A 49,458-nucleotide genomic window follows, 5' to 3' on the forward strand; every position below is an offset into this window, starting at 1 on the left:
TGAGAATATTACAGCTGAGCAATAAAGTTCCGTATCCGACCAAAGACGGTGGAGCCATAGCCTCTATGAACCTGATCAAAGGCTTTTCTCACTTAAGGCACGAGGTTACGGTGCTATCTATGAGTACCGTGAAACATCGAATTACGGTTGATGAATTGCCCGAGTCGGTTTCCGATCTGGCAGATTTTCGCTTTGTTGATGTACCCGCTCGTATTAGCGCCATCAAGGCTTTGTCCAATCTGCTTTTCTCGAGCTTGCCATACAATGCTGCACGTTTTATCAATATCGATTTTTCAAAAGCTCTGAGCAAATTGCTCGAGGAGAAAGAGTTCGATGTGATTCAGCTTGAAGGATTATACGTTTGTCCTTACATTCCGTTGATCAGGCGAAAATCGAAGGCAATGATTGTTTATCGCGCTCACAACGTTGAGTTTGAGATTTGGGAGCGTACAGCAAAAATGTCGAAAGGATTGCTGAAGTTTTACCTGAAAAATCTGGCAAGGCGGATTAAAAAATTTGAGCTTTCGGTGTTGAATACCTACGATTTGCTGGTTCCCATTACTGAACGCGACAATAGCATATTAAACAAACTGGGGAATAAACAACCATCGCAGGTTTCGCAAACAGGTATCGACAGTTCGGTGCTTGTGCCTAACGCACGAAACCTTGAATATCCATCCGTTTTTCACATTGGGTCGATGGAGTGGTCTCCAAACCAGGAAGGGCTTTTATGGTTTGTCCAAAATTGTTGGCCGGCACTCAACAAAAAATATCCCGATCTGAAATTCTATGTGGCCGGTCGGGGTACACCTGAATGGCTCGAAAAGAAATTGAAACAATCGAATGTTGAATTTTTAGGCGAAGTGGAAGATGCCTATAATTTTATGAATTCAAAAGCTATTATGGTGGTCCCCTTGTTTTCAGGAAGTGGAATGCGAATAAAGATCATTGAAGGTATGGCGCTGGGGAAAAGCATTGTTTCATCGCCAATCGGGGCCGAAGGTATTGAAATTGAGCCGGGAAAACACCTGCTGATCGCCGAAACTCCATCCGAATTTGTTGATGCCATTTCAAACCTGGTGGAGGATAAAGATATGTTCACGAAGCTCGGCGAAAATGCCATCGGCTTCATACACGAAAAATTTGATAACTTAGCAACAGCAGGCAAACTTATTGATTTCTATAAACAGCATCAGCAATGATCTTAACCGCGCTTTTCTGGCTCTTGTTATTTATTTTGTTTTATACCTACGCGGGTTATGGTATTGTGTTGTGGGTGCTGGTTGGGTTAAAAAATCTGTTTGTAAAAAAAGATAAAGGCAGCTTCGATGAGACTTTTGAGCCTGAGGTTTGCCTTTTTGTAACGGCATTTAATGAGAAAGACTACATCAAACAAAAAGTAGAGAATTCCTTTTCTCTCGATTATCCAAAAGAAAAGATTCAGTACGTATGGGTAACCGATGGTTCCGATGATGGAACTCCTGACATACTGCAGCAATATACGGAGCTGGAAGTTTATCACCAGCCTGAACGACGCGGTAAAATGCATGCCATGAACCGCGGAATGAAATTCGTGAAAGCTCCGATCGTTATTTTTTCCGACACAAATACAATTCTTGGCCGGGACTCGATAAAGGAAATAGTCCGGCAGTTTAGTAATAAAAGGGTAGGCTGTGTTGCGGGCGAAAAAAGAATAATTGAACACGATGCTGAAAGTGCTGCCGGGGCAGGAGAGGGCCTGTACTGGAAACTGGAGTCGTGGATAAAAAAGCACGACGCGGAATTGAATACAGCCGTTGGTGCAGTGGGTGAATTGTTTGCAGTGCGAACTGCTCTTTTCGAAGATGTGGAAACCGATACGATTCTCGATGACTTTATAATTTCGTTGCGAATTGCTCAACGAGGTTACAAAATTGCCTACTCGCCTGAAGCATATGCTCAGGAAACAGCTTCGTTGAATGTAAAAGAAGAGTTGAAACGAAAAGTGAGGATAGCAGCCGGAGGTGTACAAACTATTTTTCGGTTGAAATCGCTGCTGAATTGCTTTAAATACGGCTTATTAACCTGGCAGTATATTTCACATAAAGTTTTAAGATGGACAGTAACTCCAATTTCCTTATTTCTGCTTTATATTGTTAACTTTTTTATCGTGCTGGAGGATGCCAACTGGTCGCCGAATGATTTCTACACCATCTTTTTCTATATTCAGACAATGTGTTATTATGTTGCCTTAATGGGCTGGTACTTCGAGAATAAGAAAATCAGAATGAAGTTATTTTTTGCACCTTACTATTTTGTGATGATCAATTATGCAGCTATCCTTGGGATTATCCGGTATTTTAAAGGGCATCAGTCAGTTAATTGGGAGAAATCGAAGCGAGCAGCCTAGTTATTTTTCGTTTTACTCTTCATGAATCGCTGTTCAATCAATTCGCTTCTTTTAAGACTTCTTCTGATCCATTCCAGTTTTAAATCGTCTTTTTCTTCATCCGTTAATTTCCAGTTAATTGTTTCATCCTGCCGCATTCTCAATGTCAGGTGATGAAGTATAATTGCAGCCGAAACCGATATATTGAAACTTTCGGTAAAACCGTACATTGGAATTTTCAGGAATTCGTCGGCTTCCTCCGCAATCGTGTCGGTAACTCCTGGAAGTTCCGATCCAAAAACCAAAGCGGCTTTACCCTTTGTTAAATCAAAATCGTGCAGTGCCTGATCATTAATGTGTGGTGTGGTAGCTACAATCCGGTAACCTTGATCCTTTAAACTTCTGATAGCTTCAAGACTGTTTTGTTCTTCTTCATTGTATTTTTTAAGCGTTAACCATTTTGAAGACCCCATGGCTACTTCTCTATCCACTTTAAAATTATTACGGTTTTCAATAATGTGTACATTCTGAATCCCGAAGCAATCGCAGGTGCGCAAAACCGCACTGGCATTTTGTGGCTGGAAAATGTCTTCAAGTACAACTGTAAGGTAGTTTGTACGTTCTTCGATTACCTGGTTAAACAAATTCAGTCGTTGCGGAGTAAGGTATCCCGATAAATATTCAAGCAGTTCTTTGGTCATGGTTTTTATCTTAGGAGTACAAAAATAAAAAAGGGAAGCAAAATGCTTCCCTTTATAAATTTCTTTTTGCAAGGTATCGTTATGATACTGCGTCAGCTAATTCAGCACCAGCTTTAAATTTAACCACCTTTTTAGCAGGGATTTGAATTTCTTTACCAGTTTGTGGGTTTCTACCAGTTCTGGCACCACGTTCAGAAATTGCGAAGGAACCGAATCCGATAAGAGCTACTCTGTCACCACCTTTAAGAGCGTCAGTAGTTGCATCAACAAATGCGTCTAAAGCTTTTTTTGCATCGGCTTTGCTAAGGCCAGCTTTATCGGCCATTGCTTCAATTAATTGTGCTTTATTCATAAGGCAAAATTTAAAAAATTAATTAAGTGATTGAAATTAAAATACTTAGTATTTGTAATTTGTTATAACATAAGTTTCGTTTAGTCCTGAATATCTGTCTGTAATTCTTTCAAACAATCAGTAAAATCAAGCCTTTCAGATAACTTTGTTTAAGGCTTAGCTAAATTCAGAAATAAGTTTTAAAAAACCAAACCCTGAAACCCTTTTTTTTTCAGCATATTCAGAAATTTTTCTGAAAAACTGTTTTGAGGTTTAAAAAAATCGTATACTTTTGCACCGCATCTGGAGAGATGGCAGAGTGGTCGAATGCGGCGGTCTTGAAAACCGTTGTACCGCAAGGTACCGGGGGTTCGAATCCCTCTCTCTCCGCAGAAGGTTCACCGAAGTGACGGTGGACCTTTTTCTTTTATATCCTGTTGATAACTTTTTTGGCTAAGCAGCCCTGTAATGCTGCATTTTATAGGATTTCTGATTGAAAATATATTTCCTAAAATAAATTTTACTCAGCTTAGGTAATTTAGAATGAATTATTATATTTGCACTCGCTAAAGCGAAAGGGGTGTTAAGCTCCGGAATACGGGTGTAGCTCAGTTGGTAGAGCACTGGTCTCCAAAACCAGGTGTCGGGCGTTCGAGTCGCTCCTCCCGTGCAACGAAAATACTTTAAAAACAGGGATTTTACAGGAGTTGTAGAGTCCCTGTCTTTTTTTGTCTTACCCCAAAAACCTACCTTTATTTCCATTGTGTTTATAAATAGTTTAAAATTTTAAACATGTCAACTTTCAAAGCTACGTTGCTAAAAGGTGGGAATCAAGGTAAGAAAGACGGAACTTTCAATATCAAGATTAGGGTTACCCACAACAGGAAATCTATTTATGTTGCTACCGACCTTTATGTGTTATGGAATGATTTTGACCGGGACACTGGAACAGCTAAATCTGGGGCAAACAAAGACTTTATAAACCTGCGTTTAACGGAAAAGCTTTTGGAGTACCGAAAAAAGGATATTGAGCTTGGAGACAGAAGAGAGTTCATGTCTGTTGGCGATATTAAGGAGCACCTATTGGGAAAGAATATCACTTCTAAACAAATCGACTTCTTTGTTTTTATCGAAGAATTCATTGCCACTGTTTCCAATACTGGTACTAAGGAACAATATTTCGCATTGCTGGAAAGCTTAAAATCATATACAGGCCCTAAGCTTTCGGTTTCGAAGATTAACCTGAATTTTTTACTTGGTTATGAATTGTTCCTTAAAAATAGGGGAGTTAAAAACGGCGTAATTAATTACATGCGAACGTTCCGGGCTCTATTTAATAAATGTAGGGATAAATACAATGAAGAAGAAATCGGGCGAATACTAATACCGAATTATCCTTTTAGAAAATATAATTTTCCGAAACGTGTTGCCAAAAGCAAGGAACATGTTTTAACGTTGGAAGAATTGAAACTTCTCATTGGCTACGTTCCTGAAAATGATGGTGAAAAATTTGCTCGACACATGTTCTTGCTGATGTTTTATCTTGTTGGCATTGAATCTAAGGATTTGTTTTACGCAGGTAAACCCAACATGGGGCGTTTACTTTTTGATCGGTTCAAAACCGGTCGGAGTTTTTCAATTCGAGTCGAAAACGAAGCTTTAGCAATAATTAAGCAATACGAGGGACATAATTATTTATTGAATGTTTGTGAAAGGTTTAAATACAACAAAAGTTTCTATCGTTACATAAACAACTATTTGTCAGGAGAGGAGGCCCATAATATCCGCGGTATTTTCCCGAAACTGGGGATTCAAAAGAAGGTCACTACCAAGTGGGCCCGGCATACCTGGGCTACGATAGCCCGTAATGATTGCAGGATAAGTAAAGATGATGTTGCCTTTGCGCTCGGTCATGTTGATATGAGTAACCGTGTTACGGATATGTATATAAAATTTGATTACTCCATTGTTGATGATTGCAATCGAAAAGTGCTTGACCTTATAAAATTTCAGGAGCGATTCAGCAAGACTGCATAAGTCGTCCGATGCCGGGGCGACTTTTTTTACTTTAGACGATATTTCTTCCAAACCTACTCCTGCGACCAGTAATAACTGGCGTAGGTACATGCCCATATAAAGCCCCGTGACCTGCGGGCACACATTATGTCTACTTGTGATTTAAACTCGCTGAAAATAGCTGAAATCGAGGTCAAATACAGCACTAGCATCAAGCCCTCGGAACGTGTAAAGATTACTGGCTCTAAGGATGCTGCGGATGCATTTCGTACAGTTTGGAGACAGCCCCTGGAGTTAAAAGAATGCTTTTACGCCATGTTTTTGAACCGTGGCAACAAGGTACTCGGTACGTTATTAATTTCCGAAGGAGGAATTGCCGGAACTGTTGTCGATGTACGGTCAATCTTTTCCGCTGCCCTGAAAGCAAACACCTGTTCCATTATTTTGGCGCATAACCATCCCAGTGGTAACGGTTCTCCTTCCGATGCTGACCTCCGAATAACTACCAAGATAAAAAATGCCGGAGAATTGTTGGATATTCAGGTACTCGACCACATAATCCTTTTACCTGATGGTTACACCTCATTCGCCGATGATGGTCATTTATAATTTGGCAGTGCAATGGTTTAGTGATGATGTATTAAGGTAAATTTACTAAGTCGTTGCACTTTTATTCTCGGAGTGCTTGCTTTCCTTCTCTTTTTTCGGATTATTGTATTCAAATGTTCTTTTTGTAAATGAAAATAACACTTCTCCGTATTTGTTTTTTGTCACTTCCCTCTCTGATTTTCTTTTTTCTTTCCGCATTACAATTGCGAATACTAAAGTTAACATAGTGAAGGCAATTGTAATGTAGTCTATGTTTTGGATTGCACCTTTAAATGTTATGTTTTGAATCCAATAATTTATTGCAAGCATGATCCATATGGCAATTACAAATTGGCTTATCCTGATGTTCAATTTTGAAACTGAGTAAGCTGATTTATCTAGAACTGTTTTATATATTGGACCTGTCACTTCATCCTCCAGCATATCAATATGCTTTTCCCAGTTTTCCTGCCATTTTTTACTGCCAATATTCGCAAAGTACCATGCTATTGAAAAAATTAGACCAAGACAGGTTACTATATATTCTGCTTGCGGAAAATTATATTCTGACCCTACAATTATAAAGTACCCTGCAAAAGCGGCTGCAATAAATCCCCAGAAATATGTTGCTCTTTTCCAGTAAAGTTCAATTTCAAAATCTCTATTCTTCCATGCTCTTTCTAAAGCTTTGTAATGTTTGGATTCTTCGTCTTCTGAAACTCCTTTATATTGATTCAAATAATCAGTCTTGCTTAAATGCATGTTATCCTTATTTTTCGGAAGTTTTCTATATTGGTGGTAATCTTAATTCTTTTAAAAACTCATTGTGTTTTTCAGTATTTACTTTAATTCTTTCCTCTATTGTTTTTAGTTTTTCATTTACCGCTTTCAAATCAATCTTTTCTTCCTCTTCTGCGGTGCTTACATATCTTGAAATATTCAAATTAAATCCATTCTTTTCAATTTCTTCCATTGAAACCTTACGAGCATAGCGTTTTATTTTCTCAGGACGGTATTTATATGTCTCAACTATTTTTTTGATATGTTTTTCATCAAGGGTGTTTTGTCTTTTATCTTTAACAAATTCTTCACTTGCATTGATAAAAAGTACATCGTCTTCCTTTTTGCATTTCTTTAAAACAAGTATACAAACAGGAATACCTGTTGAATAGAATAAATTGGCTGGCAAACCGATTACCGTATCAATATTGTTATCTTTTAATAGTTTGGTACGAATTCTTTCTTCTGCACCTCCACGGAATAAAACACCATGTGGTAAAATAATAGCCATTGTCCCCTCACTGCTTAGAAAATGAAAACCATGTAACAAAAAAGCAAAATCGGCTGCCGATTTCGGAGCTAAACCGTAACTCTTAAAACGAAAATCCTCTGCTAATGTATCATTTGGCTCCCATCGTAAGCTAAAAGGTGGATTAGCTACAATAGCATCAAATTCTAATTTCTTGGACGGATTCATTTCATTGAGTATATCCCATTGATTAAGTAACGTGTCACCATGAAAAATCTCAAATTCGGTATCTTTCATGCCATGCAACAGCATGTTCATTCGGGCAAGGTTGTAAGTGGTAATATTCTTTTCCTGACCGTAAATTTTTCCAATGCTGCCGTTATTCTCTTTGATTCGTTTACGTACATTTAGTAATAGAGAACCCGAACCACAGGCAAAATCTAAAATTTTATTCAGTTTCTTTTTAGGCCCGGTTGGACTTGACGGGTTATGACTGTCTAAAGTTACTATTTCAGAAAGTATGGTGGAAACTTGTTGAGGGGTATAGAATTCACCTGCTTTTTTGCCTGAACCTGCTGCAAACTGACCAATCAAATATTCATAAGCATCTCCGAGAGAATCACTACTTGTAGGAAATTCGGATATACCTAAAGCAATGGTCTGAATAATGGAACAGAGTTTATCATTTCTATCTGATTCGCTTTTGCCTAATTTCTCCGAATTTAAGTTTATTTCTGAAAACAAACCCTGAAAAGAATCATCGAAGGAATAATCCTCAATGTAACGGAAACCCCTTTCTAAGGTTTTTAAAAGGACAGGATTTTGAGTTCGTGCCAATTCGGTTATATTGCTCCACAAGTGCTGTGGTTTAATAATGTAGTGAACCTTTTTGCGCATTTGCTTCTCAAATTCTTCTACATCGTCTTTGTTTTCATCGTACCATGTTTGTAGTGGTGGTGGCACAAATCCGTCAAGTTTTTTATGTTCCGGTTTGCTTTCAGGGTAATCCTTGCCAAGTTCCTTTTTTGCAGATTCCTCGTAATTGAAGGATAAATATCTTAGAAATAGGAATGAAAGCATATAATCACGAAAATCATCGGCATTCATAGCGCCACGAAGCTGGTCGGCAATTCTCCAAAGGGTTTTCCCCAATTGTTGATGGTCGTTTTTTGTCATCCTAAAATTTGAATTTGTATTTAGAAATAATTTCTCCTAAAATTTCTCGAAACAAAGTTTCCTCTGATTCTGACATTTTATTTGATTGGGTTTTATAGGTGTCTTTGTGAGATAATGAGTGAATCCTTTCGCCAACAGTATTTGGGTCTTCCTTAAGTTTTATTTGGCTTAATGCATAACCAATCCCACCTCTTCCTAAAAATGAAGAAATATTTTCGAGCAATTGTCTTAAAAGGACAAAATGATATGAAAAAAGTTCTGTTTTTGCAGCATCATCTAAAGTTTTCAGTAAGTGTAAATGAAACAAAAAAGCTCCATCTTGGCTATTAAGCCTTAACTCATCATTAACGTTTCTTTCAAGTAAGAAAACAGCCGTATCTTCTTTATATTTCGCACTTTTATGACCTTTTATTAATCTATCAGCAAGAATTGAAAATAAACCAATATGATGAGTTGTCACGATAATTTTCTTCTTGGGATAAGTTCCATCTATCAATTTCGTTATTGACTCTGCTGTTGTGAAAATATTATGCTCATCCATACTTGAAACAGGGTCATCAATAAAAAAATGAGCATTTTGTTCTTCCGTCCAAGTTTCAGAATCAAAAAGTGCTAGAAAGAAACACCATATAAATATTCGCTCTTCTCCTCTTGAAATCTTAATTGCTTCTTTAGTTTCTTCATTAACAAAGAATGTTATTGATTTTATTCCTTTCTCTCTATCTCCATCATCATAGAGATTGAGTATGAATTTATACCGTGGATGATAAAGTGATAATTTTTCTTCAAGTATATCTGTGTCTAACAATAAAGAATGGAATTTATTAAGTGAACTGAAAACTACTTCAAGTTTTGCATTTTCATTATAATGTGGCTCATCATTGTCCCAAACAAATAAATCTTCACTGTATGCATTATAGTATACACCTGAATGATTACCACCATTATTGGCTTTGGTAATTTCTTTATATTCTACGGATAGTTTTGTTTTGCCAGTTGAATTAAATGCGTATATCAAACTAATCGTTTGTGGCAATTGAAATAATTGATTGGCTATATCTTTAATGTTTTTCATTTTTTAATCATTTATTTTAGGTAACAACCCCTGCACTATCCCCTTTTTATGTTCTTTTAATTGTTGAATTTTATCTGATTGCGCTTTGATTAAAATATCTAAAGCTGAAAGACAAGAAGCGATTTTTTGTTGTTCCTTAATTGACGGTAATGGTAGTTTGATTTCAGAAAACTGCTGGTAGCTTACCATTTTCCCATCTCTAATGCCTTCTAAGTTCTTGTTTAGTTGGCGAATATATAAATCAGACTTAAAGTAATATTTGAAAAATATGTCCTCAAGCGTTATTTTTTTTCTGAGTATAATATATGCAGGACTACAAATACCTTTATAATTTGAGTATTCAATTCCTCCTTGAAAAGACCTTAAACTAATGATAAAATCTCCGATCTCTACAATCTTATAGGTTGCAATACTTTGTTCTGAGGCAATAACAGTATAGTTAATCAATTCTCTTGGAATTGCACCATACTCTTGGGTGATAGCAAGTATAGGGAGGTCTGAATTATGGTTTTTATTTGAAATCGGTTCAAATAATTTATCACCGTTTAAATATTCCCACTCCCCATCCTTATTAAACTCTGGGAAACGGTAATTTGGGACTCTCTGATTTTCTTTTGGAAAGATATTTTGAATTAAGCCTTTTTTATATTTATTAAGAGTAACTAGTTTATCATCATGAGAAACTATCAGTTTATCTAAAGAAGAAAGAAAAGATGCAATTTTTTCTTGTTCTCTCTTGTCAACGGGAAGGACTAAAGATTTTGAAAGAAAGGTATCATTATTAATGTTTATGGTGTTTTTTGCTCCTTTCTGAACAATAGACGACAAATAGTCTATTGTTCTTTCTGGGAATTCAAAATAGGCGTCCAAAATAAGCCCAAGTTCAGTTGTTTCTGGTTTAAAAACACCATATAGAGGTGAAACAATAACTGGCTCTGAAACTTTACTCTGCTTAATAATCCCAAACGGAAAATTTCCTGTCGGACTTTTTGTATATATTACATCGCCCGGTAATACTCTTTTGTAATTTTCAGTATTGTTGGCAGCAAATGTTCGACCTAAATATTCAACCTGATTAATAACTCCTTTATGAACTGAAACCGAACAAACTTCTTCTTTTCCAGTACTCTTTTCTTTGTGCTCAAATAAAACATCAGAAAGTTTTCTTTCAGCCCAAGTTTCTTTATTGATAAACTCAGGGAAACGCAATTCAGGTATTATTTTTTTCTCTTTATTCATATGCTGCTAATCCTGATATTTCACGCCCTTGGGCTATTTTTTTTAATTCTGGAATTAAGTCATGCATTAAAGCTGTTTCAGCTTTGCTTCGTTGTTTCCATCCCAGTTCTAATGGTTCCATAAGGTCGGTCAATTTTTCACCATCGAAAATCATTCGACTTATTATATCTTCTACAAAAGATTTTAGTTCGGCGGTTTGCAAACCATGGTCTTTAGAGATTCTAGCCAATTCTTTATCGTGCTTTTCTATTTTAAAGGTTTCGTAGCCTTGATGTAGGTTTTCTACATCGTGTCCTTTCGTCCAATCGAGACTATTAATATAATCCGATAAATCTTCCTGCTCATCCATTAAATTGGCATTAGAGCAAAGTAAACGAATGACTTGTTCTTTCGTCAACTTCTGTGTAGCGGGTTTCTGTTGCGTGCTTTCTGCAATCAGATTTATTATATAGTCGTAATCGATAACTGCTGAGGCAAAAAGCACAAATTCAAAATCAAGTTGCTGAATATCTGGTGAAGCATCTTCTCCTTCTTTTTGCTGAATTTCTCGCAATTGTTTTGCAGTTTCTATATATGAACTTTTAAATTCAAGCAAACTTTCCTTTGGCAATATTGCTTCAATTTTATCTTGCTGTTCTTCGTCTAAATCCGTGTATTGGTCAAGTTGGGTCTTTAGTCGTTGAACCTCTTTAAAACTTTTTACAAAAGCGATGCGAGCAGCATCACCTTTCAGGTTATATACTTCCTGAGGTTCGTTAACTAATTTGTTTTCCGTCATAAAAATACCAAGTTCTTCAACTGCTTTTTGGTATTTTTCAATTACAACTGGTGCAGGGTCAACCAACCAAACTTTAACTGCTCTGTCAGCCTCCTTGCCAGAAAATAGTGTGATAGCTTGGTTTACGGCTTCCTGTTGAGAACGAAAATCTAAGATATTTCCATATGGCTTAGTATCGTTTAACACACGGTTGGTTCGTGAAAAAGCTTGAATCAGTCCGTGAAACTTCAATTTTTTATCTACATACAGGGTGTTGAGATATTTAGAATCGAAACCTGTAAGCAACATATCTACTACAATTGTCAGGTCAATTTTATTTTTATGAGGATAGTCTTTGTTGCTATACTTTTGGTCTTTTATACGACTTTGTACATCTTGATAATACCCATCAAATTCGCTGATATTATGATTTGTGCGATATTGCTTATTATAATCGGCTAGAATTGCTTTAAGTGCTTCCTTTTTTTCTTCAGGATTTTGTTTGTTATCCTCCTGTTCGTTTATTAAATCCTCCTGTATCTGTTGAATATCCTTATTACCCTCGGCAGGTGGAGAAAATACACAGGCAACATTTAGAGGTGAATAGTCTGGATTTATTGCTAGTTTCTGTTGTTGAATTTCTTTAAAAAGCTGATAATATTTTATAGCATCATTAATTGAAGCTGTTGCTAGAATAGCATTAAATCTGCGATGATTGGTAGCGGCATTGTGTTTTTCAATGATAGCTTCAACCACAGCCTGCTGTGCAATTTGCTCACCAGGGTTCGGATTTTGATTTCCTTTTCCTTTGAAATAATCAATGTGAAATTTTAAAACATTTCTATCCTCAATTGCATTTGTAATTGTATATGGATGCAAAAGCTTTTCAAAAATAGAATCGGTTGTTTTATATGTAGCATATTCACCTTCCCTAATATTGTAAGTAGCATTCTCATCAAAGATTGGTGTTCCTGTAAAACCAAATAATTGAGCTTTCGGGAAGAAATCTTTGATTGCTTTGTGATTCTCTCCAAATTGTGAACGGTGGCATTCATCAAAAATGAAAACAACTCGTTTTTTACTTAAAGGTTCTAAGCGTCCTTTGTAGTTACGTTTATTTGTTCCATCTAGTGCCAGTCCAAGTTTTTGAATTGTAGTTACAATAACCTTATCAGCATAGTCAGTAGAAAGTAAACGCCGTACCAGAGTTTCGGTATTTGTGTTTTCCTCCACACTTCCTTCCTGAAATTTATTGAATTCCTCACGAGTTTGTCGGTCGAGGTCTTTTCGGTCAACCACAAACAAGCATTTTTCAATATCTGGATTATCTTTTAGGAGCGTAGATGCTTTAAACGAGGTCAACGTTTTACCGCTACCAGTAGTATGCCAGATATATCCATTCCCTCTGTTCTCATGAATACAATCAACAATAGCTTTTACCGCATAAATTTGGTAAGGTCGCATTACAAGAATTTTTTGTTCGCTTTCGACCAAAACCATGTATTTGCTAATCATTTCACCAAGTGTACACTTGGAAAGGAATTTTTGCGAAAAGGTTTCCAGATGAGTTATTTTATTATTGTCTTCATCTGCCAGTTGATATATCGGCAAGAATTGTTCATCTGCGTTAAATGCAAAATGTTGATTCTTGTTGTTTGCAAAATAATATGTGTTTGTTTTATTACTCACAATGAATAATTGCATAAAACATAGTAGCGAATTTCCATACCCATTCCCAGCTTCATTTTTGTATTCCACTATCTGGTGCATGGCTTTTCGTGGCGATATATCTAGTTTCTTTAATTCAATTTGCACCACCGGCAATCCATTTATAAGTAATATTACATCATAGCGTTGATGGCTGTTTTCTGTATTAATGCGTAATTGACGAATAACCTCATAATCGTTTTTACACCAATCTTTAATGTTTACCAATGTATAATGCATTGGTGTTCCGTCCTCTCTTTGGAAGTATTGTCTTTCGCGTAACAATTTTGATGCTGCGAAAACATCTGGATTGATGATTTCTTCACGTAGCCTCAGAAACTCACTTTCTGTAAGCCGAACATGGTTTAGTGCTTCAAACTTTGTTTTGAAGTTCTCTTCTAGTGACTTTCTATCAACGATGTCCGATCGGAAGGTGTATTTTAGCTCTTCTGTGAGCTGCTTAACCAAATTTTCTTCTATTTGTATTTCTTTTGTCATTTATCTTCTTTCAGTAAATCTTTAGGGTTGACATCAAGTATTCTTGCGATCTCGTAAAGCACTTCAAGTCTGGGTTGCTGTCGATTCTGGACATAGCCATTCACCATATTGTAACTCTTCCCGAGCTGTTCAGCCAACCATTTTTGTTTTATTCCCTTTTCTTCAAGTACTTCTTTTATTCGGTTCATTTCCGTATAAATTTTAGTCGCCAATATAATCATTTAGACTATTTATCTCGAAAAACAATACAAAAAATGTTTGAATTATATATTGTGTACCATATAATAAGGCTACTGTGGTATGCCCGAAGTCGGTTTTTCGACATCGGCTCATTTTCAAAGGATTAACGCTATCTGTTTTTTTTCGCGTTGATTTTTTGTCATTTACCGACTTCCATTTTTCAGTTCGGCTGATTATTAGGCTATTGCATAGCTAGTCCCGAACTTCCATTTGTTAGTTCGGCTGGTGATGTTTTGAGCTGCCGTCAAAGCGCGTGTATGCACAGGAGTTCTTTTCAGGCTTTTTTACCCGCTTTTCATTTTCCCGCTAGTTATAATAGCCTGTAGTCTCTGGAGCCAAATTACAGCTTCATTTTACGTATGAAATTGATGTTTTTCATAGTGAAATTCCGTATAAATTTTTTAAAATTTTGGAAGTATACATGAGAGCGGTTGTGTGATATGAATTGCCCCCGGTCGATTTTTTGCCGGGAAAACGTATAAAATTTTGCATGGGTGGGGTACCCTCGCTTTTTTCATTCGTTACTATTCAAATTCGTTTTAAAAATTCAGGTTTGCATTTAACATTTCAATTTCTGTTGCTACCTTTAGCATCGAATAAAAACCGATTGCGAATGAAGTAAACCTTTTTAGGTAGATAAAATATTGATGTTGCTGCGATTGTCCGGTTCCAGAAATCCGCCAGATTTTAATGAATACACCGAGGAAAATAGCAGGACGGTTAACGTATGGGCGTAACCGGCTTGTTGGTGTATGGGCTTCTGGCGGAGCCTCTCTGGTTGACAAGTTTGGTTGCGCCTTCTTGTTTTAACGACATAAGCAAAAACTTTAACGTGTTTATACCGAGTTTAATATATGCGTTGCTTACCCTGAATCAGGAACCGCCAGAGTGTTTTTTTTATACACCCAGGGATAGCTTACGTTGAGGCGTGGGCTGTTCGTACTGATTAATTGGTAAGTTCAGCCTAACGCTTCTAAAAATAAACCCCTTCTGTGGGCTGTAGAAGGATAATTAATTTTTCTATGAAAAACCCGTTATATGTACTAATTGGACTAATTCTTTTTATTGTGATTATAATTTGGGCTTCCGTTGCCCCGCCTACTTCAAAGGCTACTCCATTTCCTACTTCTCCCGATGAATTTGGTACGCATTTTTTCAACTGTCTTAAGACCAACGATCTCAATTCTTTTCGCAACTATTTTCTTTCGGAGCAAGAACTTCGAGATGTTTTGGCCAATGGTTCTCTGAATATTCCTAAAGAAGAACACCAAAACACTATTGATTTTTATTTGAAAGATACTGGCAAGCCTGGCTTTGTTGCTGATGTTCTTGATGATTTTCGTTCTGACAGGAGTGTTAAAGGTGTGGACTGGAGCGATTCTTATTTTGAATCTGTTGAATATTCTGTTGACACCGAGGAGCTCGAAGAAATGGATGTTTATTATTTTACCATTACTTTTCTTTGTAAAGGTGAACGTTATAAATTTGATAAGATTGGTGCCCTTAAGGTGAGGTACTATTATAATGAAGTCACTTATGACCGCTATATCCTATTCTTCTAAATAAAAAAAGGCCGGGAGAAATTAACTCCCAGCCTCTTATCTTTTATACCGATTACCTTTCGTAAAACCATTCTTTCGGTTGTTTACTTACGTTGGATTTTAAATTAAATCTGACTCATTTTTGCTTCATCTGACATTTTGCTATTCCCTAATTTTGTAATCATTTGTTAATCAGCCGACACAAATAAATGTTGTTTCGGGAATTGGTTTAATTATCTGACTTATTGCTACTTTATCATTTTGTAAGTTACTGACAATCTGCCAAGTCCCCAAAAAGTTGACTTGGTAATTTAATTGATTCTCTGACACTTTGCTACAATCAGTTGCTTTACAACTTTCCTTTTCAAACCACACTTCAGGAGGAGTGCATAGGTTTAGTGAATCTACCTTAATACAACTTCACTATTTCGTTGCACTGTTTATTATTTCGGGCTTAACTTTCCTTGATAATATACCAGATGTTTGAAGTCGTAGGTTTCCAAATAATCTTCAATCGTTTCGTTTATCTTATCCAGCCTTAATTTGCCATTTGACCTTGTAGTATGCAGACAAAACTTATAAAGGTTATCAATCAATATCGATGAATTGGTTGGATTTTGGACATCTTGTTTGAGTAGTTTTTTCCATTCTAATGCTGTAAGTAATTCGCCTTTTTGATGATAAATATTTTCCATTAACGTTTTTATTTTTGCTGGTGTTGTACCTTCAAAAAATTTAATGGCTGAATTGATGTGATTAAACTTATTCCCGTTAAGGCTCATTAATTCCTGCAACACTCCTTCATGGTTATGGCTCTGCCTGAACAGGGAATTGATTTCAATTAATCGTTTGGGCGTTATCTGTGCCTTTTTTCCTAACTCATGAATCTCACGCAGTTTGTCTTCCCTCTCTTGAAGCGTCTTTAAACCTTTCGATCCGAAATGCTTATTGATAGTGTCTACCATGTTTGACTCTGAATAATTGAAGTTCATTTTCACGGCCAAATCGTTAATGAGGTCGTGATCGCTTTCAATGTATTCTCGCAATCGAGTTTGCGCAGTCTTTCTACTTTTCTGCTGAGAACCTGCCGGAGTTACAACAATACCATCTAATTCAGGTAAGCATTGGAATTCAATATCTGGGAATAGACTTTCTGTTACCAATATTAGGTCATCACCACTCAGTCCGCGCAACTTTTCATATACACTGTATGCGATTTTACACTTATCAGCTGTAAGGATGTTTTTGTTATTCAGATAAACCTGATCCGAGATCATCGGTTTCAATCTCTTCAGAAGTTGCTGTATCTGCTTATTATCCGATGCCAGTACTTCGGTGACAAAATCAATGCGTTCCTGTATTTCGTTAGAATCAAACGCCTCCAGCTGCTTTCCATACGGTGAATTGTAGTAGTGGTAGCTCCTTTTATAATTTCGACAACGCCCCAAGTATTGTGCAAAACCAAATGGATCGAAGCAATCTAACAAGTAAACCTGTTGGATATCTTGGCTCGTAATATTGACTCCGGCTTGTGCTACGCTATTGATAAGGAATACATCAAAATTTGTGGGTAGGCTGTCATTATTCATCAAATACTGCCATTCGGTCTTACTTTTTGTATCAGCATTCAGGATGCACACATTTATTGATGAATTGTACTCTGTAATTAAACTTCTCAATTGTTCCTGGTGCCTTTTTGTTTCCATAAAAACTACTACCGGACCCTTAAAATCTTCGGTGATTTCATAAGCTACTGTTCGTAACAATCCTTTCTTTACTGTTGTCTGGTAAACCTCCTGTTTCCTGTCTTTTTTAAATTGAAACTCTATTTCATTATCAATTTCCAAGAGAAATTTGCTTACCCAACTTGAAGGCGTTGCACTAAATCCGATTACAGGAAATTCCTTATCCAGTATCGCCTGCATTGTAGCAGTATGTTTTTCTCTGGGAGCTTGCAGGTATGTATGGGTTTCATCCATTATTACCACAGTATCTTTTCCGGTAAAGTTGATTTCTTCAATCAGTTTGTAAGCCGAATCGACCGTTGATAACATGATTCGATTTTTTATCGTCGATTTATTATCAGCAATAGCTTTTTCTATCGTTCTGCTGTTTACAATTACTGCATCAAGCCCCTTGGCAACCAGTTTAACCTTGACCTGCTCGGTTATGGATATCTGCGGAAAGAGAACCACAAAGTTTTTATCTGGATTACATTCCATGATTTCAATTGCCATCGTCGTTTTTCCTGAACCGACTGGAGAGTTAAAGTGAATTTTAATACCGTTTTTTATGGCATCGTCACACTTTTTTAAAATCTCATCACTTTTTTCGCTTAGGTATTTGTTAATTGTTATTGGCTGTTCCATCGTTCTCCACGTTAAGGTTTAATTCAACTTTTTTTATCGTTCCATCTTCAATTAAATGCCGGATTGCGCGACCTGAACAACCCAATTTTTGACGAACCTCCTTTAATGTTGCAGCGGTTCTTCCATCGGCTAAAATATAGTTTATTTCAAAATTCTTCATCGTTTCTAGTTTTAAAAGCCCAGGCACCATAGGCCCCGGACATTGTTAATCATTTTTCATTCTCAGTTGTGATATTACTTTCTCCGTAATAGTTTGGATTGAGGTTCGCAAGCGCGTGTTGGAGAAAAATATTCTCAACTTCTGGTCTGCTCTTAATCGCCTTACCCATCAACCTTACAAGGGCATCGTATGGATGAGTATCTTTCCAAAAATATTTGAGGGTCATTTCTTCCCAAATTTGAGCTGCCTCTGACCTGAGGACCATCGGGTGTATTTCAAGTGTTGCTTCATTTTCCATTTTCATCTGTTTTTAGATTCATAAAATCATTTTCGTGTAGCTCGTTCACAAGGTTGCGGAACAAAGCCGATTGCGTTTTAAAAGGCGATTGGGCGCATAGGTCATCCCATTGTTGCCGTGTCGTTGGCGTAAGCCTTACGTGTAGTTGCAGATTCTTCTTCATTGCTATTGTTTTGTTATTAACTTGCTGATTATACAGCTCTTATCCTATGTTTATCATAGTAATTTCGGTACACATATTTGAAGTTTCGAGGTATAAATATGTACCATTTTGCCATTTATTTTGATGGTATTGGAAGTCCTTCAATCGATTCTAAATGTATTCCCCGGTTCGCAAACAAAATTGTTGAAATGCATCAGTTTTGATTGCTCATTTAATTTGTAAACTGAACCATTTTTTATTCCGGCCCTGGAAAGGGAGTATGCTTATCGATTGAACCACGAAATTCTACTCGGACATTAGCTTTTTTTGAGGATTGCATCCTTCTGAGACCAACCACAAGCCTGTACACGCCTTTGGATGCCTGATTACTATTAATTGGGTCAGTATTGTGTTAACGTGGTGGAACTGGTTTCTTTTTATGTTTCGATTTTAATCTTACTTCGAGTAGTTTAAAATCGTTTGGGGCTTGGCTCACTTCATCAACGCATCTATATTTACATAAACAGTTATTGATAAAACACGGGGGTGTCTTATAATCTGTCTATGCAAAATATCTGCTTCTGGGGCATTTTGTAGCGCCTTTTTCCTGTTGTTAATAACTTTTAATATAAATCTTCAGTCAGTCGGTTTCGTGCTAAAAATTACCTATTCCTGTTTAAAGATAGTTTAAAGATTAGGTGGGCGAAATTCCTGTAACTCCGGAATACGGGTGTAGCTCAGTTGGTAGAGCACTGGTCTCCAAAACCAGGTGTCGGGCGTTCGAGTCGCTCCTCCCGTGCCGAAGGAAAAGAGGTTTCACAAACGTGAAGCCTCTTTTTTTATTCCTTTTTTTTCGTTGACTCATAAGCTGTGTTTCCTATTCTTTTCGCTATTTTCAGGACCAAAATCGGCATCAATGAAGATTGACGTATTTATTCCTTGCTTTATCGATCAGTTTTATCCTGATACAGCTTTCAATTTTATTAAAGTACTGGAGAAAGTTGGATGCACTGTAAATTACAATCCGGAACAAACCTGTTGCGGTCAACCTGCATTTAACAGCGGCTACTGGGAAGAGGCACGAACGGTGGCTTTAAAGTTTATTACTGATTTTTCTGAGGCCAATCTGGTGGTTTCGCCTTCGGCATCGTGCAGCGGATTTATACGAAATTATTACCCTGAACTGTTTAACGATGATTCATTCAAATCAAAAGCTGTGCTTATCGGCAAAAAAGTTGTAGAGTTTTCCGATTTTTTGGTCAATCAATTAAAGGTTGTTGATGTTGGGGCTGAATTCAATCACAAGGTAACTTTTCACGATTCGTGTGCCGGACTTCGCGAATACGGAATTGAGGAAGAGCCCCGGAAATTATTGGCTCGTGTAAAAGGACTGGAATTGGTTGAAATGGATAAACGCACCACCTGCTGTGGTTTTGGCGGTACTTTCGCTGCCAAATTTCACAACATCTCAACAGCTATGACCGAGCAAAAAGTTGAAAATGCACTGAAGACCGGTGCTGAATACATTGTGTCAACTGAAGCATCCTGTTTGTTGAACATGGAAGCGTACATTCGAAAACAGCAGCTTCCCATAAAAACCGTTCACCTGGCCGATATACTTGCCAACGGCTGGTAATTTCTCTGTTCCAATAAGCTCGTGGCTCGTGGCTCACACTCGAAGCTATCAATTAAAACACCTGCATTTTATGCAAACGGGTGTACCTACCATTCTGTTTTAGGAGTTCATCGTGGCTGCCACGTTCAACAATACGGCCTTCATCCAAAACACAAATCATATCTGCGTTTTTAATTGTGGAAAGGCGGTGTGCAATAACCAGTGATGTACGGTTCTTCATCAGGTTTTCGAGCGCCTCCTGCACCAGTCGTTCCGATTCGGTATCGAGTGCCGAAGTAGCTTCGTCGAGGATCAGAATAGGTGGATTTCTCAAAATCGCCCGTGCAATGGATAAGCGTTGCTTTTGTCCGCCCGATAGTTTGTCACCGCGATCGCCAATCTTGGTTTCGTAGCCATTTTCTGAGGCCATGATGAATTCGTGCGCGTTGGCAATTTTGGCTGCTTTAACTACAGCCTCCTGAGTGGCATTTTCAACACCAAAAGCAATGTTGTTAAAAATGGTATCGTTAAATAAAATCGGTTCCTGGTTTACGTTTCCGATCAGGTTGCGCAACGAATGTAATTTCAGATCGCGGATGTCTGTTCCATCGATTTTTATACTGCCCGAACTAATATCCCAGAAACGCGGCAACAAGTCAACAAACGTAGTTTTTCCGCTACCCGATGAACCTACCAGTGCAATGGTTTTTCCTTTTTCAATTTCAAGTGAAACGTCATTCAAAACAGTGGCTTTCTCGTAGGCAAAACTCACATTTTCATACTGAATGTGATGTTCAAACGACTCGATGTTTTTAGCATCGGGTTTATCCTTGATGGTTACTTCAGCCGCCAGAACATGATCGATACGGTGCATGGAAGCCAAACCTTTTTCGATGCTGTACAAGGCCGTTGAAAAGGCTTTGGCAGGATTGATGATGCCATAAAAGAAAACCATGTAACCAATAAATTCAGCGGCTGATAAGGACGATTTTCCGTCTCCGAGAATGATGGATCCGCCGTACCACAATACAATTACAATAACAATGGTTCCCAAAAATTCGCTTGCAGGATGGGCTAAATGACGACGCCACATCAGGCGGTTCATAATTGATCGGTAGCTGTCGTTTTCTTTTTGAAAACGATTGATGGCTTTTTCTTCAGCATTGAAGGATTTAATGATTCGAAGTCCCGAAAGATCTTCCTCTATTATGGAAAGAATCTCACCCAGTTTGTCCTGACCTTTCGACGATACGCGCTTTAAACTTCTTCCGATACGCCCGATAATAAATCCTGTTACCGGAAGCATAATAAAGACAAACAACGTCAACGACCAGCTCATATAAATCATTGCACCAAGAAATACGATAATCAAAATCGGATTTTTGATCATCATGCCCAGCGAGTTGGCAATTGAGTTTTCAACTTCCTGCACATCGCTGGTGATACGGGCCATAATGTCGCCTTTTCGTTCCTCGGAAAAGTAACCCAGCGGCAAGCCAATAATCTTATTGTATATCAGCGATCGGATGTCGTAAACCACCCCGTTTCTCAATCCAATCAGTACAAAATCAGATAAATAAGTAAAACCGACTTTTAGTAAAGTCATGATGATTATGATGGCTCCGATCAGCATTAACGCTCGCTGCTGGCCCTGATCAATAATGAACTGACTGATGTAATAATTAAGGTTATGAGTTATGGCATCGGTAGAAAACGAAAATGGCACTTTTTCGGTTACCAGTTCCTTGGTTTGGAAGAGAATATCCAATGTAGGAATAAGCATGGCGAAAGAAAACACACCAAATATTGCCCCCAATAGGTTGTACACAATATTTAAAACGACCTTCCACCTATAAGGCGGAACAAATCGTTTCATTAATTTCAGAAATTCTTTCATATACTGGCTGTGAACACAGGATTACCGGTTGATTAATTGAATTAAAAAATACCGGTATAATTCTGAGGCGTGATCGCCTTCAATTCCGCTTTCACTTTATCATTAACGTCGAGTGTGTCGATAAAATTATGTATAGCTTCTTTATTAATAACATCGTTTCTGCGGGTAAGATCCTTCAGTGCCTCGTAAGGATTCGGGAAAAACTCGCGGCGAAGGATGGTCTGAATGGCTTCGGCAACCACCGCCCAGTTGTCTTCCAGGTCTTTTTCGATTGCAGCAGTGTTAATGAGCAATTTATCCAAACCTTTTAAAGTTGACTTAATGGCGATAATGGTATGGCCAAACGGGACACCGATAAAACGGGTTACGGTAGAATCGGTGAGGTCGCGCTGCAAACGCGAAACCGGAAGTTTTTGTGCCAGTTGTTCGAACCCTGCATTGGCAATGCTGATGTTTCCTTCCGAGTTTTCAAAATCGATCGGATTGACTTTATGCGGCATGGTTGATGAACCCACTTCTCCTTTTTTGATTTTTTGTTTGAAGTAGTTCATCGAAACATAGGTCCACACATCACGGTCGAGATCAAGAATAATGTTATTGATGCGCTTCAATGCATCGAAAATGGCACTGTGGTTATCGTAATGCGAAATCTGCGTCGTGTATTGCGAACGGTTCAGTCCCAGTTTTTCTTTTAGAAAATTATTGGCAAATTCTTCCCAGTTAATTTCGGGATAAGCCACGTAATGTGCATTAAAATTACCGGTAGCACCACCAAATTTAGCATCGATGGCAACCGATTTTAAATGTACCAGTTGCACCATGATCCGTTCGATAAAAACCTTAATTTCTTTACCCAGTTTTGTTGGTGATGCGGGCTGACCATGTGTTTTTGCCAGCATTGGAATATCTTTCCATTCGTTGGCCAGCGTCAGCAACTTTTCAATCAGCTTTTGTAACAGCGGGTAATATTCGTTTTCCAGCGCATCCTGAATCGATTTCGGAATAGCTGTATTGTTGGCATCCTGTGAGGTAAGTGCAAAATGGATGAACTCTTTGTATTTCGAAAGGCCAAGTTTGTCAAATTCTTCCTTAATAAAATATTCAACAGCTTTCACATCGTGATTGGTGACGCTTTCAATATCCTTAATGCGTTGTGCGTCTTCAAGCGAAAAGTTTTTGTGAAGCTCGCGGAGCTTTTCCAGTTTTTCTTTTTCGATTCCTTCAAGTTGGGGAAGAGGCAGTTCGCAAAGTGCTATAAAGTATTCAACTTCAGTAAGCAAACGATATTTAATAAGGGCAAATTCGCTAAAATAATTTCCAAGTCCTTCAACTTTGTTACTGTACCTTCCGTCAACCGGAGATATTGCTGTTAAGGTATTCAATTCCATTTCGATAATAATATTAAGCCGCAAATTTAACAATTTAAAGCGATGAACCTGTGGCTTTGTGTGATTTTCCGAACTTTAAGCGGCAACCATAAAGTTGTTCTTCTGCAAATCTGTATTAAGAAAATATTGAAATCAGTTTTTGAAGCAGAATCGTTATGCAGCATATGTTTTAATGCATCAAATGCAACCTTTCTGTGTAGTTTTGATGTATATTCGTAAAAACGTCTACCTGAAAAATCTTGAAAAATGAGAAGATTAGTAATCCTGCTTTTTTTGCTGATTTCTGTGGTTGTATTCGCGCAAGAAAAGAATAAAACACTGGTGTATAAAATCGACATCAAACAAAACATTATGCCTGCCACACAACGCCAGGTTAGGCAAGCCTTTCAGGCAGCCGATTCCCTGCATGCAAAATATTTCCTGATTCACATGAATACTTACGGAGGAACTGTGCTTGATGCTGATTCTATTCGGACAATGATTCTTCGAAGCAAAATTCCGGTATATGTTTTTATCGATAACAATGCCGCGTCAGCAGGAGCGTTGATTTCGATTGCCTGCGACGGTATTTATATGCGACCGGGCTCAAGTATTGGTGCCGCAACGGTAGTGAATCAAACCGGCGAAGCCATGCCCGACAAGTACCAGAGCTACATGCGGTCGACCATGCGTGCTACTGCCGAAGCCCATGGAAAAGATACTGTGGTGACTGCCGACAATGACACAATCATTAAATGGTTCCGCGATCCGCTGATTGCCGAAGCAATGGTGGACCAGAGCATTTATGTTGAGGGAATTTCTGATACAGGAAAAGTATTAACATTTACAGCCCTTGAAGCGATGGAAAATGGTTTTTGTGAAGGAATTGCTGAGAATGTGAACGAAGTGTTGGAGCAAATAGGCGTATCCGATTATGAACTGGTGACCTACGAACCAACATTACTTGAAAAAGTAATAGGTTTACTGGTAAATCCTGTTGTTTCAGGGCTTTTGATTATGGCCATCATTGGCGGAATATATTTTGAGATGCAATCGCCGGGAATTGGTTTCCCTCTTGGGATTGCTGTGCTTGCCGCCATCTTGTATTTCGCACCGCTGTACCTCGAAGGTTTGGCTGCCAACTGGGAAATTGTAATTTTCATTGTTGGGATCATCCTGATTTTCATAGAGATATTTGCAATACCTGGATTTGGCGTTGCCGGAGTAACCGGAATTGTTCTTGTATTTGCCGGGCTGGTGCTCAGCCTGATCGACAATGTGAATTTTGATTTTGATGGTGTTGAACTCAGAGGTTTTGGAGTGGCCATAACCACGGTTGTTTTGGGCGTCTTTGGCGGATTTCTGCTTTCGCTGTACCTCGGGCAAAAGGTATTTACTGCACAATCGGGTATGTTCAAAAACTTTGCGTTGAATACGGTTCAGCATGCCAACGAAGGATACATCAGTATAGAAACCAATATGCTGCTTTTGAAAGGTAAAGAGGGAGTTGCTCAAACGGTACTTCGTCCGGGAGGAAAGGTGCTGATTGAAGGTGAAGTGTATGATGCGGTTGCCGAAACCGGCTTTATCGACAAAGGTGAAAATGTAATCGTAACGAGAATTGAAGCAACTCAAATCTATGTGGAAAGAGCAGAAATAGCTTAAACCAACAGTGGCCTTTCTAATTTCATAAAAACTTGAAAGTAATTCCCAAAATTCTATAATCAGATAGACTTGACTCAGTATTAATTTTGTTTTTGCGAAGAACAAGCAGAAAGTTGATTTGTTTTATGGAATGTTATGGTAGAATTTATTAGCAAATACATTACAGAGTTGTGGTTTTTAGTGTTGGAAATGGCGCCATGGTTGTTGTTGGGATTGATCTTTGCCGGACTACTGAAAGTTTATTTTCCGCAAAAACACATTGATAAGTACCTGGGGAAAAGCAACCTTAAATCGGCGTTAAATGGTTCTATTCTTGGAATTCCGATGCCTTTGTGTTCCTGTGGAGTAATTCCAACGGGGATTTCTTTTTACAAGGACGGAGCATCAAAAGGCGCTACAAATTCATTTCTGATATCGACGCCACAAACAGGAGTCGACTCTATTTTTGCAACTTATTCGATGCTGGGTTGGCCATTTGCAGTGTTGCGGCCGATCGTAGCATTTGTAACCGGTGTGGCCGGTGGTGCTTTAACCAACTGGCTGGTGAAAGACAAACCAAAACCAAAGCCGGCATCGCCTTTTGCCGATTTCAAACTCGATGTTGGAACCGTAAACGGAACCGAAACGTGCAGCGACGATTCGTGTGGTTGCCACGAGCCTCGTGTAAACGATAAGCGGCATTCGCTGGTAAAGGCGGCCGACTATGCATTTGTTGAATTGCTGCAGGATATCGCAAAATGGCTGATCATTGGATTTTTGTTGGCAGCACTGATTTCAGTTTTGATTCCTGATGATTTTTTTAGTCGTTTTCAGGGGTGGGGAATTGTTGAGATATTGCTGGTATTGGCTGCTTCTGTACCAATCTACATTTGTGCCACCGGTTCAATTCCGGTAGCTGCGGTTTTGTTAATGAAAGGAGTTTCTCCGGGTGCCGCACTGGTTTTTTTAATGGCAGGTCCGGCAACGAATGTGGCTACCATGACCGTTTTAGGGAAAACCATGGGGAAGAAATCGCTAGCCGTGTACATGGCTACCATTACCGGAGGGGCAATAATTTTTGGGTTGTTGACCAACTGGCTCATTCCGGCTGATTTTATTTTAAGCAAAGTGATGCATATTCACGGCGATGGAAGCGAACACCAAATGTTACCCGACTGGCTGGAGTGGGCTTCTGCTTTTCTCCTGATTTTTTCGATACTGGGAGGTTATTTCTATTCAAAACTCAGAAAGAAAGCCGGTATGAAAAAGATGGAAGGAACCACTTATATTGTTGAAGGGATGACCTGTTCGCATTGCGAGGCCAGCGTGAAACGTAACCTTGAGTCGATCAAAGGGATTCAACAGGTTATGGCCAGCAATGATTCAAATACCGTAAAAATTATTGGATCGGGTTATAAAGAAGATAAAATCAGGCAGACAATTGAAGAAATAGGTTATAAATTTGTAGGAAAAGCAATTTAGCCATTCATAGTCATGTCGTATAAATATCTCATCGTTTTAGTATTGATCGTTTTGGGAGCCTGTTCTTCGGGCAAAAAGGCTGAACAGAAACAAAATGAAATCCCAGAACAGCAAATTCCTGAAGGAACACAGTCGTTGTTTGATGGGAACACACTCGATGGATGGGAAATCACCAATTTTGGAACCCAGGGACCTGTTCGTGTCTCAGGCGGCAAGATCATCATTTCCATGGGCGATGGCTGTAGTGGAATCAATCACACTGCCGATTTTCCAAAAGTAAATTATGAAGTTGGCCTCGAAGCCCGAAAAACATCGGGTAACGATTTTTTCTGCGGCTTAACATTTCCTGTTAATGAAAGATTTTGTTCGCTGATTGTTGGAGGTTGGGGAGGACCGGTTGTAGGATTGAGTACAATAGATGGCCTCGATGCTTCGGAAAACGAAACTAAAATCCTTAAAAATTTTGAGAAAGACCGGTGGTATTCGATTCGCTTGAAGGTGAACGACAAAAAGATCAAGGTGTGGATTGACGATGAAGTAGTGGTTGATTTTGATTACTCGGAACGTGAACTTGGGATTCGGCCCGAAGTCAGACTTTCCCGGCCATTTGGCCTGTGCACCTGGATGACCACGGCAGAGATACGCAATTTCTGGCTACGTGAGAATACTCAATAATTATTTCTTTTTGCGGCGTTTGCTTTGCGCCTTTTCATTTTCGCTCATAAGTTTTTTCCAGTTGTAATCGGTATCCTCTGTAAAATCGAGTGTTTCGTGGTAATCTTCTTTGGCAATTTCCAAAACGGTAATTTCCATTCCCAGGAACGTTTCAATTTCTGAAAGAATCACCTTTTCTTCGGAGCTGCAAAACGAGAAAGCCTGTCCTTTTTGCGCACCACGTCCGGTACGGCCAACGCGGTGTACATAATTCTCGGCAACTTCAGGGAGGTCGTAATTCACCACAAAATCAACATTAGGGATATCAATTCCCCGCGCACTTACGTCGGTAGCAATCAGCAGTTTCGATTTCCCGCTTTTAAAATCCTGCATGGTGGTGTTACGTTCCTTCTGGTCCTTATCGCTGTGAATGGTATCAGCCTGAATATTTACCCGCTCCATTGCCTTTTTCACGCGTTCGGCACGTACTTTCGTTCTTACAAAAGCCAGAATCTTTGCATCCGGATTTTCTTTTACCAGGCGCTCGAGAAAGGCTCGTTTATCGTCCATTTCAATAAAAGCCACCTTGTGGTCAACATTCTTTGCCACCGGATTTTTCGGCGAAACCTGAATGCGAATAGGCTTGCTCACCAACGAATACGCCAGCTTTTTAATTTTCGGATTGATGGTAGCAGAGAAAAACAGGGTTTGCCTGTTTCGTGGAAGAAAGCGGATAAGGCTTTCAATATCTTTAATAAATCCGAGATCGAGCATGTGGTCGGCTTCGTCGAGGATCAGGGTATCTACCTGGTCGAGGATCAAGTGTCCCTGGCTCACCAAGTCAAACAACCTTCCGGGTGTTGCAACTAAAACATCCACACCGCTTTTCAGTGCATTAATTTGCGGATCCTGTTCAACACCACCAATTATCACGGCGGTTTTTACTCTGGTATTTTTTGATAGTTTTTCAAATACGCCGGCTATTTGTTCGGCCAGTTCGTGGGTTGGCGCCATCACCAGGCATTTTACTCCCGGATGTTCTTTTCTCTTTTGAATTTTATAGATCACAGGTATTGCAAAAGCAGCTGTTTTACCGGTGCCGGTTTGTGCAATGGCCAGCACATCTTCGCCTTTTAAAATAGGAGGGATGGCTTTGAACTGAATATCGGTTGGCCTCCGAAAACCCTGTTCGGCAAGGTTTGCCTTAATTTCTTTTGATATGGAATATGCTTCGAACTTCATGTTGTTTCTGAATTTTGGTATCAAATACCTGTAAAATTAATGTCAGCTGGCCTTTGCAAAAATTGACTTACTTACAAAGTTGCCCAAATTCGGGCCAGCGAATAACCCGGTGCCTTAATGTTCAGATCGAGAAAATAACCAAAGGGCGTTTGCGCGGTTTCGAATTCGGCATTTTGAAGGCGTTCTTCAGCCAGATCAAATAATTCTTTGGTAAATTCTACAGAGGCTTTCGAATCGGAAAGGTGCGCAAATGAATGCAGGATTACCCGTTTGCAGTTATTTTTACGTGCTGTCCACTTCAGGTGATTCACCAGCTTTTTTTCGCGGCTTTTAACATCCTTTTCTTCGTCGCTTTCTTCCACCTGAATAAAGGCAAGAATGGCATCGTTAAATGTCGCTCCTTCTGTGATGTCTTCAGCCGACTCGAGGTTTTTAACCTGAGGAGTGTAGCCAAACTCATCAACATACATAACCAGCACCTTCATTCTGCTTTTTGCATGCAAAGATAGGAGAATAACTGTGTTTGAAGAAAGCTATTCGGAAATACTGTTTTTAAGTAACTCTTCACCCAGTTCGGTGGTCCATTTTTCGATAGCGGCAATTTGCTCGTCGCTCAACCGGGCCTTGGGGTGCATTAATTTATATGATTTCAATGGCATGGCTTTGCGCTTAGTTTCCCGCGCAATTTCGTCAAGGGTGGTGATTTTATCGAAAATATCCATTTCTCCCCATTCCGAGAAATTCAGTTCGTGCTTGCCATCTTGAATATGATCATCTACCATCCAGGAAACAGGAGCTACACGGTCGTAGAAGGGGTAACGCGTGTTATTTGAATGACAATCGAAGCACGATTCTTTTAGAATAACCGCAATGTTTTCAGGCACCTGGTGTTGCCGTAAAATATCATTGTCGGTAATCTGTCCCTGGTTTTTTTCGGGTTGAAAAAACTGGAGAACAACAAAACCGACAATGAGGATTATAAAAACTATACGCAGTATTTTACGCATTTTACATTCCTTTAACCAATTTTTCTGCTTCTGCTTTAGCCCAGTCCATCAGTAGTTTTTTCTCGGCGTCGGTGAGCTTTTTGTCAGGATAGTGATCCAGGAATTTTTTAGGTGGCATTTCGTTTTCGTTCAACACATCGCCAATTTTTTTGTAAGCGCTCACTTTCTTAAGATTTGTCAGCGTGTCAAAAGTTTTAAAATCGAGATCTTCCTTGGCTTTGTCGTTTTTCGAGTCGGTATTGTGACAGCCAAAACATTTGTTTTGAACCACAGCTTTTACTTCCTCCGACATCTGCGCAGGCGAATAATACGTGCTTTTTTCGGTATCGCTTGCTGCAGCTGATAATGTAAATAAGCCCAGAAACAACAAGTTCAGTGTGATCTTCGTTTTCATAAGAATTAAATTAAGTTTTTAACTGTTTCACATAATAACATTCAAACCTTTAAATTGTTGAAATGTTTGTATGAATAATGTCGAAGCAGATATTTTGTGTATTTTTCTAACGATTTTAAAACTGAACAACTAATGTTGAAAGTTATCCGCTGCATAATTAGTGTAGCTTTCATTTTCGCCACATCTGTTTTTTCTGTGATGAGCCAGGTTTCCGAAGGTGGATTCCCGCTGGAAATTAATATGTTTAAAAGTGCAAATCGTCAGGCGATACAATTGTCGGTGGTGGCTAAAAGTGTCATCGCACAGGCCATCGATCAGAACAGTAATACAGAAGCAGGACTTAAGCCGTTTAAGTTTGCCATTCCTATTCATGTTAATCTGAATCCCGAAAATTCGGGACAGTGGTTTACCGGGAATGGGGGGTATAATATTTGGCGCCTGACCTTGTCTTCTGAAAATGCCAAATCGTTAAACCTGATTTTTAATGAATTTAAACTCAGCATAGGCGCTCGTTTATTTATTTATAATGAAAAAGAAAATCATTATTTAGGTGCTTTTACTTCTGCCAACAATAAGGCTGGAGGTAAATTTGCAGTGTCGCCTGTTCGAGGCGAGGAAATTACTATTCAATATGAAGTTCCGGTAAGGCTGGGTACTCCAAACGATTTTGAAATTGTACGGGTGAATCACGATTTTATCGGTATTCTGAAATCAGACCGCCGTCCGTTAGGGCGACCTGCCGGTGATTGTAATGTTGACGTAAATTGTGCCATTGGTGACGATTATACTACGCTTAAAAATGCTGTTTGCCGCCTGATTGTTGATGGCGACGAATTGTGTTCGGGTACGCTGGTGAACAATACCGCTGAAGACGGCAAACCTTATATTCTTTCGGCTGCCCACTGTTACGATCGGTGGGAATATGCACAAACCACGGTGTATGTATTTAATTACGAAAGTCCTTACTGCGCACCGCTCGATGGCGATCCGTCGCATTCGGTTTCGGGAGCAGTTATGCTAGCCCGGCACGACAGCCTGGATTTTGCCTTGGCCGAAATGTCTCTGATTCCGCCGCCGGAATACCGGCCTTATTATGCAGGTTGGAATCACTCGGGTGATTTGCCTGATTCTACGGTAAGTATTCATCATCCGTATGGCGACGTAAAAAAAATAGCTTTTGATGATGACCCTCCGGTAAAATCGAATTTTGGAACCAACAGCCAATACATCAAAAATGCATTTCTCAACATAAAAGCGTGGGATGATGGCGTAACTGAAATTGGTTCGTCGGGTGGCGGTTTATTCAATACAAAAGGTGAATTAGTTGGAACTTTGACCGGAGGTGTTGCTGCCTGCGGAAGTCCTTTTAACGATTATTTCGCCAGTTTGGCGGTTTACTGGGATTACCGTTCCGATACCACAAAACAGGTAAAACATTGGCTTGATCCGTTGAATCTTGGCGTTTCCAATCTTTCAGGACGGCAATATTACGATGGCGAAAACCTGTGTAAAGCCTTCACAAATTTAGACGACGACGACGAGCATGCCCTTGTTCAGCTTACTACCGGCGGTAATTTCTCGGGCTATTGGGGAGGAACCAACAGCGTTGGTATCGATGAGGTGGTTGAGCGTTTTTCAATTCCCGGCAATGAAAGCCTGATGGGAGTATCGTTTGGTATTGGAAAACTGGAGCTTGCAGGATTTCCAAAAAGTAAGATAGCTGTTAAAGTTTATCATGGGGATAAACTTCCTGAGTCGTTGATATACAGTAAAACTGTAGCGCTGGATAACCTGGTGGAAGATGCCATGAATTATATTGCTTTTGATCAGGACGTTCAGCCAAACGGGCCTTTTTTTGTTGGTTTTGACATGAGCGATGTTCAAACGCAGGATACTGTAGTAATCTATCAGTCGTTGCGAAATACTGCGAAGGAAAACCACTTCTACTACAAATTAAATGGCGATTGGACCGACTTTAACAGCAACGACGCAGGATCGATGGTAAATGTGATGGAACTGGTAGCCTGTAATTACGATGACAGTATAAATGATATGCCGGTGGTTGATACCCCTGCTTATGTCAGGGTTTTTCCAAATCCAACGCAATCGGAATTAACCATTGAGTCGGATCAGGAGATTACGGTTGAAACCATTTCTGTGTTTAATCTGCTTGGGCAGGAAGTCAAGGTTCCGTTGTTGAGCGTGCACGACTACCAGGTTAAACTTAATATGGCCGGAAATACACCCGGAATTTATGTGGTTCGGTTTAATTACAACGATTCTTTTGTAACGCGAAAATTTTCGCTGGTGCCTTACTAAGCTTTCTTTTTGCCGGGCTGAGTCACCTTATCAATGATATCCGTTACCGGGTTTTTGGGCGGCTCTGTTGGCGCTGATCCGGGAATAGTTGAAGCATTCCCATCGCGCATGGCCGTGTAATGCGGCGACATAATTTCAACGCCGGCTTTATTGAATTCATCCAATATGCTTTTATGAATATCGGAATAGAACTGCATCATTTTTCCGGGTTGTTTCGTGTAAACGTTCAATTCATATTCGATATAGAAATCGCTCAGGCTTTTCTGCAACACAAACGGTTTGAAGTCACGACTCAGGTTTGGAGTGTTTTTGGCCGCCTTTATCAGTAAATCATTAACCACCGTATAGGGCACATCATAGCCAATAGTTACTGTGGTATGTAAAATAATACCCAGATTGCTGGCATTTTTCGAATAATTCCATAAATGCGTATTGATGATTGTTGAATTCGGAATGGTAACGTCTTCATTTTTTAATGTTTTCAGTCGTGTTACCAGCAGGTTCTTTTCCATAACATCCCCAACAGTTTCTCCAATTTTTACCCGGTCGCCGATTTGAAACGGCCGCATGTAAGTGATTACAATGCCCGCCACAATGTTGGCTATGGCAGAAGTTGATCCGAGCGAGAAAAGTACGCCTAGGAAAATAGATACACCTTTAAAAGCATCGGATCCGGAGCCCGGGATGAATGGCCACATGAAAACCAGGGTGAATGCCAGCACAAGTACACGGACTATTTTGTAAGTTGGTTTAGCCCATTCCTGGTGGAAGCCTTTAACCTTTAATTTTCCCGTTTCAATTTCCTGGGATACATATGAAATAACTCGGAGTAAATATTTGGCAATGAAATAAATGAAAATGATGTAAATGAGTTTTTGACTGATAAAAACCCAAAGTCCATTCAGTATTTGCTTTATCGGTACCGATATAAAGCCATAAAAGTCACTTACCAAACCTTTGGTCCAGGGAAGGAATCCAAACAATAAAGGCAGGTAAAGAAACAGGATCAATACCCATATTGCGACTTTTACCACTTTCAGTAAAAAGGAAACAAAATACTCGGGTCCGCGAGGTGTGAGGTACCGAAGGTAGGAGGTAACCTTTGCATTTATAAGTTTTTGGTAATGAAGTACTTTGTTGTCGATCCATTTAAATAAGCGATTAACCAGGTATAGAATCACAAACAAACCTACAAAGGTGAGTAGCGTATACAAAACGTGCGTTACCCAGTACCAAACACTGCGATTTCGGATGTCGTTTTTAAATGCTGTTTCCAAAATTTGCCGGTATTCTCTGATAAGTTCGTAGCGGGTTTGGTTAACAAGTATTGCATCCTGATCACTCAAACTCAATATTGGCATGTCTCTGTAAGTCAGCATAGAGTACAGTTTCACATCAATAATATTGAATGAATCCGTCAGCATCAGGTTTTCCTTGTAAATTTGGGCAAGCCGCTTATTTACTAATTCGGCTCGCTCTACAGGAGAAATAGGGCCCAGATTGGCTTTGAGCACAAAAAGTGTATCCTGGTTGAAAATGACATAACCGTAATCTTTAGGATTGCTTACTACACTGTGTTCAATGTCGCTGGTTGTTGAGGTGGTGTCCTGGGCTCTTAATTGCAAGCCAAAAATGAGGAACAAGAGGATTAAGTGGATCTTCATTGATTTAGCAGCTTAATTTCTTACTAAGGTACAAAAGGAAATACTGAGTGTTGCAAACAGACTTTAATTTTTATGCCATCGTCGGGAATCATTAAAGTTCGTTACTACATCTCAAGAATAATCAACAGATAAAGAATTATGATGTTCGAAATGAACTGAAATTATTTCAAACGTTCTTCCATCAGTGATTCCAGTTGTTCAACATCCAAGCGTTTTGCAATAATCTTTTTATCGCGATCGAGCACAAAAACACCGGGAGTTTTTCGGCCATCGTAATGAATCTTGAATCGGGTAGTATGATCTTTGTCCCATACGTTTATCCAGTCCCACATGTTGTGCTTTGCTAAAAACTCAGTCCATTCCTCTTTGTTGTCCATCGAGTAGATTGCGAAAACTTCAAGTCCTTCGTCCTTGTACTTCTGATATACTTCTTTGTAAAGTTCGGGTACAAATACTTTACAGTGCCCGCAATTAGGTTCATAGATGAGGACTACGGTAATTTCGGCATCAACCTGGTGCAGGCTGACATATTCACCATCGTAAGTTTCCATCATCAAATCAGCACCGGTTTTCCCAATCAGGTTATCTTTATAAAAAAGCACATTCTCGCGAATGGTTTCGAGTGAAGCTTCAGTCGCCCAAAATGCTTTTCCGTTGAGGTAATAATCCTCGGCCAGATCGACAAACAAGGCATCCATCCCCAGGATGTTGCTGTTTATGCTGGCATTTATAAAGTATGAGGTGGTAAACTGGAATATGCGCGGATTCCTTTCCACATCATCAAGAAAACTGTAAACATATGGTTTTACCGAGTCGTAAGCCGGATAAAGCACCTTGTTGAACCAGGTATCCAGTTTCGGTTTGTAAAATGGGGTGTATAGCATCCGCTCGTCGGTGTAATCGAAATTATCCCAGAAATGTTCGCGCTGGTAGTTGAACCGGGCCATTAGTAATAGCGAATCGTTTTGTTGTACTTCTATTGGAAGTGTACTGATGTCGAGCACAGGCACTTCGTTCGCAACCAAAAATTTGTATAAAAATGAACCGGGTAGTTCATGATTGATCTTGTCCCAGTAGGCTTTCATTTCATCATTCAGTCCTGCTTGTTGTACGCTTATGGCTTCTCTTTCCTGGTCAGAAGCTGCACTTTTTAACTGCCGGTTCAGTTCCTGGCTTTTGGCCTTGAGCTTATTAAAGAAAACCAGGTAATCAACAAAGGCCTCGCTTTCTTTCGATCCGTCGATTTTCATTTTCGAGGCATCGATGCCGTTATTATAAAGATGGAATTGCTGATCGGCACCAATCAGTACATCAAAATGCTTACTTTGGTCGATCAGAATTTTGTAAAGACCTTGTGGCAATAAGCTATCGCCTTGAAAAGTGCCAATCCCTTTTTCGTTGAGGAGAACAGTATCACGCGCATAAATTTTGTCCAGGAAATGATAGGCCAACTTTACCTCCTGATTGGCTGCGTTTGGTAATTCAACTTCAATTTTATAACCTTGTCCAAACCCGAATTTGGCAACAATTAACAATACAAGAAACACCAGTTTCCTCATAGTTCTTCAATTATTTTTAGGAGTTTGTCACCGTTGAAATCGTTGGTGAATTCCACTAATTTCTGTTTTCTTTCACTTATCTGTTCAGTAGTAAACTCGTCTGTCGAGATTTTGTTTATGGCTGCTATGAATTCTTCAGCGGAATCTGCCAGTTCGCACAAATCCTCGAGTCCTGTATTGTTCACCATGGTAGGATTGGCAATTACGTAACGCGATGAAAACAGGGAGGTTAGCAGTTTTAATTTCAAGCCGGTTCCCTGAAAAGTTGGTAAAACACAAGCCTGTGCATTTTGCATCAAATTGTTCATTTCCTCCTCTGAAGGATTGCTTTGCAGTGTTACGTTTGGCAGTTTGGATATTTTCTCCGGCAACTTTTTCCCGGGAGTTTTTCCGGCAACAATTAGTTGGGCCTCCAACCTGTTAAATACCTGATCGATCAGGAAATGTACCGCCATTTCGTTTTCTTCCACCGAAAGATTTCCATGGTATAAAAAGTAGGTACCTTCTCCTGGCTTTGATTTTAATTCATAAAAAGGATGAAATGCAGGAATGTACCCAACATTTTCATATTGTTTAGAAAAGTATTTAAAGTCGTTTGGCGAAATACTCAGAATCGCATTCGCGTGTTGCAAAACCGGTTCATAACGTTTTAGCTTCCGGCTTTCAAACGCATAATAAGTTTTGGTGAAAAGGTTCTTCGAAGCTTTCTGTAACCCGCTGTAGTAGTCATGTTCGATGTTATGTGTTCGAACGATCTTCTTTCGGTTTTTAAGTTCCGGAGCATCTAAAAAAGCACAGGAATGTAAACCTTCAAACAGTATCGGAAAATCATTTGCCTTCAGGTTTTTTAGAAGCTGTTGGTGTTTTCGCGTAACAACAATGTAGGGAAGGGGTGAGAATAAAAATTTCAGTCCTTTATTTCTAGGGTAATAAACTACGCTTTTGCAATAATTTTCCAGTTCGGGCTGTTCGCTTTTATTGTATTCAAAACAATGCAGAATTACAGCGATCCCTTTTTCCTTCAGCGTTTTCAACTTGTAAAATATGTCGATACTTCCGCCATAATTGGCCGGGTAAGGAATATCGAAGGCAACCATATTTATGACTGTTTCAGGCATGGTAACAAATGTAATGAAACCCAAATTTACAAACGACTAATCCGAACCGAAATTATGTTTGAAAGTCACCTGCTTGTCAAGCGGGCAATAAAAAACCGCTCCATAAAGATGGAACGGTTCACTGTATTTTAGAATTTATCAGTTAGTCTTTCAACTTAATCTCGCCATACTGGCTTTTAATGTTGACTTTTCCACCGTTTCCGCTGCCTACTTTTCCGGTAAGTTGGTAGGTGTTGTTTTCTTTAATGCGGTCGCCGGTAAAACTATCTTCAGGATACGAAATGCCACAGTAACGGCAGTTTGCATCTACATCGTAGCTGGCATCGTCGAGGCCAAGCGAAATTTGTCCGTAGCTGTTGGTAATGGTAATGAATTCGAATCCTTCATTCACCTGGCCAACCTGTACACCGCCGTAGCCTGATTCAATACGAAGACTTTTTGCCAGCTCGCCTATTTTCATGTTACTGTATTTGGTGTTGGCAGTAACCGAATTTACTTCCTCGAAACTGAGTTTGTCGTATTTCGATTCGATTTGCAGATCGCCGGCTTCTTCTACTTCAATCGTTGAGTATTTCGACTCCAGGTCAAGTGCTTTTATTTCCTCGATGGTTAACGGAGAGTAGCCAACTTCTGCTACTAGGAACGAAGCCTCTCCGATGGTCCCGTTTCCGTATTTCAAGTCAAGTTTCAGGTCGCCACTTTCGGGAGTCTTTAACTCGTTTGCAGTGAAGTTGCCATATTTTATATCGAAGTTTCCATTACCGGTGAGACTGTTTACAACGGTATTTCCATACTTGTTCTCGATCGTCAGGTTTTTATCCGAAGGAATATTTACGATGTAATCGATACTGAATTTTTTCTGACTTTTGAAATTGTTTTCAATTTCGGTAACTGCTTTTACGGTAGAGCCGCTTTTGCTGAAATTCACTTCAATCATATCCAGCAGTTCTTCTGCTTTTTTTTCGTTGGCGGCTTCAACCGTAATTTTAACATCGATGGTTACTTCGGAGCCACCATCATTGTTGACGCGAACTTCACCAAACTTATTCGAGATCTCGAGCGAAGATACTTCGCTAACAGGCCAGCTTTCGTTGTATTCCTTTGTTTTCTCTTCTGCACTGACAGCGGTGGTTAGAATGCTGATTACAAAGAGTGCAGCAATTAATTTAAATGCTTTCATTGTGGTTATTTTTTTGTTGTTTTACTTCTTCCAGTTTATTTACGATCATAGTTATAAGGCTGAGTTTTGTCTGGTAGAACTCCAGCATGGCATTGATTACCCGTTCGTCGTTGGGATTTGCAGCCAGGTCGCTCTGCAGGTTTTTATACAGCCTTTCAAATTCTTTAAGTTCGTCCTGCATCATGGCTTCTTCGTCTTCCGTGATCATTCCTTCGGCGCTTAATGCATTCCATTGCTCCAATCCTGTATTTATCGAGGTAGTATAGTAAAATTCCACTTCCTGGTATTCCGGTGAAACAGAAGCCAAAGTAACAGCCTTGCTTTTGTTGGCATTCAGGATCAAGCCCTGAGAATCAGGCGAGAAATAGATAAAAGCCTGGTTGGTGGCTAAGAACGCGAATACAACTACTGCGGCTACTTTTAAAACCAGATTCAAGGATACTTTTCTTGTTCTGTTTTTTGCCTTCAATTTAGCTTCAAATCTCTCGAAATGACCTTCAAAAGGTTCATTGTCGTTCAAAGCATCCAGGTTATTGGCAATCAATTCTTCTATGTAATCTTTTTCTTTCATCGTCTTTTTAATTGTAAGAGAATACTTCTTTTCCTTTCAGCATATCTCTGAGTTTATTTTTGGCTCGTAACAGCTGGGTTCGTGAGGCAGAATTCGATATATTCAGAATCTGACTGATCTCTTCGTGATCGTAACCTTCGATGAGGTAGAGACTGAGAACTACACGATAGCCATCAGAAAGGTTTTGTATGGCTGCTTTCAGTACCTCGGCATTTATTTCATGCGTCGGCATCTGATAATCTTCAATTTGTGTAGTACGTTCGTCGATTTCCTCGAGCTGTACTTTCCTTTTTTTTAAATAATCCAAAGAGCGGTTTACAACTATCTTTTTCAACCAGGCGCCAAAACTCACTTCGCCTTTGTACGTGTTCATTTTCTTAAAAGCACTCAGAAAAGCTTCTTGCATCACATCTTCTGCCTCCATGGCATCGTTCACTATCCGAAGGCTTACACTGTACATCGCTTTATAATAAAGTTTATACATTTGAAACTGAGCCTTTTCATCCCCCTCACGGCACCGGTCGATAATGTCCTGATGTATGTTTTTGTAAAGCTTATTCACTGCTTGTTTTTCTGAATGAATGACGAAGGTAATATTTCAATGTTGCATACGTTGCGAAAATATTTTTAGTTTTTTTGAATGAAGGTTGAAATTTGTTGGGATAGACAGTATTACGGGGGACTTGAAACATGGTACGGATTCTACAGAACCAGATATTCTGCAAAAAAAATAGGCTTTTGAAGGGGAGCGTAGATTATACCGCATCAGCGTCTGCGGTGTTAAAAGAAGTATAAAAGTTTTATTGTAAGGAATTGTAATATTCTACCAGCGCCTTCAGTTTATCTTCTTTTCGCTGGTTGACTTTGTTCTTTTTAATGAAGTTAGCAACTTCTTTTGCATGATCAGGAAAGACGTTCTCCAAATCACTTTTACTTTCTATTTTTTGAGCGGCATCCATTCCTATTCGAATATAATAGCTGTCAGTTTTTTCAAGAAACCTGGCCGGTTCGGGTTCCTTATAGGCACCCGGAGGTACAGGTTGACGATATTCAATATTCGGACGGGCATATAAGGTGGCATTTCCTTTCACAACTAATTTGAAAAATCCACGCCGTATTTTTTTTGCGCTAATAAACGGAATGTATTCCATGGTGTAATCACCGAACGTTACTTTTTCGATGATTTCGGGAGCTGCAATCGCAGCAACTTTCCCGTCGGGCGATTGAAATTGCATTTCGTCGTTATAGATATTGTATCGCAACGGAATCTCAACAAATTTCACTTTTGACGAGGTGTATACATCTCCTTTAATAAATTCAGGATTTAAATAGGGCGAACCTTCAATGTCCTTTTCTGAAATCATATTCTTGATCTCGCCGTTTACCATTTTATTGGTACGGAAAAAATCGATGGCCTGGTTGAGCTGGTAATCGCCCTGTGCAAAAGTTGACAGACTACAGGCGAGAAAAAAAAGTAGCGCTATGGTTTTCATGTCGGCATATTAATGGAATTCGTCTAAATTAGAAAAAGCAGACCAAAAATCGAACCATTCAATTCGAATAAAAATTAAAATGCTTATGAAGGTTAAATATTTATGTTAATTACTGGATTTTGACAAAAAAAAAGCAAGCCTCAATTGACTTGCTTTTCATTCTTATCATGGTATTTAATCTTAACCGTCGTTCATCGAAGCCAGAAATTCTTCCGGGCTTGAAGCACGCATCAACCTTGTTTTCATGAATTCCATGGCTTCCAGCGAATTCATATCGCCCAGGTAGTTGCGCAAGATCCACAATTTGTCGAGTACTTCTTTCGAAAGCAGCAAGTCTTCGCGACGTGTACTTGATGTAGGAATATCCACTGATGGGAAAATACGTTTGTTCGAAAGTTTCCTGTCGAGTTGCAATTCCATGTTACCGGTACCTTTAAATTCTTCGAAAATAACTTCATCCATTTTCGAGCCGGTTTCGGTAAGTGCTGTTGAAATAATGGTGAGCGAACCACCTTCTTCGATGTTTCGTGCTGCACCAAAGAAACGTTTTGGTTTGTGTAATGCGTTGGCATCAACACCACCTGAAAGTACTTTACCCGAAGCAGGTTGTACAGTATTGTAAGCACGTGCCAAACGGGTGATTGAGTCGAGCAGGATAACAACATCGTGTCCGCATTCTACCATTCTTTTGGCTTTCTCAAGAACGATATTTGCCACTTTAACGTGTTTTTCAGCCGGTTCATCAAAAGTTGAGGCAATCACCTCAGCATTTACACTCCGCGCCATGTCGGTTACCTCTTCCGGACGTTCATCGATCAAAAGAACGATCATGTAAACTTCAGGGTGATTTGCTGCAATTGCGTTGGCAATCTCTTTTAGTAAAACGGTTTTACCTGTTTTTGGCTGAGCTACGATCAATCCACGCTGACCTTTACCAATTGGTGCAAACATATCCACGATCCTCGTTGAAATATTATCGTGACCGTTGCCGGTTAAAATGAATTTTTCATCAGGGAAAAGTGGCGTAAGGTGGTCGAACGGAACGCGATCGCGAATGTATTCGGGACTACGACCATTAATTTCGAGCACTTTTATCAGCGGGAAATATTTTTCACCTTCTTTTGGCGGACGAACAGTTCCTTTTACGGTGTCACCGGTTTTCAATCCAAATAACTTGATCTGCGACTGAGAAACATAAATATCGTCAGGCGAGTTCAGATAATTGAAATCCGATGAGCGAAGGAAGCCATAACCATCCTGCAGAATTTCCAGAACACCAGTATTGGTAATTATTCCGTCGAACTCGAATTGACGTGTTTTTTGACGGTTGTTCTGATTTTGATTCTGATTATGTTGTTTTTGTTGTCCTTGCTGATTTTGCTGTTGTTGTTGTGGTTGTTGCTGTTGTCCTTCGTGTTGTTTGTTCTCCTGTTTTGGAGTTTCCGGTGCCTTAGCCTGAACTGCTGCTTTTTCCTCTTTTCGCTGAACTTGTTCGCTTTGTGGTTTAACCTGAGGTTTTTGATGCTTTTCAACCGGTTTGTTGGCCTGTTGTTCCTTACTTTCCACCTTTGGTGCCGCAGCTTGTTCTGTTTTTTCGGCAGGCGTTTCAGGTGCTTTTTCTCTGTTAAAACCTTTTATAATGGCTTTAATCTGGTCCTGACGCGATTGCGCATGGTCCTGTGCCTCTGTTTTTTTAGGTTCATTCTTTTTTTGGTCGCCTTTGTTTTTAGGTCCCGAACCAACCTTTTCGCGTTTAACAGTTTCTACACGCTGACGCGGACGTTTTCCTCTGCGAGGCTCTTCCTGCGGTTCTTCCTGTGGCTCGCTCTTTTTTAAACGCCCAAGGATTCCTCCTTTTTGCTCTTTTGATGCAGGTTTGGGGCTTTTCTTTTCGGCCTCCATAACGGCCTGCGTGTCTAATATTTTGTAAATCAAGTCTTGTTTCTTGTAGGAATCAACACGCTTGATATTGAGTTCTTTAGCTATATCCTTGAGCTCAGGAAGTAGCTTTTTGTTTAATTCCAGAATGTCGTACATATGATAAGATTAAATCTTTTTCCCGATTAATAATTGTCTGATAAAAATTTTTGGAACAATTTACGAGGGGAGTGATTTCAACGGAAATCGAGTGCAAGTATAAATAATACTGCTCAGATAACAAAATTCTCTTTCTCTTTTTTCTTCTCCCTTCGCTGTTCAGTCTAAATTTTGTGCTTTTACTAGGTGCTGTATCCCTAAAGATCCGTAAGTAAGTGTTATAAAGTTAACGTAAATATTTTCAAACTATACGTTTATAACGCACAAAAGGTTCATTTATTGAGTCCTTAAACGGCGTGAAATTCAAAATTGCCAATTTAATTGTACGGCTTATTTTTTGCCCACTAAGCTGATTACACTAGCCTTACCTATGTGATAGAGTCCTTCATTTAATTCAGTTTCTGTTTTTATGATCGATAATTCTGATAGTTCTGAAAAATCGAATTGAAGTTCCTCTTTTGAATACAGCATTTCAATATCCCTTGGGCCACCTGATTTATACAGTATCTGTTCTTTGCTGAAAGCTTGAAGTAATATTGTACCACCCGGCTTTAAAAAGGAAAGTAATTTTTGATGATACCCGGTTCTTTTTAAAGCAGGCATATGAGCAAAAATAAGAACCAAACAATCGAAACTTTCCGGTGCAAAATAAACGTTTTCGTATGCTGCAAGTTTATAATCGATGTTTACTTCGTGCAATTTGGCAAGTTGAAGTGCCTTTTTTTTACCTTCAGTACTGGGATCAAAAGCGCTAACATCCCAATTCTTTTGCGCCGCGTACACTGCATTTCTTCCTTCACCTTCAGCCGGAAACAGTATTTTACCCGGTACCAGGTTGGCAAGTTCGTTTACCAAAAACCGGTTGGGTTCTTCTCCGTAGGCATATTCGCTGGCGCTGTAGCGCTGATTCCAGAAATCGTTCATCGATTTTTAGATTACAAACACAGGTAGGAACTTTTGGTTCAGGCAACAAAAGAAAAGACTGCGTTTTGCAGCCTTTTCCTGTCCCCTTATTTACTATCCCCTCGTTGTCCCAACATATTTTAAAAACAGTATTGTACTTTTAGTTCTATCTTATAAAAATTGTAGCCTTCTACGGGTCCAAAATAGTAATAGATTGGGGGCTTCGGAGACATCGGAATCCCTGAATAAATTACTTGTCCATTTGTACCTAATTCATTATACCCGGTAACAAACACTTCGGGTTCAACAAGGGTTGTAAACATCCACTCCTGATCAAAGTTGAATATGATATTTCCTGAATCGAAGCTTAAGTAACCGATGTCTAACCAATTATTTTCCCCAATTTTAGCTACAATCCTTTGGCCATCAATATTCGTAGCATCAAGATAGAATGCTTTGTTCACCATTGTTCCGCAATATGCCGGAAATGGGAAACATCCTCCGCCTATGTTTGGTGTACCGGGCGTATATTCTGTGTAAGTCGCATTACTTTTAGGACTAAATGTATCTCCTTCACTCCAGGTCGATATGCTTTCACCTGTTTGTCGATTACTTGCTTCGACGTGAGCTACAAACAAAACAGGATTACCTTCAGATAAAAGATAATCATCCGCAATTTGATCTTGCGGGATCAGGAAAATGAAATTGTTGAAACCGAAGTTCTTGAACGGAAATCTTCCAGGAGTAGGTTTATTGACCGGATTTGAGGGGACCTCCTCAATATCGGTGCCTACCCAAAGCTGAACTCGGTCGATGTTATAGTTCTGATTACCCAGAAAAAGTACGATAAGGGAGTTATGGTTATACATTACGTCCATCGAACCCACCTCTTCACCTTTATGGAGCAGAGGGAAAGATTGAGTTCCGCCTGTATTTATAATCCCTACCTCCCCACTTTTCAATCCAACAATTTCCTGGTTTAAGTCTGCCGTCACAGCTAGCATTTCTCCTTCGTAGTTTGGTATAAGCTGGTCGCTGTTACAACTCCAGAACACACTACCCACGACTAACATCATCACTGCCAAAATCTTCGCTTTCATTGATTTAATTTTTGTTGTGTTTTTTTCAATTTTTCATTACAGATAAACCTGTTACAGACTTAGCTGATCAATTAAATAGGGGTTGATTAAAATTCGGAAGTTTTACAGTTGATATCGATTTTGTTATCAACCGTTGTCTTTTTGAAGCGTCCTAAATCAAAGACTTATATCCTCGTGTTTATTTATCGCGCCTTAATTGGCGAAGTACATTTCTTAAAATTCAACTCAATATATATCTTTTGCAGATATGACTTTACTTCTTGCCAGCTAAAGTTTTTAACTGATAGGAAGTTACGTCGAAATAGTGATGTTAAAAACGTCGCTGTTTCCTTTGTGTCGTATGATTCAAAATTTTTATTGATTTTGAAAGTGTTGACAATATTTGTTTCGATTTTGACGGGTTCACGCAATAGAAATTTCAAAGTTGAACATAAGAAAGGCGCACAGCTGTGCGCCTTTTGTCTAAATGTAATTAGTACATTATTTATCGATGTACCACTTTTCCTGTTAATACTTCTTCATCAAATTGAATGCGATAAAAAATTAAGTCATCTGAAAGTTTTTCAGCGTTATACGATACCTTGTAACTTTGCCCTGCAAATATCTTTTCATTAAGTACCACATCCAGTTTTTTCCCGGTTACATCAAAAAGCTCAATCAAACAATGTGAATCACTTTTGTTCGTAAACTGGAAATTGAGTATGTTGAAGAACGGATTCGGATAAACATTAACTCCAAATTCTGCATTACCTGAATTTCCAATATGTGCGCTTTTGGTCATATCCGATTCGCACCAGGAATCGCTACCAGAATATTTGTATCCTTCTTTGTTAATTGACTCCAGAGTGAAGCACCATTGTCCGATCGGATTTCTGATTGCACGCGATGTAAATGTCACGAGACCGCTTGCATCGGTTACGCCGCTTACACTGCCTGAGGTTGGCCCGTCAAAAGTGCCGTTTACTGTTGCGTGATCAATGACCACTCCATTCAAATCGGTAACTCGTACGGTAACCGAAATCGATTCTTTACTGCCTTTTAAAATGTTTCGTGTAAATCCGGTTGCCACAACCGAAATTGGAATTAAATCCGGTATGGGAGGAGTTCCAACTTCTTCTTCACACATAACTTCCGGTGCCGATTTTCCGTTAGCAGCCCATAAATCGTATAAGTCTTGGCCCAGTGTATTGGTGTTGTTTTCATCTCTTAAGAATTCAATGAATTCTTTTGAAACAGTTTGATACATCAGTTGGGCTTTTATAAAAGTGGCACCTGCCGGAATGGTATATAGCGTATTGTCGTAATTTTGCCCATCGATATAGGAATAGCCAACAACAGGTGATTGAATAGCTTCCAATGCTGCATTAGTAAAACCTTGTGGTGGAATCCGGTTGTCTTTTATAACTTTATTGTTCAACACAAAGTGAAATGAAGAACCATCTTCTTCGTTGGCTGTTCCGGCGGCTGTTAATACATTGTCATCCATTCCTAACCTGGTTTCATATATTTTAGTTCCTGATGTCTGTAATTCAGCGGTTTCGTAATTATAGGCGCCGGATTCAAAAATTGTATTTCCGCTTGCATTAAGTGCAATGATATTGATCCAGATTCTTCTCCCTTCGGGATAACCTGAAGGTAATTTGTGACCCGTATTATTTGTTATTTTGACAATAGCGTTTTGGGTCCCATCAGAATTATCCGTCACAGTTAAATCCATCGAAGCTGCATTCTGAAGCATATACAATGCCCTTTGTTTCCCGCTTTCCAGGGCAAGGGAATCTACTTCGTCAGGATATAATTGTGCAACAAGGTCGGGAATGAAAGTATTTCCACCAGTCATATCATGCAAGGGCAAATCATCACGAAATATTGTTCCTCTTTTGTTGGCTGCAACGCCACTAACGTCGTGCATGTGGCAATCCTGGCAAGTTGAGACATTGGTTTTGTTTCCTCCGAACGCTTCTGAAGGAACTCCGTCAGGATTGTTTTCGGGATTGAAGTCGCTTATTATCCATTCACTATAAGTCCGTTCTATTGGCAGCATCATATGTGTAGTAAATGCTCCAACGCCTTTGTTTATACCTCCTAAAGTAAAACCACCATTTTCTCCAATTGCCGGACTGCTAACATCGTGGCAGGTTCCGCAAATGTCAGACTCACTGTGAAATGGCGAGTAAAATATTTGATGCTTTGCGGCCGCATCGACGAATGGCCCGCGTTTGGCATTGGCATCGTGTGCTACGTACATCCCGTTTCCTGATTGGGGCGGGATCATGGTGATTCCCGACAGATACTCCTGGTCAGAAAGGTAAGTGTTGTTTGTGTATTCTGTATTCCCTTCGAATGGATTGATTCCGATATCAGAAGGTTTAACCAGTTTATGACAAAAGTCGCACTGAACACCTTCCCGGTCATTGCTGTTTAAAGCGGAGCCATCGGTAGGAGTAGAGCGGCCATTGAGCCATCCGTCAGGCGCATGGCAACGGATACATAAATCGCCTGAGCCCGGAGCATCTTGCTCGGCAATAGTCAAACAGGCGTAAAATAGAGGATCACGTGCAGCTTGCGACATCATACTGCCTCGCCAGTTAAAAGCCGGTTCAATGGTCTTATCGTAGCCTCCGTGGCAATTGTCGCATTTGTCAGGGTGTTCAATATTGCCGGATCCACCCGGTTGGGAGCCCGGCATAAAAAAATCTTCAATAGTAGTTCCAACTGCTGCAATTATCACTATGGAAATGATAATGCCTATGAGTATAAATACAGATTTTTTCATGGTGGTTTGGTTTATTTTGTTTTACTCCTTTGTTTACTATTGACGGTACGGAGTTTAATCGTAAATGTTATTGAAATAAAGGATGTTAGTGAAATTTGGAATAAGTCTTAGTAAGCTTAAGAATGATGATGCTTATGGAGAGATGTGACAGATAAGCGTATTTGGGCCATTAAACCGAAATGGTAATAAACAAAAACCGGCAGAATTGCTTCCGCCGGTCCTATTAAAAACGTTACGACTTAGTTCGCTGTACGTTAATCTTTTTTATAAACCAGTTTACCATTGTAAACCTGATCGCCAAGTTGCATTTTGTAGAAATACATTCCACTAACCTGTGTCTCAGGAATAAATTCGGCATTATAAGTAGTGTTTTCTTCCACTGTGCCATCAAATACGGTTTGTATCCTTTGTCCGGCCATATTGTAAATGTCGATTTTTGCCTGAGCAGCCACCGGCGAAACAAACTCAAAACGCACCTGATCCTTAAATGGATTCGGATACACTTTCAAGCCCGGTTCTAAAACCGACATTGGTTCTAAGGAAGTGGCTATTGTGGCGGATTTGGTTTTGCTCGGTCTTGAAGTAGTGCCAGCAGATGAATCGTCGTTGGCAAGTACTTCGATATAACCTAAAGTCAAATCCTTTTCATTCGTAATTTCATTCTCATCAAGTGAATAATTGCTTGAGAACCAAATACCGCCAGAGCTATTGAAATAGGTGATAGCAATTGAGCCTTCAATCGATTTACTTCCAATCGCTCCATCGGTCATAGTAACATGTAATGGAGAATTTCCTTCTACTCCGACATAAGTATCACCAATTTTTTCAGATAGATTAGCCTTGGCGTCAAAGATTGCTTCCCCGGATGATAATATATCTGCACCACCAAGCTCACCAGTGTAGTTTTCACCAGCACCCATAACTAACAAGTTTATGGCATTTGAAGTGATTTTGTAAAAGTGGAGTTGATTATCCAGAGTGCCGTCTGCCTTATACCAGCTAGTAACAAAAATGGTCATTTTTCCCTGAGGGTTGGTTTTCTTTTTGTTATAGGTAACATAGAAATCGAAATTGGTGTTTTTTCCAACAGCACCTCTAATCTGACCGTTTGAGTTTACATTATCAATTGAGCCCATACCTGCAATAGAGCCACCTGGAACAGGTTTGGAAACCATAACAACAGCGTGTGCTTCCCCTGGATTTGAAGGATCAAAACCATTGGTGTAACCACCGGTAACTTGCACCCAAACTGGAAAAGATTGGTTCTCATAATTTCCAATGTCGAACTGTGCATCTGCACTTGCAACACCAATTGAACCGTCCGTCATTTCAACTAATCCGACAGGTAGGTCTTTAGAGCTTGGAACCACTTTCATGTTTCCGTTGCCATCTTCCATCCAGAATGTAACTTTAGCACCTCTTAAATCTCCGGTTGGATTATTGATGGTATCTTTAAGGACAGTTGCTAGTGTTATAGTCCCTGTACTTGAATTAGGCCCTGTAGTCCATGCTAAAATGGTTCCGGTGTAGAACCCTGCAAGAGAATTATACGGAGTAGCTTCACGAGCGACCACTTCGAATGGAGTTACTTCACCTTCACTTCCATCATAATATGCAGTTGTAGGTGTGAATTTAGCTGTGAGTTCATAGTCTCCCGGCATTTCAATTATTTTGTGAATCAATGTTGCCCTAAGAGTATCAGGATAACCAGCTTCACCTAAAGGTATTGGGAAGGCCGGTGCAGTGCCAACTGAATCTCCATCCAGATAAAAAATTACATTGCCTCCGAACTCACTTGTTGAACAGTTGGATGATACTTCTGCATAGAAGGTAATATCATCCATATATCGGGCTGATTCGGCACTGATTTTGGCCACTGTTGTTGTAGGAACATACACGGTTACTGTGGCAGTTCCTTCTGCCCAATTACCACATTCGTCTGTAACCTTTAAAGTAACTGTGTTTTCTCCTATATCGTTACACGTAAATTCTGTTTTATCCAACTCCATTGCCGGATCAGGATCACAATTATCGGAAGAGCCATTATCTATTTGATCTACTGTGATAGAAACAGTTCCATCCGATCCAATCCAGACATCAATATCTTGTGTAACAACGGTAGGATCAGTTTCATCGCCACCACTAACTGAATATCCTTGGTCTGTAAGGGCATTCCCGCAGACATCCTGAACTTCATATGTATAAGCCACTGTCCAGTTACAATCGTTGCCACTTACTATTGCTGACGATAATATAACAATTACATCGCCTCCACAGTTATCTGAATAATTGAGCGCTACAGTTACAGCATCGAATTCTGCCTCGGCTTCAGTTTGCGTTGGTTGGCAATCATTAATACCAGTTACATCTGAAGGCTCTGATCCTGTTGGAGCAGTTTTATCTCCACCATTATGGACATACGATTGTACCTCCAGCGGATTCAAACATTCATCAAAAACAGTGTAGTAATAAGTTACTGTCCAGTCACAATCGTCTCCGGTTGTTCTGGTGCTGTCGAGAGATGCAGAAACAGCTTGCCCGCAATTATCAGAGTAACCTGTAATTGCGTTTGCTACAGTCCATTCAGGAACTGTGCTTTGCGCATCAGTCATACAGGCATCATATTCCGTAGCATCAGTAAATGGAGTCGTTGTCAGTGATGGAGCGGTCTGGTCGCTTCCATTGTGGACATATGATTGTACCTCCAGCGGATTCAAACATTCATCAAAAACAGTATAGTAATAAGTTACTGTCCAGTCACAATCGTCTCCGGTTGTTCTGGTGCTATCGAGAGATGCAGAAACAGCTTGCCCGCAATTATCAGAGTAACCTGTAATTGCATTTGCTTCAGTCCATTCAGGAACTGTGCTTTGCGCATCAGCCATACAGGCATCATATTCCGTAGCATCAGTAAATGGAGTCGTTGTTAGTGATGGAGCGGTCTGGTCGCTTCCATTGTGGACATATGATTGTACCTCCAG

General features: G+C 39.6%; 39 protein-coding genes and 3 tRNA genes (1 of these 42 running past the window's edge). 13 read left to right on the forward strand and 29 right to left on the reverse strand.

Going from position 1 to position 49,458, the window contains the following annotated elements; genetic code table 11:
- Window positions 1–1,202: the 3' portion of a glycosyltransferase family 4 protein gene (locus HFD85_RS06635; protein ID WP_167606483.1), read on the forward strand. 1 nt of this gene lie to the left of the window's left edge; 1,202 of the gene's 1,203 nt are visible here — the last part of the coding sequence; its start codon straddles the left edge of the window (only 2 of its three bases are visible, at window positions 1–2); the stop codon is at window positions 1,200–1,202.
- Entirely contained in the window at window positions 1,199–2,389 is a 1,191-nt protein-coding gene (locus HFD85_RS06640; protein ID WP_167606486.1) for a glycosyltransferase family 2 protein, read from the forward strand. The genes HFD85_RS06635 and HFD85_RS06640 overlap by 4 nt, the downstream gene beginning before the upstream one ends.
- Here the strand turns inward: HFD85_RS06640 and HFD85_RS06645 are convergent.
- Together HFD85_RS06645 and HFD85_RS06650 are read right to left on the reverse strand one after the other, a co-directional pair.
- Window positions 2,386–3,069 (reverse strand): TrmH family RNA methyltransferase, encoded by a 684-nt coding sequence (locus HFD85_RS06645; RefSeq protein WP_167606489.1) that lies wholly within the window; start codon window positions 3,067–3,069, stop codon window positions 2,386–2,388. The two genes, HFD85_RS06640 and HFD85_RS06645, sit on opposite strands and share 4 nt — an antisense overlap.
- A gap of 79 nt (window positions 3,070–3,148) precedes the next feature.
- Window positions 3,149–3,421, reverse strand: coding sequence for an HU family DNA-binding protein (locus HFD85_RS06650; RefSeq protein ID WP_167606492.1), 273 nt, complete (start codon window positions 3,419–3,421; stop codon window positions 3,149–3,151).
- A gap of 284 nt (window positions 3,422–3,705) precedes the next feature.
- Between HFD85_RS06650 and HFD85_RS06655 the strand changes: the two genes are divergently transcribed.
- The 4 genes from HFD85_RS06655 to HFD85_RS06670 all read left to right on the forward strand — a co-directional run bounded on the left by HFD85_RS06655 (window position 3,706) and on the right by HFD85_RS06670 (window position 6,025).
- Window positions 3,706–3,790: transfer RNA gene (locus HFD85_RS06655), tRNA-Ser, on the forward strand.
- 207 nt (window positions 3,791–3,997) lie between these two features.
- A tRNA-Trp gene (locus HFD85_RS06660) sits at window positions 3,998–4,070 on the forward strand.
- 122 nt (window positions 4,071–4,192) lie between these two features.
- Window positions 4,193–5,437 carry a phage integrase SAM-like domain-containing protein gene (locus tag HFD85_RS06665; RefSeq protein ID WP_167606495.1) on the forward strand — a complete coding sequence of 415 codons (1,245 nt, stop codon included), beginning with the start codon at window positions 4,193–4,195 and terminating at the stop codon, window positions 5,435–5,437.
- A 126-nt stretch (window positions 5,438–5,563) separates the two neighbouring features.
- Window positions 5,564–6,025: a JAB domain-containing protein gene (locus HFD85_RS06670; protein WP_167606498.1), complete on the forward strand. Its 462-nt coding sequence runs from the start codon at window positions 5,564–5,566 to the stop codon at window positions 6,023–6,025.
- A gap of 45 nt (window positions 6,026–6,070) precedes the next feature.
- Here HFD85_RS06670 and HFD85_RS06675 read toward each other — a convergent pair whose 3' ends face one another.
- The 6 genes from HFD85_RS06675 to HFD85_RS06705 are packed head-to-tail and all read right to left on the reverse strand — an operon-like array spanning window position 6,071 to window position 13,893.
- Entirely contained in the window at window positions 6,071–6,766 is a 696-nt protein-coding gene (locus HFD85_RS06675; protein WP_167606500.1) for a RipA family octameric membrane protein, read from the reverse strand.
- 25 nt (window positions 6,767–6,791) lie between these two features.
- The gene (locus HFD85_RS06680; RefSeq protein ID WP_167606503.1) at window positions 6,792–8,429 is read right to left on the reverse strand and encodes a type I restriction-modification system subunit M; all 1,638 of its coding nucleotides are present in this window, start codon (window positions 8,427–8,429) and stop codon (window positions 6,792–6,794) included.
- A 1-nt stretch (window position 8,430) separates the two neighbouring features.
- Complete coding sequence (locus tag HFD85_RS06685) at window positions 8,431–9,504, reverse strand: AAA family ATPase (RefSeq protein ID WP_167606506.1); 1,074 nt, start codon at window positions 9,502–9,504, stop codon at window positions 8,431–8,433.
- 3 nt (window positions 9,505–9,507) lie between these two features.
- Window positions 9,508–10,743, reverse strand: a complete 1,236-nt coding sequence (locus HFD85_RS21690; RefSeq protein WP_206081875.1) for a restriction endonuclease subunit S — start codon at window positions 10,741–10,743, stop codon at window positions 9,508–9,510.
- Window positions 10,736–13,705 (reverse strand): type I restriction endonuclease subunit R, encoded by a 2,970-nt coding sequence (locus HFD85_RS06700; RefSeq protein ID WP_167606510.1) that lies wholly within the window; start codon window positions 13,703–13,705, stop codon window positions 10,736–10,738. Before HFD85_RS06700 ends, HFD85_RS21690 begins: the two co-directional genes overlap by 8 nt.
- Entirely contained in the window at window positions 13,702–13,893 is a 192-nt protein-coding gene (locus HFD85_RS06705) for a helix-turn-helix domain-containing protein (protein WP_167606514.1), read from the reverse strand. Before HFD85_RS06705 ends, HFD85_RS06700 begins: the two co-directional genes overlap by 4 nt.
- Before the next feature lie 1,074 nt (window positions 13,894–14,967).
- On the opposite strand from HFD85_RS06705, the gene HFD85_RS06710 reads away from it, so the two are divergent.
- Window positions 14,968–15,507 (forward strand): hypothetical protein, encoded by a 540-nt coding sequence (locus HFD85_RS06710; protein WP_167606517.1) that lies wholly within the window; start codon window positions 14,968–14,970, stop codon window positions 15,505–15,507.
- A gap of 422 nt (window positions 15,508–15,929) precedes the next feature.
- Here the strand turns inward: HFD85_RS06710 and HFD85_RS06715 are convergent, their stop codons facing one another.
- The 3 genes from HFD85_RS06715 to HFD85_RS06725 are packed head-to-tail and all read right to left on the reverse strand — an operon-like array spanning window position 15,930 to window position 18,313.
- Window positions 15,930–17,855 (reverse strand): DEAD/DEAH box helicase family protein, encoded by a 1,926-nt coding sequence (locus HFD85_RS06715; RefSeq protein WP_167606520.1) that lies wholly within the window; start codon window positions 17,853–17,855, stop codon window positions 15,930–15,932.
- Window positions 17,833–18,015, reverse strand: a complete 183-nt coding sequence (locus tag HFD85_RS06720; protein ID WP_167606523.1) for a hypothetical protein — start codon at window positions 18,013–18,015, stop codon at window positions 17,833–17,835. Before HFD85_RS06720 ends, HFD85_RS06715 begins: the two co-directional genes overlap by 23 nt.
- Window positions 18,016–18,064: 49 nt before the next feature.
- On the reverse strand, window positions 18,065–18,313 hold the full coding sequence (locus HFD85_RS06725; RefSeq protein WP_167606526.1) for a hypothetical protein: 249 nt from the start codon (window positions 18,311–18,313) through the stop codon (window positions 18,065–18,067).
- A gap of 868 nt (window positions 18,314–19,181) precedes the next feature.
- Between HFD85_RS06725 and HFD85_RS06730 the strand changes: the two genes are divergently transcribed.
- Window positions 19,182–19,254: transfer RNA gene (locus HFD85_RS06730), tRNA-Trp, on the forward strand.
- Between the two features lie 117 nt (window positions 19,255–19,371).
- Window positions 19,372–20,091 carry a (Fe-S)-binding protein gene (locus tag HFD85_RS06735; protein ID WP_167606529.1) on the forward strand — a complete coding sequence of 240 codons (720 nt, stop codon included), beginning with the start codon at window positions 19,372–19,374 and terminating at the stop codon, window positions 20,089–20,091.
- A 52-nt stretch (window positions 20,092–20,143) separates the two neighbouring features.
- Here the strand turns inward: HFD85_RS06735 and HFD85_RS06740 are convergent, their stop codons facing one another.
- Window positions 20,144–21,946 carry an ABC transporter ATP-binding protein gene (locus tag HFD85_RS06740; protein ID WP_240925014.1) on the reverse strand — a complete coding sequence of 601 codons (1,803 nt, stop codon included), beginning with the start codon at window positions 21,944–21,946 and terminating at the stop codon, window positions 20,144–20,146.
- Between the two features lie 62 nt (window positions 21,947–22,008).
- Window positions 22,009–23,355, reverse strand: coding sequence for an adenylosuccinate lyase (gene purB / locus HFD85_RS06745; RefSeq protein WP_167606535.1), 1,347 nt, complete (start codon window positions 23,353–23,355; stop codon window positions 22,009–22,011).
- Between the two features lie 246 nt (window positions 23,356–23,601).
- Here purB and HFD85_RS06750 point away from each other — a divergent pair, with 246 nt between their 5' ends.
- The 3 genes from HFD85_RS06750 (at window position 23,602) to HFD85_RS06760 (ending at window position 27,135) form a co-directional block, all read left to right on the forward strand.
- Window positions 23,602–24,999: an NfeD family protein gene (locus HFD85_RS06750; RefSeq protein ID WP_167606538.1), complete on the forward strand. Its 1,398-nt coding sequence runs from the start codon at window positions 23,602–23,604 to the stop codon at window positions 24,997–24,999.
- Window positions 25,000–25,134: 135 nt separating this feature from the next.
- Window positions 25,135–26,460, forward strand: coding sequence for an SO_0444 family Cu/Zn efflux transporter (locus HFD85_RS06755; protein ID WP_167606541.1), 1,326 nt, complete (start codon window positions 25,135–25,137; stop codon window positions 26,458–26,460).
- A gap of 12 nt (window positions 26,461–26,472) precedes the next feature.
- Window positions 26,473–27,135 carry a 3-keto-disaccharide hydrolase gene (locus tag HFD85_RS06760; RefSeq protein ID WP_167606545.1) on the forward strand — a complete coding sequence of 221 codons (663 nt, stop codon included), beginning with the start codon at window positions 26,473–26,475 and terminating at the stop codon, window positions 27,133–27,135.
- Here HFD85_RS06760 and HFD85_RS06765 read toward each other — a convergent pair whose 3' ends face one another.
- From HFD85_RS06765 to HFD85_RS06780, 4 genes are all read right to left on the reverse strand, one after another.
- A complete protein-coding gene (locus HFD85_RS06765) occupies window positions 27,136–28,356 on the reverse strand; it encodes a DEAD/DEAH box helicase (protein WP_167606548.1) in 1,221 nt (406 codons plus the stop codon). It abuts the gene before it with no gap.
- Window positions 28,357–28,427: 71 nt separating this feature from the next.
- The gene (locus HFD85_RS06770; RefSeq protein WP_167606551.1) at window positions 28,428–28,841 is read right to left on the reverse strand and encodes a threonyl-tRNA synthetase editing domain-containing protein; all 414 of its coding nucleotides are present in this window, start codon (window positions 28,839–28,841) and stop codon (window positions 28,428–28,430) included.
- Window positions 28,842–28,889: 48 nt separating this feature from the next.
- Complete coding sequence (locus HFD85_RS06775) at window positions 28,890–29,363, reverse strand: heme-binding domain-containing protein (protein ID WP_167606554.1); 474 nt, start codon at window positions 29,361–29,363, stop codon at window positions 28,890–28,892.
- A gap of 1 nt (window position 29,364) precedes the next feature.
- The gene (locus tag HFD85_RS06780) at window positions 29,365–29,757 is read right to left on the reverse strand and encodes a heme-binding domain-containing protein (RefSeq protein ID WP_167606557.1); all 393 of its coding nucleotides are present in this window, start codon (window positions 29,755–29,757) and stop codon (window positions 29,365–29,367) included.
- A gap of 132 nt (window positions 29,758–29,889) precedes the next feature.
- Here HFD85_RS06780 and HFD85_RS06785 point away from each other — a divergent pair, with 132 nt between their 5' ends.
- Window positions 29,890–32,076 (forward strand): T9SS type A sorting domain-containing protein, encoded by a 2,187-nt coding sequence (locus tag HFD85_RS06785; RefSeq protein ID WP_167606560.1) that lies wholly within the window; start codon window positions 29,890–29,892, stop codon window positions 32,074–32,076.
- On the opposite strand, the gene HFD85_RS06790 is transcribed toward HFD85_RS06785, so the two are convergent.
- From HFD85_RS06790 to HFD85_RS06845, 12 genes are all read right to left on the reverse strand, one after another.
- Entirely contained in the window at window positions 32,073–33,740 is a 1,668-nt protein-coding gene (locus HFD85_RS06790; RefSeq protein WP_167606563.1) for a mechanosensitive ion channel family protein, read from the reverse strand. The two genes, HFD85_RS06785 and HFD85_RS06790, sit on opposite strands and share 4 nt — an antisense overlap.
- 161 nt (window positions 33,741–33,901) lie before the next feature.
- Window positions 33,902–35,299, reverse strand: a complete 1,398-nt coding sequence (locus tag HFD85_RS06795; protein ID WP_167606566.1) for a redoxin domain-containing protein — start codon at window positions 35,297–35,299, stop codon at window positions 33,902–33,904.
- The gene (locus HFD85_RS06800) at window positions 35,296–36,417 is read right to left on the reverse strand and encodes a glycosyltransferase family 4 protein (protein WP_167606569.1); all 1,122 of its coding nucleotides are present in this window, start codon (window positions 36,415–36,417) and stop codon (window positions 35,296–35,298) included. The genes HFD85_RS06795 and HFD85_RS06800 overlap by 4 nt, the downstream gene beginning before the upstream one ends.
- A gap of 142 nt (window positions 36,418–36,559) precedes the next feature.
- Window positions 36,560–37,597, reverse strand: a complete 1,038-nt coding sequence (locus HFD85_RS06805; RefSeq protein WP_167606572.1) for a DUF4097 family beta strand repeat-containing protein — start codon at window positions 37,595–37,597, stop codon at window positions 36,560–36,562.
- Complete coding sequence (locus tag HFD85_RS06810; RefSeq protein WP_167606575.1) at window positions 37,584–38,168, reverse strand: hypothetical protein; 585 nt, start codon at window positions 38,166–38,168, stop codon at window positions 37,584–37,586. The genes HFD85_RS06805 and HFD85_RS06810 overlap by 14 nt, the downstream gene beginning before the upstream one ends.
- A 7-nt stretch (window positions 38,169–38,175) precedes the next feature.
- Window positions 38,176–38,730, reverse strand: a complete 555-nt coding sequence (locus tag HFD85_RS06815; RefSeq protein ID WP_167606578.1) for an RNA polymerase sigma factor — start codon at window positions 38,728–38,730, stop codon at window positions 38,176–38,178.
- 238 nt (window positions 38,731–38,968) lie between these two features.
- Window positions 38,969–39,661 (reverse strand): hypothetical protein, encoded by a 693-nt coding sequence (locus HFD85_RS06820; protein ID WP_167606581.1) that lies wholly within the window; start codon window positions 39,659–39,661, stop codon window positions 38,969–38,971.
- Window positions 39,662–39,841: 180 nt separating this feature from the next.
- Window positions 39,842–41,698 (reverse strand): transcription termination factor Rho, encoded by a 1,857-nt coding sequence (gene rho, locus HFD85_RS06825; protein ID WP_167606584.1) that lies wholly within the window; start codon window positions 41,696–41,698, stop codon window positions 39,842–39,844.
- Window positions 41,699–42,028: 330 nt separating this feature from the next.
- Complete coding sequence (locus HFD85_RS06830; protein ID WP_167606587.1) at window positions 42,029–42,622, reverse strand: class I SAM-dependent methyltransferase; 594 nt, start codon at window positions 42,620–42,622, stop codon at window positions 42,029–42,031.
- A 119-nt stretch (window positions 42,623–42,741) separates the two neighbouring features.
- Window positions 42,742–43,701, reverse strand: coding sequence for a hypothetical protein (locus tag HFD85_RS06835; protein ID WP_167606590.1), 960 nt, complete (start codon window positions 43,699–43,701; stop codon window positions 42,742–42,744).
- A 484-nt stretch (window positions 43,702–44,185) separates the two neighbouring features.
- Window positions 44,186–46,477, reverse strand: a complete 2,292-nt coding sequence (locus HFD85_RS06840; RefSeq protein ID WP_167606593.1) for a multiheme c-type cytochrome — start codon at window positions 46,475–46,477, stop codon at window positions 44,186–44,188.
- A gap of 254 nt (window positions 46,478–46,731) precedes the next feature.
- A partial coding sequence (locus tag HFD85_RS06845; RefSeq protein ID WP_167606595.1) for a T9SS type A sorting domain-containing protein occupies window positions 46,732–49,458 on the reverse strand: 2,727 nt, incomplete at its 5' end.

Source organism: Maribellus sediminis (assembly GCF_011799805.1).
Classification (GTDB): domain Bacteria; phylum Bacteroidota; class Bacteroidia; order Bacteroidales; family Prolixibacteraceae; genus Draconibacterium; species Draconibacterium sediminis_A.

Excerpts from the sequence above, each read along its gene's own strand:
- HFD85_RS06840 (WP_167606593.1), bottom strand. The coding sequence starts at position 46,477 with ATGAAAAAATCTGTATTTATACTCATAGGCATTATCATTTCCATAGTG.
- HFD85_RS06670 (WP_167606498.1), top strand. The coding sequence starts at position 5,564 with ATGTCTACTTGTGATTTAAACTCGCTGAAAATAGCTGAAATCGAGGTC.
- HFD85_RS06705 (WP_167606514.1), bottom strand. The coding sequence starts at position 13,893 with ATGAACCGAATAAAAGAAGTACTTGAAGAAAAGGGAATAAAACAAAAA.
- HFD85_RS06800 (WP_167606569.1), bottom strand. The coding sequence starts at position 36,417 with ATGCCTGAAACAGTCATAAATATGGTTGCCTTCGATATTCCTTACCCG.
- HFD85_RS06780 (WP_167606557.1), bottom strand. The coding sequence starts at position 29,757 with ATGAAAACGAAGATCACACTGAACTTGTTGTTTCTGGGCTTATTTACA.
- rho (WP_167606584.1), bottom strand. The coding sequence starts at position 41,698 with ATGTACGACATTCTGGAATTAAACAAAAAGCTACTTCCTGAGCTCAAG.
- HFD85_RS06735 (WP_167606529.1), top strand. The coding sequence starts at position 19,372 with ATGAAGATTGACGTATTTATTCCTTGCTTTATCGATCAGTTTTATCCT.
- HFD85_RS06775 (WP_167606554.1), bottom strand. The coding sequence starts at position 29,363 with ATGCGTAAAATACTGCGTATAGTTTTTATAATCCTCATTGTCGGTTTT.
- HFD85_RS06820 (WP_167606581.1), bottom strand. The coding sequence starts at position 39,661 with ATGAAAACCATAGCGCTACTTTTTTTTCTCGCCTGTAGTCTGTCAACT.
- HFD85_RS06795 (WP_167606566.1), bottom strand. The coding sequence starts at position 35,299 with ATGAGGAAACTGGTGTTTCTTGTATTGTTAATTGTTGCCAAATTCGGG.
- HFD85_RS06700 (WP_167606510.1), bottom strand. The coding sequence starts at position 13,705 with ATGACAAAAGAAATACAAATAGAAGAAAATTTGGTTAAGCAGCTCACA.
- HFD85_RS06645 (WP_167606489.1), bottom strand. The coding sequence starts at position 3,069 with ATGACCAAAGAACTGCTTGAATATTTATCGGGATACCTTACTCCGCAA.
- HFD85_RS06720 (WP_167606523.1), bottom strand. The coding sequence starts at position 18,015 with ATGAAGAATTTTGAAATAAACTATATTTTAGCCGATGGAAGAACCGCT.
- HFD85_RS06680 (WP_167606503.1), bottom strand. The coding sequence starts at position 8,429 with ATGACAAAAAACGACCATCAACAATTGGGGAAAACCCTTTGGAGAATT.
- HFD85_RS06830 (WP_167606587.1), bottom strand. The coding sequence starts at position 42,622 with ATGAACGATTTCTGGAATCAGCGCTACAGCGCCAGCGAATATGCCTAC.
- HFD85_RS06790 (WP_167606563.1), bottom strand. The coding sequence starts at position 33,740 with ATGAAGATCCACTTAATCCTCTTGTTCCTCATTTTTGGCTTGCAATTA.
- purB (WP_167606535.1), bottom strand. The coding sequence starts at position 23,355 with ATGGAATTGAATACCTTAACAGCAATATCTCCGGTTGACGGAAGGTAC.
- HFD85_RS06750 (WP_167606538.1), top strand. The coding sequence starts at position 23,602 with ATGAGAAGATTAGTAATCCTGCTTTTTTTGCTGATTTCTGTGGTTGTA.
- HFD85_RS06740 (WP_240925014.1), bottom strand. The coding sequence starts at position 21,946 with ATGAAACGATTTGTTCCGCCTTATAGGTGGAAGGTCGTTTTAAATATT.
- HFD85_RS06650 (WP_167606492.1), bottom strand. The coding sequence starts at position 3,421 with ATGAATAAAGCACAATTAATTGAAGCAATGGCCGATAAAGCTGGCCTT.
- HFD85_RS06640 (WP_167606486.1), top strand. The coding sequence starts at position 1,199 with ATGATCTTAACCGCGCTTTTCTGGCTCTTGTTATTTATTTTGTTTTAT.
- HFD85_RS06760 (WP_167606545.1), top strand. The coding sequence starts at position 26,473 with ATGTCGTATAAATATCTCATCGTTTTAGTATTGATCGTTTTGGGAGCC.
- HFD85_RS06770 (WP_167606551.1), bottom strand. The coding sequence starts at position 28,841 with ATGAAGGTGCTGGTTATGTATGTTGATGAGTTTGGCTACACTCCTCAG.
- HFD85_RS06765 (WP_167606548.1), bottom strand. The coding sequence starts at position 28,356 with ATGAAGTTCGAAGCATATTCCATATCAAAAGAAATTAAGGCAAACCTT.
- HFD85_RS06710 (WP_167606517.1), top strand. The coding sequence starts at position 14,968 with ATGAAAAACCCGTTATATGTACTAATTGGACTAATTCTTTTTATTGTG.
- HFD85_RS06725 (WP_167606526.1), bottom strand. The coding sequence starts at position 18,313 with ATGGAAAATGAAGCAACACTTGAAATACACCCGATGGTCCTCAGGTCA.
- HFD85_RS21690 (WP_206081875.1), bottom strand. The coding sequence starts at position 10,743 with ATGAATAAAGAGAAAAAAATAATACCTGAATTGCGTTTCCCTGAGTTT.
- HFD85_RS06810 (WP_167606575.1), bottom strand. The coding sequence starts at position 38,168 with ATGAAAGAAAAAGATTACATAGAAGAATTGATTGCCAATAACCTGGAT.
- HFD85_RS06785 (WP_167606560.1), top strand. The coding sequence starts at position 29,890 with ATGTTGAAAGTTATCCGCTGCATAATTAGTGTAGCTTTCATTTTCGCC.
- HFD85_RS06675 (WP_167606500.1), bottom strand. The coding sequence starts at position 6,766 with ATGCATTTAAGCAAGACTGATTATTTGAATCAATATAAAGGAGTTTCA.
- HFD85_RS06805 (WP_167606572.1), bottom strand. The coding sequence starts at position 37,597 with ATGAAAGCATTTAAATTAATTGCTGCACTCTTTGTAATCAGCATTCTA.
- HFD85_RS06665 (WP_167606495.1), top strand. The coding sequence starts at position 4,193 with ATGTCAACTTTCAAAGCTACGTTGCTAAAAGGTGGGAATCAAGGTAAG.
- HFD85_RS06835 (WP_167606590.1), bottom strand. The coding sequence starts at position 43,701 with ATGAAAGCGAAGATTTTGGCAGTGATGATGTTAGTCGTGGGTAGTGTG.
- HFD85_RS06685 (WP_167606506.1), bottom strand. The coding sequence starts at position 9,504 with ATGAAAAACATTAAAGATATAGCCAATCAATTATTTCAATTGCCACAA.
- HFD85_RS06715 (WP_167606520.1), bottom strand. The coding sequence starts at position 17,855 with ATGGAACAGCCAATAACAATTAACAAATACCTAAGCGAAAAAAGTGAT.
- HFD85_RS06755 (WP_167606541.1), top strand. The coding sequence starts at position 25,135 with ATGGTAGAATTTATTAGCAAATACATTACAGAGTTGTGGTTTTTAGTG.